Genomic DNA, 57290 nt, shown 5'->3' on the forward strand with positions numbered 1-57290 from the left:
TTGGGCGACGAAGAGCGGAACGGGCATGGCCGCGGCGCCCGGGGTGTTCTCGGCGAGGAGCGAGGCCCACGGCTCCGTCGTGGTGGGGTCGTGCGCGAGGAACCCGCCGATCAGGGGGCGGGCGATGACGTGCAGGGCAGAGTTCTGGCCGAGCAGGCACAGCGCGGCCATCTCCGGGAGCGCGGCGACACCCGCCGGTGTCAGGATCGCCTCGAGTCGGAGGCCTGGCCGGCTGGCCGCATAGGCGGCCGAGTATGCGTCGAAGGCATACGCGCCGATCGTCACCCCTGACACGTCGCCGATATCCGCGGTCAACAGGCCCCCGAGCTCGGTCGCCGGGGCAGCGACGGCCACAGCCTGCAGGCGCAGCTCCGGCGCATAGCTCGCGGCGAGTTGGGCGGCGAACAGCGCAGCGTGGCCGCCTTGCGAATGACCCCAGAGCGCGAGCCTGTCGCTTGCACCGGCCGCGACAAGCTGCCTGGCAGCCCGGGCGGAGTCCAACACGTTGTGCCCTTCCGTCGTTCCGATGAGGAAGGATGCCGGCCCGGCCGAGCCCATGCCGGAATAGTCGCTGGCCGCGACGACATAGCCGGCGTGCACGAGGTCGCGCAGGCCCTCGATCACGTCGAAGGGGTCGATTCCACTTGAGGGGGCGCAGCGCGGGGCTGTGCCCGTCGTCGGATGACCCCATGCCACGACCGTTCGCCCGGCCGGCGGTGAGGCGGTGTCGGGGGCCGCGATGATCCCGGAGACGAGGATGTCGGCGCCGGCCCGGTCGGTCGAGTGGTACAGCACGCGCCAGCCGCGCATCCCGTCCGGCGCGCTCGCCAGTTCCTCGCTGCGCACAAGGGTTCCCGGTGCCGCAGAACGCACGGTGGCGGGGTGGTCGTAGAACGCCGGTTCGCCGCGCTGCTCGGCCGCGCCGGCCTCCAGCCGCCGCACCAGCGTTGCGGCATCGCTGACGAAGGCGAGCAGCAGGCCCGCGACGACGGTGAGCAGCAGCACGCGCAGCAGCAGACGGGGCTCTCGCGCTGCGGGGGTCATGCTCGACTGCCCTCCATCCGCTGGCCGGTGGGCGATGTGATCGAAGCCGGGAATCGGATTCACCATAGCCGGTGCGCTTGTGGCGGGCCAGCCTTTTACGCCGGAGCGAGTGGCCGCTGCCGCTCAGAGGAGGTCATCGGGGGCCACCCAGCGCACGCCGCGGTCGTGACTGATCAGCTGGGCGCGCACCGCGATGCCCGCGGCCGCGCAGCTGGCGCCGAGCGCCCTGGCCCAGCTGCGGTCCAGATGGGTGAGGCGCCGGCCGCCCGGACGCTCCCAGACGAAGACGACCTGGGCCGCGCCGCTGAGCTCGACCGTGTCGCCGATGCGCTCGGCGAGGGTCTCGGCGGCACCGCCGTTCGGGGTGGTCGGGTAGTCCGCCATCGGGATGATGATCGGCAGCTGTCGCCCGGCATCATCCAGCAGAAGCATCCACCACTGTCTTCGGCAGGCGACCCCGATCAACAACTCCACCCGCTCCTGCACGGCGGCGTCGCTATCGAGGGGGATCTGTTGCAGCTCATCGGCTTCGTGCGCGCTCATTCCCCCATGCTGCGCGCCCGAGGCGATGCCTGACCGGGCGCTCTCGAGACGGTGGAGAACTGCGGCATCCGCCCGGCCTGTGCACAACAGCCCCCAAGAACCACAGCCCGCACCCCGAGGAGAGCTCGCCGGAGAGCCGGAGCCGAGCGCCTACGCTGGAACGCGTGCCGAATCCCCCCACCACACACGCATCAGGCAGCCCCGCCGCCGCTCCGCAGACCGTGCGCGAGGTGCTCCGCAACCCGCGCGCGCTCAGCGTGGAGGTGCTGGCCGGCGTCGTCACGACGCTGGCGCTGATTCCCGAGATCATCTCCTTCTCGGTGATCGCCGGCGTCGACCCGCAGGTCAGCCTGCTGGCATCCGTCGTGCTGGTGATATCGATGTCGTTCCTCGGCGGCCGCCCGGCGATGGTCACCGCCGCGGCCGGCGCCGTCGCCCTCGTGGTGGGCCCGCTCGTCAAGGAGCACGGCGTCGAGTACCTGCTGCCCACCGTGATCCTGGCCGGAATCGTGCAGATCCTGTTCGGCGTCTCGGGCCTCGCCCGGATCATGCGCTTCATCCCGCGCTCGGTGATGCTCGGCTTCGTGAACGCCCTCGGCATCCTCATCTTCGTCGCCCAGGTGCCGCACCTGCTCGACGTTCCCTGGCTGGTCTACCCGCTGTTCGCCCTGACGGTGCTGATCGTGCTCGGGCTGCCCCGCATCACGACGGCCGTCCCCGCCCCGCTGGTGGCGATCGTCACCGTGACCGCGATCACGATCATCGCCCACCTGTCGGTGCCGACCGTCGGCGACGAGGGCGCAATCGGCGGCGCACTGCCCGGCCTCACCGAGCTCGCCGTGCCGCTGAACCTGGACACGCTCGCCCTGATCTGGCCGACCGCGCTCAGCGTCGCCTTCGTCGGGCTGATGGAGACACTGCTCACCGCGAAGCTCGTCGATGACATGACCGACACCCGCTCGAACAAGGGCCGCGAGTCCTGGGCGCTCGGCATCTCGAACATCCTGGCCGGGCTCTGGGGCGGCATCGCCGGATGCGCCATGATCGGGCAGACCGTCGTGAATGTGAAGCTGGGCCGGGCCCGCACCCGCATCTCCACCCTCGTCGCCGGCGTCACCCTGCTGGTGCTCGTCACCGCGTTGAGCGGCCTGATGGCGCAGATCCCGATGGTGGCGCTGGCCGCCGTGATGATGATCGTCGCCGTCAAGACGGTCAACTGGCACAGCGTCGCCCCGGCCACGCTGCGCCGGATGCCGCTGCCGGAGACCCTCGTCATGCTGGCCACCGTGCTCATCGTCGTCGTGACACAGAACCTCGCCATCGGGGTGGCGGCCGGCGCGGTCCTGGCGATGGTGCTGTTCGCCCGGCGGGTTGCGCACGTGGTGACGGTGCGGCGCTCGCTCGACGCCGATTGCAGCCGCGCGCACTACACGGTGAGCGGCCCGCTGTTCTTCGGCAGCTCCAACGACCTGGTCGAACAGTTCAGCTACGGCGCCGATCCGGCTGAGGTCACGGTCGACTTCACCGAGGCGCAGATCTGGGATGCCTCGACGGTCGCCGTGCTCGACGCGGTGCAGCAGAAGTACGCCGAGCATTCCGCATCCGTCAGCTTCACCGGCCTGGACGAGCGCAGCACCGCCCTGCACGGCCGTTTGAGCGGGTACCTCTAAGAAGTGGCGGGGTGGCAGGTGCCGACCCCGCCACCAAGCGTTTGTCAGCGCTCGCCGGTGTAGGCGATCGCCTCGATCTCAACGGTGAAACCACCGGCGAGCGCAATGCCGAAGGTGCTGCGCGCCGGGCGGTGCTCACCGAACGCCGCGGCATACTCCTCATTGAAGACGGCGAAATTGCCGATGTCGGTGAGCAGGCACATCGTGCGCACGACGTCGTTGAAGTCGGCCCCGCCCTCGGCGAGCACACTCCTCAAGTTGGCCAGCGCCTGTCGGACTTCCTCGCGGAAGTCGGCCGGGGTCTCGCCGGTCTGGGGGTTCAGGCCGACCTGCCCGGCCGTGAAGATGTAGTCGCCGGCCAGCATGGCTTGGGAGTAGGCACCGCCGGGTGCCGGGGCCTCCGCGGTGAACAACGGTTTCATGGTCATGATTCTCTCCTCGCGTGGGGTGGTGTGGCTCTAGCCACAGAAATCGACGGCGATGCGCGCGTACATGCGGGCAGCCTGGTGCACGCTCTCGACGCTCACGTACTCGTTCGGGCCGTGGGCGCAGGTGAGCACACCCGGCCCGAAGGAGGGCAGCGTGGGGATGCCGAGCTCCGAGTACCAGGGAGCGTCTGTTCCACCGGGGAACACCGCCAGCGGCGGCGCCTCGCCCAGCACGTCGCGGGCGGCGGCCTGGGTGGCGGCGACGAGAGGGTGTTCTGCATCCATCTCGCTCCATGGGATCCAGTCGAGACCCGGCTCGAAGCTGTACTCGACGACGAGTTCGGGATCGGCGGCCCGGCACCCCTCCAGCCAGCGCTCGATGCCCTCGGCGACCTGTTGCTTGGTCATGCCGGGGACGGTGCGCAGGTCACAGGCGAACTCGGCCCGCCCCGGGACCACGCCGAAGAAGGTGCCGCCGTCGAGCATGACGCCGGTGTTCAGCGTGGGGCCGACGCCACCGAGCGGGTGCGCCGTGAACGGCAGCTGGAGTTCTGATCCGATCCTGGTCATCAGCTCGGCCAGTTTGAGCGAGGCGTTCACCGAAGGCATCCGGTCGGAGAGGCTCGAGTGCATCTGCGTTCCCGTGACGATGACCCGGAAGCAGCACACGCCGCGCGAGACGAGGTGGATGCCCTGCCAATCGTGCTCCCAGCCGCTCGGCTCGCCAATCAGGATCGCATCGACGTCCTGGACGAAGGGCGCGACGTACTTGGCCCCGAGCTGGGCGCCTGCCTCCTCATCGGCGATCATGCCGATGACCAGGTCGCCGCGCAGCGGTGTGCCCGTCTCCTTGATGGCGCGGGCGGCGAAGATCATCGCCGCCACGGCGGCCTTCATGTCGGTCGCGCCGAGGCCGTAGATGTTGCCGTCTCGGTGCGTCGCATCCAGCGGCTCGGTGGTCCAGAGCCCCCGCGCCTCGCCGACCGGCTTCGTGTCGGTGTGCCCGTTCAGCATCAGTGTGCGCCCGCCGCCGCTCCCGCGCATCCGCAGGAACAGGCTGGGGCGTTCGTCCGACGGCCCGATCACGCTGAGCTCTCCGAGGCCGAACTCGGTCAGCCGCTCGCTCAGGAACGCGACGATCGCGCGCTCGTCGGCGTGCGGCGGGATCTGGCTGTCGATGGCGATGAGCTGCTCCACGAGCTCAATGAGCTCGTCGCGCCCGGCGTCGAGATAGCCGTCGATCAGCTCGGTGTGTGTCGTCGTCGTTGCGGTCATGGTTCAGACTCCCGTCGTCTCGAATTCGTGGATCGTCGCGGCAACGCCGTCGACGAGGCGGCCGACGTCCTCCCGGCTGTTCATCACGTGGAAGGAGGCGCGCACGCGGCCGTCCCCACCCCACACCAGCACGCCGCGCTCGGCCAGCCGCGCGGCGAATCGCTCGCCGGCCGGGTGCAGGAACGCCAAGTTCCCGGCCGAGCGTGCCGGGTCTGCCGGGGTGATCACGTCTGCGCCGAGTTCGACGAGCGCCGCGCGGGCCTCCGCGACGAGGGCGAGAGCGTGCGCCTCGACCTTGTCGATGCCGAGCTCGAGGATGGTGTCGATGCCCGCACCGAGCCCGGCGATGTCCGCGAGCGCGGGAGCGCCCATCTGGAACCGTGTCGCATCGACGTTCCAGTCCAGTTCCTCGAAACGGTCCTCGGTGAAGATGTTGCCGAGGGAGCGCCAGCCGACGTTGCCGGGGCGGAAGTCGGGCAGCAGCTCCTGATTCCAGATCACGACGCCGACGCCGTAGGGGCCGAGGGTCCACTTGTAGGAAGCGCTGATGGTGATCGCGGCGTGCTGCAGGTCCATGTCGACGACGCCCAGGGAGTGCGAGACATCGACGAGGAGCGGGATGCCGGCGGCGCGGGCGAACCGGCCGATGCCGTCCAGGTCATGGCGGAGGCCGTTCACATAGCCCACGTGGCTCACGGCGATGGCGACGGTGCGCTCGTCACACGCGGCCTCCAGCGAGGCCGTCGGCATCTCCCAGTCGGCGGCGCGGGGTACGACCCGCACCTCGAGCCCGAACTGGCGCAGCCGGAGCCAGGGCGCGAAGACCGCGGGGTGTTCGTACTCATTCACGACGATGTTGTCGCCCGGCTTCCAGTCCCAGCCGTTGGCGACGGCGCTCCACGCGGTCGAGGCGTCGCCGAGCAGCGCGACCTCGCTCGCCGAGCGATGAGTCAGCTCCGCGATGCTCCGCCGGGTCTGGTCCTCGGCGGCGAAGAGCACCTCGCGGCCGCCCTCCCCCATGCTCTTGGCCCGGTAGGAGCCGACGATGGCCCGTTCGACGCGGGCGAGCGCCGGTGAGTGCGCTCCGGTGTAGAGATAGGACTCAGCCTCGAGATTGATGAAGCTGTCTCGGTCCAGCAGCGGCCGATCGCCGGAGCGTTCCATGTTGTTCCTCACGTTGATGTGTTGCGGGCAGTGAATGGGGGCCGTCAGAGACGGGCGGCGCCGAGGGCGGGCCGGATCACGGCATCCGCCAGATCTCCGGCGCGAAGAACAGCTCGCCGTTCTCGTCGAGTGGGTCGTGCATGAGGCGGCGGATATGCGCGCTCCAGCGACGGTTCGCCGGGTCTGCATCGAGTTCGGCGAAGGCCTCGTCGAGCGGGCGCGTGCTCTGCCCCCATGCGATCACGGTGTGACCGCGGCGGAAGAGGGAGTAGTCCTGGATGCCGGCGGCGCGCATCGCGTCGACGACCCCCGGCCAGACCTGATCATGTTCCTGCTCGTAGAGTGCGATCGTGCCTGGCAGCAGTTCGAAGGTGTAGCAGAAGCGGTTCATGGGGTGTCCTTGCCGCAGAGGGTTCGCAGGGTGCCGCCGAGAATCTGGGCGCTCTCGGCGGGAGTGAGTTGCTCGGCCAGCCACGCGGGGACGGCGAATAGCTCCTCAGCGCGCACCGTGTCGAGCCCGGGCGCGAAGTCGGATCCCCAGAGCATCCGCGCGGCCCCGAAGGAGTCGAGCACGGCCAGCGCCGTGTCCCGCGCGCCGTGGTGCGGCGCGACGGGGTCGATCGCGTACAAACCGGAGAACTTCACGGTGACCGACTCGGCCGTGTGCAGGGCGAGCAGGGCCGCGTTCTGGTCGGCCCGGCCCGCCGTCGCCCCCGGGAGACCCAGGTGGCTGATCAGCACCCGCACGGTGTCCAGCGCGCGGATGCGCTCGGACGCGCCGCGCAGCCCCTCGGGGGTGGCGTTGACGCTGAGCAGGGCCGTCCGGGCGCCGAGCAGGCTCCAGAGCTCGTCGCTGAAGGCGTCGATGAGCGCGCCGTCGTCACCGAGGTAGATGCTGAAACCGGCCGCGCCGGCGTCCAGGGCTGCCTCGGCGGCGGCGATCGAAAGCGGGCGCTCCGGGTCGAGGTGAAGGAGCGGCGTCACCCAACCAAGCTCCCGCCCCAGCCCGAGCACGTACTCGTTGTTGCCGTGGAAGCGCGGCTGGCCCTCGTAGCCGACGACGAGGGCATCGTCGATGCCGTGCACGGCCCGCAGCGCCTCATAGTCGGCGAGTTCAGCGCCCGACTCGCGCGTGCCGTGGTAGCCGGTTTCGAAGAGGTGGATGTGGGCGTCGAAGCGGCCGCTCATGCGGGGCACCCTTCGCCGTGTGGCTCAGGCCCGGTCGCGCCGGACTCCGCCGCCTGGATGATGCGGTGTGCAAGCGCGAGGCCATCGATGGCCTCGCCGAGTGTCGGGCCGGCGGGCGCGATACCGAAACGGATCGCGTCGACGAAGGCACGGACCTCCTCACCCAGTGCGCCGTGGCTGCCGCCCGGCGTCAGCGTGTCGTCCACGGCCGCGGCTGACGGGCCGAAGTCGGAGACGCGGGCGCCGAGCGAGAGTGAGAGCGCACCGCTGTCGCCGATCACCTCGAGCGCGTCGGGCAGGCCGCCGGCACCGGCGAGCGACCAGGACACCTGGAAGGACCAGATCGACCCCGAGTCGGTCTTCACCTCCGCCCAGACGACGGCTGGCTGCGCGCGCCCGGCGATGCGCAGTTGGCGCGCGGTGACGGATGTCGGCCTCGAGCCGTCGAGCCAGAGCGCCAGGTCGATGTCGTGCACCATCGTCATCAACACGGGGTGCACGTCGGGGAAGAGGCTGTCGTGCTCGATGGTGCGGTGACGGCGGAAGGAGAGCGCGCGGGGTGTGCCGACGGCGCCCGCTGCGAGCCGGTTGGCGAGCTCGCGGTAGGGCGCGGCGAAGCGCAGGATGTGTGCCGGCAGAACGAAGCCGGCCGCCTGGCCTGCGGCATCCGCCAGCGTGATCGCCTCGTCGGCACGCAGCACGACGGGCTTCTCGAGCAGCACGCTCGCCCCCGCGCGCAGGGCCGCGATGGTCGGGGCGAGGTGATGGGCGCCGGCGGTGGCGATCGAGACGCCGTCGACCTGCTCGTTCGCGAGCAGCTCCTCGATCGAGGCGTACGCCGCCGGTGCCCCGGTGCGCGCAGCCACCGCTCGTGCCCGTTCGAGGTTGCGGTCGACGATGGCGACGAGGCGGCAGTCGGGGTTCGCCCGGTACGCATCCGCGTGGAGCTCGCCGAACTGGCCGGCACCGACAACGGCCACTCGCACGCCGTCGCGATTCTGCGTTGTGTGCGGGTGGCCGTTGTCAGTCATGCTGCGTCGTCTCTCTCAGTGCCGCTGGTGGGTTGCGTGTTGGTGGTGTGTGTTGTGCTGGGTCAGCAGGTCGGCACGTAGATGTAGCGCTGGGCCTCATCGCTGTCGACGTTGTCGCGGTCGATGATGAACGCGGTCACGTACTCCTGGTACTCCAGCGAGGCGGGGTCGAGGCTTCCGTCGACGATCTTGGCGATGCGCTCGACGGAGTCGTAGCCGAGACCGTACGGGTCCTGCGCCACCAGTGCGTCGTAGATGCCGGCCTTGAGGTCGGCGACCTGCGAGGGATCGGCGTCATAGGCGACGAGCTTGACCACACCGGACTTGTTGGCGGCCTGGATCGCGGCCGAGGCACCGGCGGAGGCCGGGGCGAGCGTCGTGTAGATGCCGACGAGATCGGGGTTCGTGATCGCGGCTGCAGCCTTCTGCGAGGCCTTGGCCTGGTCGGCCTCGGAGTACTCGGTCGGCAGAACGGTGACATTCGGGTAGGCCTCGGCCATGCGCTCGGCAAAGCCGTCGACGCGCTCGGCGTTCGCTGCGACACCGGGGAAGGATGCGATCACGAGGACCGTGCCCTTCTCGCCGATCGCCGCGGCGAGGGCGTCAGCGGCGAGTGCGCCGGCGCTCAGGTTGTCGGTGCGGATGTTCTGCATCTCGACCGGCTCGTCGAGGCTGCCATCGACGGTGATGACCGGAATCCCGTCGCCCGCGATGTTCTCGACTGTCTCGATCAAGCCCACCGGGTCGGTCGGAACCAGCACGAGGCCGGCCGGCGATCCCTGCACCGCCGCGTTGATGAGCGGGGTCTGGGTCTGCAGATCCCAGTTGGCGTCACCCTGCCAGTCGAGGTCGACGCCGTACTTGTCTGCGGCAGCCTCGGCGCCGCACTGCATGACCTGGAAGTAGGTTGCTGTCATCTGGGCGGCCACGAAGGCGACGGTCGGCTTGGCGTCGTCGGCTCCTCCCGCGTCGGGCGTTGTACCTGCCGCGCTGCATGAGGTGAGAGCGAGTGCGATGACGGATGCGGCACCGATGACGCTTCCGCGGCTGATGAGTTTCATATTGCGAGACACTGTTCCTCCTTGTTAGATGTGCTGCTGGGTGGCTGATGGTGCGTGCAGGCAGCACCGACCGCGAGGTGCTCTCGCGAGCGGTGTGCCGTGTGGGTCGGATGCGATGCGGCTGGTCGCCGCTACTTGCTCTGGGCCCTGCGGCGCTGGTCGATGCCGACGGCGATGAGCAGGATGACGCCGGTGACGACCAGCTGGTAGAACGAGCCGACGCGCATGATGACGAGGCCGTTGATGAGGATCGCCGGGATGATCGCCGCGATCATGGAGCCGAGGATCGAGGCCCGGCCGCCGAAGAGGCTCGTACCGCCGATGACGACTGCGGCGATGGCGGCCAGCGCGTCGCCCTGGTGCCCCTGGATGTTGGTGGTGAGGAAGCGCGAGATGTCGATGAAGCCGACGAGTCCGGCGATGCCGCCCATGATGACGAAGAGTTTGACGCGCTGACGGCGGATGTTGATGCCGGCGCGTTCGGCCGCCCGCAGCGAGGAGCCCATGCCGAGGGTGTGCACGCCGAACCGGAGCTTCGTCATCGCGAACCAGGCGACAAGCCCGATCACGACGGCGATGACGGCCGGAATCGGGATGATGCCGAAGAGGTCGGCAGAGCCGAAGCCCTTCTGCATCTCGCGCGGAAGAGAGCTCACGTTGATGCCGCCGGTCACGATGTAGGCGATGCCGCTACCGGCGCTCATCATGGCGAGCGTCACGATGAAGGAGCTCACCCGCAACATGTTGACCAGCGCGGCGTTCACGATTCCGAAGAGAACCCCGGTGACGACCGCGGCGAGGAAGCCGAGAAGGATCGCCGTCGCGGCGTTGCTGTAGTCGCCGGCCAGGATCTCTTCCGGGGTGCCGCCGACGAAGGTGATCACCTTCGCGGCCACGACGGAGGAGAGAATGACGTTCGCGCCGATCGAGAGGTCGAGTTCACCGGCCCCGACGAGGAACGTCATGCCGACCGCGAGCAGGATCAGTTGCGCAGAGTCCAGCGCGAGGTTGCGGAAGTTGCCGGCGCTCAGGAAGACGCCGTTCGGCGAGAGCACGCCGAAGAGGAGGATGAGGACGGTCACGACGATGGCGATCATGAACGCCGTCGACGTCACGACCCGACGCGTCGCGCTCGGTTCGCTGCTGTCGAAGGTGACAGCGCCCGGGGGTGTCTGGGTCTGGGTCATGCGGCTTCTCCTTCTGAGGCGTCTGCCTGGGCAGAGAGCATGGTCGTGAGCACGTCGACGAGCTGAAGCCCGGCCGTCGGCATCTGGGCGACGACCTGGCCGTGCCGCATGATCGCGATGCGGTCGGCGAAGTCGAGCATCTTGGGAATGTCGTGGGAGACGAAGATGACGGCGAGGTCGCGGTCGGCGGCCGCACGCACCGCGTCGTAGACCATCTTCGTCTGCTTGGTTCCGAGCGCAGCGGTCGGCTCATCCATGACGATCGCGGCCGTCGCCCACATCACGGCGCGGGCCACCGCGATGGCCTGGCGCTGGCCGCCGGAGAGGGCGCTAACGGGGGCGGTCAGGGAGGGGACCTGAGCGCCGAGCAGGCTCATGGCCTCCTTGGTACGCTCGCGCATCGCCGCCTCGTCCACCTGGCCGATGAGACGGCCGGGACCCTTGACGAGCAGCTCGCGGCCGAAGAAGAAGTTCTGGACGACGGAGAGGTCCGGCGCCTGTGCGAGGTCTTGGTAGACGATCTCGATGCCGAGTTCGCGGGCGTGACGCACCGAGCTCACGTTGACGCTCTCACCGCGCAGGATGAGCTCGCCGGCATCCGCGGAGTGCACTCCGGCGATCACATTCGAGAGGGTCGACTTACCTGCACCGTTGTCGCCGATGAGCGCTAGGACCTCGCCGGGGTAGGCACGAAGCGACGCTCCACGGAGCGCCTGGACATGGCCAAAGCTCTTCGTGATGCCGCGGGTTTCAATGACGGGCATGATGCCCGCGCTGTGTTCCGCCGGGGGGAAGCCGGAATCCATAGCAGTCTCCAATTGACTAACATCTTCGTTCGTTCTACTTACACACCGTTCGCTCTACCGAACGAGATTAGCTAAGCAGACGTTGGATGTCTGGTCAATGGCCTTTTGCCGAATCCTTGTTACGTTCGCGTAAACGAATCGGCCGGCACGACCTCAGACGGCGCTGGGGTACTGCTGGATGACGACGAGCCTGCCGCCGTTCTCACGCGCGTGGTAGAGGTGCGCCTGATCAGCCCTGAACGTCAGCATGTCGCCGGGCGCGAGCAGCACCGCCGCGCCATCCGGGCCAACCTCCACGAGACCCTCCACGCAGATCACGCGCTCAACCACGCCGGGCGCATTGCCGCGCGAATCACGGTGGGCGTTGGCCGCGAGCGTGACGATCGACACCTCCACCTCGCCCGAGTTCCGCCAGCCCGCCATGAGCTGGGCGATGAAGGCATCGCCCTCCCTGGCAATCACAGGAGCCTCGACCAGGCGCTTGAACTCCGTCTCACCGACGCCGGCCTGCCCGATGAACAACCCACCGAGCGAGACGTGGAGCGTCTTCGCCAGGGCCCACAGGGTGTCGAGCGAGGGGTTGCCGTTGCCGCGCTCCAGCTCCGACACCGTCGACTTGGAGATGCCGGCTTCGCGGGCGAGGGCGGAGACACTCATCCCCCGCCGCTCGCGCCACGTTCGGATGTTGTTCGCGAGCGGTGAAGAAGGCTGGCTTTCATTCATAGTGTCGGCTATATTACATATCCATCAACCGTTCGCTCTACCGATCGATCTGTTTTGCCGGATTCCCGGCCATTTCGAGGAGACGATTGATGTCACAACGTAGTCACACCACCGTGAGCGGTCGAGTTACCGTGCTCGGCGCGGATCAGCACCCGCACGCCGCATCGCGCCTGGCCGAGCAGTGGCCCCAGCTGGAGTGGATCCCGGCACCGGCGGGAGCGCCTGTGCCCGACACGATGCCGACGGTCGAGCTGCGTGCAAGCCCCGCCCTGCCGGAGGGCGCATTCCGGATCGAAGTGGATGCGGCCGCGGCGCCGCGGATCCGCGTCCTGGGCGGTCCGTACTCCGGCGTGATCTACGGCGTCGAGGAGCTCGTGCAGCGCCTCGGCGTATCAGAGCCGGGCGGCGTCCGCGTTCCCGTGACCAGCCTCGAGCGCCGGCCGAAGCTGGCCTACCGCACCTTCTGGACCTGGGACCACTCAACCAACTGGGAACTCAATCAGATCGGCCACCAAGAGATCGGGGTGTTCAACCCGTACGGCAAGCCGCCGGGCGGCTTCCTCAAGGACTACAAGCGAATGGTGGACTTCTGCAGCCAGAACCAGATCGCGGCCATCGTGATCTATGGCTTCTTCCGAGATTCACACGGCGGGGTCGAGGCCGCGCAGGAGCTCACCCGCTACGCCAAGGAGCGCGGTGTGCGCATTCTGCCCGGCGTCGCAATCGGGGCATACGGCGGTGTCTACTGGGAAGGGAACAACCAGTACAACCTGGCAACCTGGCTCAACAAGAACCCCGGCTTCGCGGCAGACATGGAGCGCGGGGTCGGCTTCCAGCTGCAAGACCTCAGCTTCCCGCTCAACTTCCCGCGCAGCGACTACACCCGGACGGCCTGCCCCTCCGAGCCAGCGAACATCGAGTGGATGGCGGACGCCCTCTCCTGGCTCGTCGAGACCGTCGACCCCGGCGGCATCAACATCGAGGGCGGGGATTACGGGGTGTGCGGCTGCCCGCGCTGCGTGGCCCGGCGCGGCGAGCGAGAGGCGGCGAGCCGGCGTGACGACGATGCCGAGTTCTGGTCGCACGCCGACATGGCTGACAACTTCCCTCGCCTCTTCGACGCAGCCCGCTCCGCTGGCGACGACCTCTGGCTGTACTGCGAGCTGCAGTGGGACAACCTGCTCGACCCCGCGGCGCACGCGCCGCTGGAGTCGCTGCCGGTCGGCGGGATCTATCAGCACACCTTCAATCGCGGCTACTGGGACCGGGCGAAGAGCGAGTTGACGCCCGAACACATCGCAGCACTCCCGACGACGAACAACGTCATCCGAAGCCAGTTCGCCTGCCAGTGGAACGGCGACGAACGCACCGAGCGCTATGCGTTCAACGCGCCGGTCTTCGCCGAACTCGCCCAGAAGGCCGCCGAGGTCAACATGCAGGGGCTCACCGTGTGGGGCGAGCCATCGCCGTTCCACGTCTCGACGGAACTGAGCTACCTGGCATTCGGCCGCTTCAGCTACGACCCCTCGCTCACCTGGGAGCAGTTCGTCGCAACGGATGTCGCATCTCGCGTGGGCGGCGCCGCTGCAGCGGAGTCGTTCATCGGCCTCATGCAGGAGCTGGACGCCCAACCAGCCCTCGACCCCCGGCGCCTGCTGTCGATCCGGGCCGAGGCCGTCGACGCGGCGAGCAGCCAGTCCGGCGACGCCGTCCGGCGCTGGCTGTGGCTGGCAGACCGCGCCAACCAGCGCGCCTACATGGGGTACTGAGCGCGGCAGATGCGGCGGTGCGGGGCGTGCGGCGAGTGCACGCCCCGCACCGCCGTCTCTTCGCCGTCTGCGCGCCGCGAGCGCAATCGACTCGCCAGAAAACGTCCCAAAACTCCGATTTTGGGACGTTTTCTGGCGAGTGGATGCCGGGATGCGCGGCTCGCGGGCGAGCCGCCGCGGCATCCGCAAAAAGGAGTACAATCATAAATGAGTTCACTCAGTTTTTAGCGGATGCGGGCGAGAGACCCGCGCAGTCGAGCGAGGTGGTGCAGCGATGCCAACAGCCCCTGAACCGAACCCGGCCGGCCGCCGCGAGCGCAACAAGAGCGACAAGCAGCAGCGCATCTTCGACGCCGCCGACGCCCTCTTCGCCGAGCACGGCTACGCCGCCGTCACCACCCAGCAGATCGCGGAGCGGGCCGACGTCGCCGCCGGCACCGTGTTTCGCTACGCCTTGAGCAAGTCCGAGCTGCTCCTCATGGTGCACAACCAGCGCTACCGCCGCGCCCTCGAGTACGCCGAGCTGCACCTGCCGCCGGCCGGGCAGGTCGCCGAGCGGCTCGCCGCGCTGCTCACCCCGATCGTGCATTTCGGTCGCCTGAACGATGAGAACACCGCGGCCTATGGCCAGGCGATGCTGTTCGGCAGCTCGCACGAGCCGTATCGCACCGAGGCGCTGCAGCTGATGGATCGGCTGCAGCAGCGCGTGGCCGAGGTGCTCGCCACCGGCTGGGCGCTGCAGCACGCGGGCTCCCCCGGGCAGCCCGCCCTGCCGGCGCCGGATGCCGCGCCCGCCGCCCGCGCCATCTACGCCGTGCTGCTGTTCGCGTCCATCCAGGCGACGCACACCGACGTGTCGGTCGAGCACGAGCTCGCCGGCATCCTGAGCCAGGTAGACGTGATCTCACGTGGCTACCTTCACCCCGCGCCGGCACACAATGCCACCAGCGCATCCGAGCTGCACGACTCCGTCTAGCTCAGCAAAGTAAGGAAGATACACATGTCTGACATTCGCACCGTCACCGTGCTGGGAACCGGCGTTCTCGGCTCCCAGATCGCCTACCAGGCCGCCTACAGCGGCTTCGCGGTGACCGCCTACGACATCAATGATGCGGCCATCGAGGCCGCCGCGAAGCGCTTCGCCGGGCTCGCCGAGACCTACAAGGCCGAGGTGGCCGGCGCCGCAGACGAGAAGGCCGACGCGGCCCTGCGCAACCTGACGCTGAGCTCGAACCTGGCCGAGGCCGTCGCCGACGCCGACATCGTGATCGAGGCCGTGCCGGAGAACCTCGAGATCAAGCGCGACACCTACGCCAAGCTGGCCGAGCTGGCCCCGGCCAAGACGATCTTCGCCACCAACTCCTCGACCCTGCTGCCGAGCGACATGGTCGGCTTCACCGGCCGCCCGGAGCGCTTCCTCGCCATGCACTTCGCCAACCGCATCTGGGTGCACAACATCGCCGAGGTCATGGGCACGCCCGCCACCGACCCGGCCGTCGTGCAGACCGTGCTCGAATTCGGCGCCGAGATCGGCATGGTGCCGGTCGAGATCAAGAAGGAGAAGGCCGGCTACCTGCTCAACTCGCTGCTCGTGCCGTTCCTCAGCGCGGCCGGCGAGCTGCTGGTCGACGGCATCGCGGAGCCCGTCGACATCGACAACACCTGGCGCATCAGCACCGGCGCCCCGATGGGCCCGTTCCAGATCTACGACATGGTCGGCCTCACCACCGCCTACAACGTCAGCGCCAACGGCGGCCCGAAGCAGCGCGAGTTCGCCGCGCTGATCAAGGAGCGCTACATCGACCAGGGCAAGCTCGGCATGTCGACCGGCGAGGGCTTCTACACGTACCCCGCCAAGTAGCAGCGCTCCCGCTGGTTGAGCCTGTCGAAACCTCTCCGGAGTGATTTCGACAGGCTCAATCGACGGGGTGGGCGGCCCAACCAGCGGGGTGGGCGGCGCAGCACTCGAAATCGAGCGCCCCTCGGAGTAGCCTCGAAACTACTGTTCGAGGAGGCTCCATGCCGTACTTCATCATCGAACGCAGCTACGCCGAAGACGTTCCCGTTCCGCTCGACGCCGCTCCAGACATTGTGCTCATCAACGACGACGCCGAGGTGCGTTGGCTCTACTCCTTCCTCTCGGTTGACCGGCGCAAGAGTTACTGCCTCTACGAGGCGCCCTCCGTCGAGGCCATCCTCGATGCGGCGCGGCTGGCCGGGCTGCCGGCCGATGTCATCACCGAGGTCGACGGACGCATGATGCCGAGCGGCCAGCTGGCCGCCGTCGGTTGAGCACACCCGGCTGAGCTCTCCCGGCTGAACCCACCGGGCTGAGCCGCGGTCCCGCTAGGCCAGCCGGTTCTCCCTGGCGTACTTGGCCGCCTGGGTGCGGTTGTTGGCCCCGATCTTGACCAGGATGCTGCGCACGTGGTTCGCCGCGGTGTGCTCACTGATGACGAGCGCGCCGGCGATCTGCCGGTTGCTGCGCCCGTCGGCAAGCAGGGCGATCACCTCCAGTTCCCGGGCGGTGAGCCCGTCGGGGCGGTGACCCGCGGATGCCGCCTGCTCCCCCGGCCCACCCGGCTGCAGCATCCGCAGCACGCGGACCAGGCCCGCCGGTCTCGCGATGGCCTCGGCCCGCTCGGCGAGCGCGGCCGCCCGCGGTGAGTGCGGCTCGTATTGCCGCAGGAACCGGGCCGTCGCGGCCAGCGTGTAGGCCGCGTGCAGCGGGGCGCCGGTGCGCTCGTCGAGGGCGAGGGCCGCTTCAAAGCGGGCGCCGGGGTCGCCGACGGCGCAGAGGGCGTCCAGCTGCCCCAGGTAGCGGTCGGCGCTGCCGAAGATGGCGACGTAGTAGCCCGACATGACGTTCAGTCCCTCGTACTCGGCGAGCAGCGGGCGCAGCTCGGCCGCCGCCCGCCGATCCCCCAGCCAGAGCGCCGCCTCCACCATGAAGAGCAGCTGGGCGGGCCACTGGCCGGATGCGCGCGCGCCGGCCGCCCTGCGGGCCGGCGCCGCCTCCCGCTCGAGCAGCCAGCGCAGCAGTCGCCGGGCCGGCTCCCGCATCTCCAGCTCGCAGTACAGCGCCAACAGGCCGGGCGCCCACCGCGAGGTCGGCGATTCCTCCCCGGTGACGAGGCCCCGCACGAAGTCGAGCCGCCCGCGCTCGCGGCGCACCATGTAGCTCTGCAGGGCATTGACCCCGAGGCTCAGATCGGAGCGGAAGCCCAGTTCCACGCCGGCAAGCTGCGCGCAGAGCGCTGCGGCATCCGTGAGCCGGCCCGCGATGTACATCCGGCCGAAACGGGCGCAGACCGCCCAGTACTGCCAGTAGCCGCCCCAATGCCTGGCACAGTCGGCGACGCGCTCCTCGGCGGCGAGCATGCCCTGCCCGTCGCCGAGCACGTAGCCACTGACACTCAGGAAGTTGGCGCCGGCTCCGAGCGCATCGCTGTGTGGGCGTTGGCCGAGGGCCACCAGCTCGCGGGCCCGCTCCCGGCGGGCGGCGAGGCCCTGCGGGCGCAGCGACTGCGTGATGCTGGCGCGCAGCACCTGCGGGAGCACGGTCGGGTCGGTGCTACGCCGGGCCAGCGCGATAGCCCGCTCGACCAGCGCCTCGGCCGCGTCGATGTCGCCGGTGAAGGCGATCGCGCGCGAGAGCGCGCCGAGCGCCTCGATGCGCAGCGGGTCGCCGTCGTCGGGAGGGATGCCGCCGAGCGCGGCCGTGAGAATGTCGACGGCGCGGTGCCCGGGCAGCCCGGGCTTCCAGCTGGCCTCCTCGAACTCGATCGCCGCGAGCACGCGGGTGCGCGGCGCGGCCAGCTCGATGACCTGCTCGCAGAGCTCGCGGGCGTGTGCGAAGTCGGTGGCGGCGATCCAGCGCCTGGCGGCCTGCACGCGCAGGCTGTCGCGCTCGGCGGCATCCGAGGTGCATTCGGCCGCGCGCTCGAACAAGCGCCCGGCATCCTCATGGGCCAGCCGCTGGTCGGCCAGCTCGCTGGCCCGGATCAGGTAGCTCACGGCCCGGTCGCCGAAGCCCAGGCTGCGCGCCGCCGAGTAATGGTGGGCCAGGCGCTGCACCCGGTGCGGCGCGGCCGGGAACTGCCGTTCCAGGGTCTGGGCGATGCGCGCGTGCAGGGCAGGCACCCCCGTGGGACCGGCCGCCTCCAGCACGAGCTGCCGGGCGATCGCGTGCACGAAACGGTAGCGCCCGTCCCGGCCCCGCGGGGCCTCCAGCAGGCCGAGGCTCACCGCCAGCTCGACGGTGCGGAACACGAGCGGCCGGGGCACGGCGGGTGGGGCGGCGCTGACTGCCAGCAGCTCGCCGAGGTCCGGTTCCAGCCCGAGCACGGCGGCCAGCGCCAGCACGGTGCGCTGCTGCTCGTCGAAGCGGGCCAGCCGCGACTGGAACAGTTCGCCGATGCTCTGCGGCACCGCGATCGGCTGCCCGGCGGTTCCCGTCTCCGCCTCGACGACGGCCCGCCAGCTCTCGCGCAGCAGGAAGGGATTGCCGCCGGTGAGCGCGTACAGCGTGCCGGCCGAGTGGCCGAGCCCGGCCGAGGGCTGCGCCAACTGCGCGGCGAGGTAGTCGGCGATCTCGCCCGGGTTCAGCGGCGCGAGCTCGCGCGTGCGCACGGCGTCGCTGCTCTGCAGCTCGGCCAGCATCCCGCCGAGGGCCTCGGAGCGTTCCAACGGACCGGCCCGCAGCGTGCCGAGGATCAGCACCCGGGCACCGTCGGCGCGCTCCACGGTGCGGCGCACGAGGTGGGCGAGCAGGCGGATCGCGGTCGGCTCGGCCCAGTGCAGGTCGTCGATCGCGATCACGAGGGGGCGGGCGTCGGATGCCGCGCCGAGCAGTTCGACGACGCCGTCGTAGAGGCGCATCTGGCCGACATCCGGGGCCGCGTCCTGTTCATCGCGTTCCCTCGCCGGGGAGCGGTCGAACACCTCGCGCAGCAGTCGGACGGTGCCGGTTGCGGCATCCGGCTGCTCGTCGTCCAGCCCGGCGAGCAGCTGGCGCACCACCTGGTCGAGCGGTTCGAAGGCGGCGCTGAGCTCCTGGATGCAGGCGCCGGAGAGCACCGCCGCGCCGCGCGCGTGCAGCCGTGTGCAGGCCTCGGCGACAAGCCGAGACTTGCCGGACCCGGCGTCTCCGCTGAGGAAGAGCGCGCCGGCCGAACCCCGGAGCGCGTCCGCCCAGGCCTCGTCGATCCAGGCGAGCTCCTCGCGCCGGGCGACGAAGAGCGGCTGAGCGGAGCTCGTCCATCTCGGCGGCAGCGGTGGAGAGCGCCACGTGCGCATCCCTCCACGATACGCCCGAGCCGGCGCGCCGGCATGGGCGATTTTGACTATGCGGCGGCCCGCCGGGCGCGGACAAGAGGGGCAATCACTGTCATGTGCGGCGGTTGCACGATTCCTAGCGTTGGAACTGCTCGACCTCACCAGAAGGCCGTGGAAGAAGGTCATCATGAACATCCGTACCCCGCTGCTGGCCGCGACGACACTCGCCGCGATCGCGATCCTGACCGGCTTTGCGCCGGCCGGCGGCCCCGACGACGAGCAGGACACGACGGGCGTGGCCGCGGTGCCGCTGCGCATCACCTCGCTCTGCAGCGCCCCCGACTACGTACTCGCCCAAGCCCCTGCAGGTCTCTGCGACAGCCTGTCGAACGAACCGCTCCCGGCCGCGAGCGAGCACTACCACCCGCGCTGGGCGCACGGCAGCCACTCGCCCGGCGTGGAGTCGCTGCGCGCCACCCCGAGCGCGCAGCGCTGCGACGATTCGCCCGGGTCCCCGCTGTACGGCCACCGCGGCTACCGCATCACCTGCTGAGCACCCGGCGCTTTCCCAGCTGGGCGATGGTCGGATGCCGCAGAGTAGTAGTCCCTGCGGCATCCGGCCGTCCGTTCTTTAAAAGGAGACCGCGTGACGAGCTCGCTCATCCTCGACATCGTGGTGGGCCTGATTCTGCTCGGCGCCGCGCTCTCCGGCTGGCGCGCCGGCCTGTTCCGCAGCGCGTTCGGCGCGCTCGGGTTGATCGCCGGCGGCGTCGCCGCCTACCTGCTGCTGCCGCAGATCTCGGCGTGGGCCCCCGCACCCGAGTGGCGCGCGGCGATCGTGATCGGTAGCGGCATCCTGCTGTTGATCGTGGGCAACGCGCTCGGCTCGCTCGTCGGCGGCCTGCTTGGCCGCGGCATGAAGGTCATCAAGTTGAGCGTGCTCGACCGCATTGCCGGATTCGCGCTCAGCCTCGTCGCCACCGCCCTCGTGCTCGGCACGGTGGCGGGCGGCGTCGCCAGCATGGGCGTTCCGCCCGTCACGCAGGCCATCGCCGGCAGCGCGACCCTCGGTTCCATCGACCGGATGACGCCCGACCCGGTGCGCTCCTTCCTCGCCGGCGTGCGCACCTCCGCCATGAACGACGCGCTGCCCTGGGTGATCGACACGATCGCGCCGCCGGAGAACCTGCCGACCGCCGCAGATGTCGACGCCGGCTCGCCCGCGTTGACCGCCGCCGCGGCATCCGTCGTGCGCATCACCGGCACCGCCCCCGCCTGCGGAATCAGCCTGGTCGGCAGCGGCTTCGTCGTGTCGGATGACCGTGTCGTCACCAACGCGCACGTCGTTGCCGGTGTGGAGGAGGCCGTGATCGAGGCGCCCGGCGAGCAGCCGAAGACCGCCCGCGTCGTCTACTACGACGCCGCGACCGACCTGGCCGTGCTCGCCGCCGACGGGCTGGATGCCGCCCCGCTCGACCTCGGCAGTGCGCTGTCGCGGGGAGCCGGCACGGCTGTGCAGGGCTATCCGCTCGGCGGGCCGTTCCGCTCGCAGGCCGCGACCGTCGCCGAGGTGACGAGCATCCCGCGCACCGACGGCAGCTTCGGCCGCGAGGTGTACGCCCTGTCGGTCGAGATCCAGCAGGGCAACTCGGGCGGGCCGCTGCTCGACCAGAGCGGCGACGTGGTCGGCGTCGTCTTCGCGAAGTCCGCCGTCGTCGGCGACATCGCCTACGCGCTGACCCTCAGCGAGCTGGCCCCGGTGGCCGCAGCTGCGCCCGGCCTGGCCGAGCCGGTGTCGTCCGGCGTGTGCGTCGGCTAGGCGCCTGCGTCAGCTAGGCGCCTGAGCCCATCAGGGCAGCCGCCAGAACCGTTATCTGGCGGATCAGGCCGAGAATCCCCAGGATGAGCGCGGCGATGGAGAAGCCGAGACCCGTCTGCTTCGTGACTCCCTGCCCCTCCAGCGCCCGCGCGCGCACCAGGCCCATCGACCCGAAGATGATCCCGAGAACGCTCGGAATCGCCAGCGGATTGAAGATCAGCCCGAAGAGTGCGAGCGCCAGTCCGGCATAGCCGAAGCCGTTGTTTCGGCGGACCGCGCGATCGGCTTCCGTGCGGCTGAGCTTCGCGGGCGGGTAGACGATCGTCTGCTCACGCAGGGTGCCGGGAGCCGTCGCGTAGCTCGCCGGCATCGACGAGTACTGGGGAAACTGCTGCGGCGCCGGAACGGCTGGCGCCAGGGGCGCCGCGGGCGCTGTGGGCGCCGCGAGCGCTCCTGGCTTCGCATACTCTGTCCAGCCCAGGCCGTCCCACCAGCGCAGGGCCGTGGCATCGGCCGGGTCCGGGTACCAACCCGCAGTCGGTGTCTCCATGATGGTCCCCCTGCTCGTGCGCGACTGGCACGCGATCGACGTCGTTGTCGTGCTCCCCGGCCCCTGCCCCGCCGGAATGCCCTCAGTCTGCCGCACGCCTCGAGCTTTCCCGGCAGCCCGCGCACCCCCGTTCGCGGGGCCCTCGGAAACCGTCCGGGACGCTGCGTTCGTCGGAAGCCCGCGACCGCGTGCGCTCGGCCGGAGCCTGCGATCGAAGCCAACCCGGCGTGCTAGCGTGTGGCCACCCATCACCCCTGTGTGGAAGGACTCCCCCGTGACCGCTTCGACAGGACAGCCCGCGTTCACCCTCGACCCGGCCGACGACGTGCAGGCCCGGGCCCTCGCCCGACTGCAGAGCGAGCAGATCGCGTGGTTCACCAGCATCCGCGACACCGGGTTCCCGCACGCGGTGCCGGTGTGGTTCCTCTGGTGGGAGGGCGAGCTGCTGGTGCTCAGCGAGCCGCACGCGGTCAAGGTGCGCAACGTCCGCGGCAACGAGAAGGTGCTCGCGCACCTGGAGGCCGGCCGCGGCGGCGAACACCTCACCGTGCTGGCGGGCACCGCCGCCGTATCACCCGAGCCCACCAGCGCCTGGGTCGACCGCATCGGCGCGGAGTACGCGGCGAAGTACAGCCGCGGCCTGGCCGGCCTGAGCCTCGACATGTCGGGCATGGCCGCGCAGTACAGCGCCGTCATCCGGATGACGCCGACCAAACTCACGGCGTGGTAGCCGCAGTCGGCCGCCGCCGGGGCCGCGGGCGCCCCCGAACTCACAGCCGGGGCACAGCCTTGCGGGAACACCGCCGCCGCGGCATCCGTTCTCTACTGTGACGTCGCGGCCAGCGGCGCCGACTCACCACCAGGAGGAACACAGTGTCCACCGAGTACCGCAAGACACCAGAGTCGCTCGCCCATCTCACCCACGCGCAGCACTTGGTGACGCAGAAGGACGGCACAGAGCCCGCCTTCCACAACGCGTATTGGAACAACCACGATCCCGGCATCTACGTTGATGTCGTCTCCGGGCAGCCGCTGTTCTCGTCCACCGACAAGTACGACAGCGGCACCGGCTGGCCGAGCTTCACCCGGCCGATCGAGCCGGCCGCGGTGACCACGAAGACCGACCGCGCCCTGTTCATGAAGCGCACCGAGGTGCGCTCCAGCAGCGCCGACAGCCACCTCGGGCACGTGTTCGATGACGGCCCGGCGGATGCCGGCGGCCTCCGCTACTGCATGAACTCCGCGGCGCTGCGTTTCGTGCCCGTCGCCGAGCTCGAGCAGCAGGGGTACGGTGAATACCGCGGCCTGTTCGATCCATCCGCACCATCCACAGATTCACAGAGCAAGGAGCAGTCATGACCGCCGCAACCGAAACCGCCATCCTCGCCGGCGGCTGCTTCTGGGGAATGCAGGACCTGATCCGCAAGCGCCCCGGCGTCATCTCCACCCGGGTCGGCTACAGCGGCGGCGACGTGCCGAACGCCACCTACCGCAACCACGGCACTCACGCCGAGGCGATCGAGATCGTCTTCGACCCGAGCGTGACCAGCTACCGCGAGATGCTCGAGTTCTTCTTCCAGGTGCACGACCCGACAACGCCCAACCGGCAGGGCAACGACCGCGGCACCAGCTACCGCTCCGCGATCTTCACCCTCTCCCCCGAGCAGGAGGCCATCGCCCACGACACCACTGCCGATGTCGAGGCCTCCGGCCTCTGGCCGGGCAAGGTCGTCACCACCGTGTCGCCGGCCGGCCCGTTCTGGGAGGCGGAGGAGGAGCACCAGGACTACCTGGAGAAGTACCCCAACGGCTACACCTGCCACTTCGTGCGCCCCGGCTGGGTGCTGCCGAAGCGGGACGCCGCGGCGTCCGTCTAACGACCGGACCGACGCGGATCCCAACCGCGCGTCGCTACTGCACGAGCGACGCGCGGTAGCGCGCGTACTTGCGGGCGCCGACCGTGCGCCAGACGAGGCGCGCGGGCGCCGGCAGGTGCTTGCGCTGCCACTCGGCGCCGCCGTCCGGCTGGGCGGCGAGGATCATGCCGAGCGTCGTGAACATGGCGCCCTTCGGAGCGGATCTGCGCCCGTGCTCGGCGAGCGCCTCCACCTCGTCTTGCGCGAGCACGTGCTCCATCACGGGAACGACGGTCGTCTCCTCATCGGGCATGTGCACGGCGAGCGCCGCGTTGACCCCGGTCAGGGCGACGCTGACAGCCGCCGCATCCGCCGCCCGCCCGCTGGCCCGCCAGCGCGGCAGCGCCGCGTCGAGCGCGCTCAGGTGCACCAGCATCTCGGCGTGCTGCCGCCGCATCCGCTCGACGTACACCGTGCACGCGGGCGCGCGTTCCTCCAGCCGGCCCCACAGCAGGGTGTCCTCGCCCTCGTGGTGACCGTGCAGCCCCGTCGAGAGATTCGCCAGGTGCTGCCCGACACGCTCGGCGTGCTCCGCGTCGCCCTCCCGAACGCCGCGGATGAGGGCGTCTCCCTCCCCGAACCCGGCCCGGAACATGCGGTGGATCTCGGCCATCCCACTGGCGTCGCAGCTCTTCGCCCCCGCATCGGGCCGGGGCTGATCGCCGTTCGAGGGGAGCGCGGTGGCAGGCATGATGGCCTCCGATCGTCGGTGGGCTGGCGATCGGCACTGTACGCCGCGGGGGCGGCCGCGGCAAGCGATCGGAGCCCCGCATCAGCGCCGCACCCGCACGTGGTCGACGCAGCGCTCCACGACGAGCCCCTCGCGCAGCGGGGCCGCGATCGCCACCAGCCTGCCAGCTTGTTCCACCGGGTCGAAGTCGCAGCTGCACCCGTTCAACGCCTGCCCGTAGTGTGCGACAGCGAGCGCCAGGACGAGGTCGCCGAAGCCCACATCATCGAGATCGCGCACCATCGCCGTTGAGGTGACCCCATCGCTGAAACAGCCGCGAAAGGTGATGGCGCAGTCACACGGCCCGTACGGGAACCGGCGACCGTCTGGGCACGGCTCCACCAGGAAGACGAGCTCGCCCTCGACGCCCTCCATGAGGTCGCTGGGCCGGGACCCCTGCTTCTTGCTCGTTGCCACGAGCACCTTCATCGTTCTCTCCGCTCCGGCACGAGCGTGTTCGATTGAGTTGCCTGCAGGCTACGCCGGGCCTCCGACACGACTCGGCGCAGCCATGCGCCAGCACGCAATCACTGCCGGTATCGTGGAAAACACGTGCGCCCGGCATCCGCAGAGAAATGATCAGTCCCATGTCGCAACAGAAGAAGTCGCGCTCCACCGGCCCGAAGTCACGCCCCTCGCGCCCGGCCAGCCCGAGCGGCCAGGCCCACCGCGGCGCGCGCGAGACGCCGTCGACGGCGGAGGCGCGCCTGCTCGCCCAGTTCGCCACCTGGTACACCCGGCACCTGACCGAGATCGACGACGCGGAATCGCACGGCTCCCTCGAGTCGATGCACGGCACGCTCGGCGTGCTGATGGAGATGACGCGCACCCTCGGGCCGCGGATGACGCTGGCCACGCCGACCGCGCGCACCCTGCACGCGCTCCTCGACTACGTCATCGAGCTCGGCCGCGACGGAACCGCGCCTGCCGAGACGGCCCGCGCCGATCTGGACGCGACCGACGAAGACGAGCTCGACCTCCGCGACCGCGTCGAGGCGCTCGTCGAGGTGCTCGAGCACTACCTGGACTTCCTCAGCGAGACCCGGAGCTGGCGGGCCTCGGATGCCGATTTCGACGCCGCCTACGACGTGCTCGACGACGCGATCGCCGAGTACACCCCCGTCGGCGAGATGGTCGGACTGCTGCTGGATGCCCTCGCCGAGGTCGAGCAGGTGCCCCCGGCGCAGCAGCTGCAGGCTCTGGACGCGCTGCCCATCGTGCGGGGCGTCGACGGCCTGTTGGCGTGGATCGGCCGCGGCCGCCCCATCCTGCGCACGGGGGCGCTGCAGCTTGCCGACATCCAGACCGTGGCCGCCCTGATCGGCATCAACGCCGTCGGCCAGCCCGGCGCGGAGAACACCGACCTCGCCCACCACCTCTACGAGATGGCGACGGCCGGAACCCCGGGCGCCTTCGCCCCCGAGGCCGAACCGCGCCAGGCCGGCTCGATGTGGGACCTCAGCGACCTCAGCGCCTGGTGGGCGGCGCTCGCCCAGTCCGGCATCACCGAGGTCACCGCCACCACCGTGCGCCCGGGCCCGACGGCCGCGCAGTGGCAGGCGGCGGATGCCACGGAGCGCCTCGCCGCGCGCACCGAGCTGATCGACAACTACGTGCAGGAGTGGCTCGACAGCGAGGCAGAGAACGAGGCGCCGACGACCGCCCAGACGCTCACGCGGATCATCGCCGTGCTCGCCGGCGCCATCTGCCCCGAGGCCCTGCCGGCGGCCGGCAGCGCGCAGATCGCGGAGCTGGTCGATGCGGAGCTGGACTTCGAGGCCAACGCCACGGCGTCCTTCGCCGCGTCGCTCGTGCTGCACCAGCTGAGCCGGGCCGGGGTGTTCGAGGCCCGGAGCGCAGACGACGGCACCGAGCGCCTGCTGGTGCCCGCGGCGCTCCGTCCCGCCCTGGCGGCCGTGGTCGGCCCGCTCGCCGCGAGCCTGGTCTAGGCGCGCCCGGCCGGGGCGGCGTCCAACACGACGTCGATCGCCGCCACGACGGATGCCGGCTCCTCGTGCTCCCAGAACCGCAGCACCGTCCAGCCGGCGGCCGTCAACCGCTCCGCCGTGTCGGCGTCGCGGGCCCGGTTGCCGGCGGCCTTCGCCTCCCAATAGTCGCGATGCGCGACCGGCGCCTGGTAGTGCAGCGGGCAGCCGTGCCAGAAGCAGCCGTCGATGAAGACCGCCACCCGGGCGCGGGTGAAGACGACATCCGCGGTGCGGCGCAGCCCCGCCACCGGCCGGTAGTTCACCCGGTAGCGGCGGCCCTCTGCGTGCAGCAGGTGGCGCACCGCCAGCTCGGGGGCGGTGTCGCGGCTGCGGTTGCCGCGCATCGAGGCCCGCACTGCGTCTGAGCTGGCCCAGGAGGGGGCGGGCATCCGAGGCGAATCGACCATGAGGGAGGCCTCGGCGCAGCCCTCAGTGCAGCACCTTGTAGCGCACGTGCGTGACCAGCGGCGAGCTCGTCACGCCGAGCTGCTCCAACTGCACGTCACCGACGCCCTCGAGCAGCCGCTCGCCCGCGCCGAGCACGACCGGCGCGATGTGCAGGCGCAGCTCGTCGAGCAGGCCGGCGGACAGCGCCTGCTGCACCGTGGACGCACCCCCGGCGATCGACACCCCGCGGCCGCCGGATGCCGCGAGCGCCCGCTCGTGGGCGGCGGCGATGCCGTCCGTCACGAAGTGGAATGTCGTGCCGCCCTCCATCTCCAGGCTCTCCCGCGGGTAGTGGGTGAGCACGAAGACGGGGCCGTGGTACGGCGGCTCCTCGCCCCACCAGCCGCGCCACTCCTCCGGCCCCGCGGAATCCCACGGGCCCCGGATCGGCCCGAACATGTTGCGCCCCATGATGAACGCGCCCGCGTCGACGATGGCCGCGATCTCGGCCGCGCTCTCCTCGGGGCGCTCGAGATGCCAGCGGTGCAGTTGCAGGCCGCCGACCCCGAGCGGGTTCTCCAGGCTCTGGTTCGGCCCGGCGCTGAAGCCGTCCACCGAGACGGCCATGTCACAGAAGACGATGTTCATGGGCCGATCCTCCTCCCGCGGGCACAACCCCGCAAGCATCGGTCACTGTCCAGAGGATTCCTTGGAGTGGGCTGCCGCCTTGCGCGACGCTGCGCGTCGCGCCCGCTGGTGCGAGGGAGCGTGCGTCCGAAACCAGCTCGCCGCATCCGGGCAATCCCTGTGGTGGCGCGGCTCCGCGTCCCCCAGACTTGCGGCGGAAAGGCCCTCCCATGCTCATTGTGTTCGTGTGCATCGCGCTGGCTCTCTGCGGTCTGGCGCTCATGGTCGCCTGGCGCCGCCTGAGTCTGACCCCGCCGGATGCCGTCGGGCTCTCGGCGAGCGCAGGCAGCCGGGCGGTGCAGCCGAACCCCGCGGAGTCGGTGCCGGCTTCCGCCCCGGTCGCGGTGCCGCCCGGGTCGCCGCTGCCGTCGCCCGCCGCGTCCGTCGCCCCGCCCGCGCCACCCGAATCGGCCGCCCCGGCATCCGCCAACACACCACCCGCACCTGCCGGCCCGGTCCAGCGGGTTCGCGCCGCGCTGCGGCGCTACCTGTGGTGGGCGACCGTCGTGACGGTCGCGTGCTTCGGCACCGCCCTGCTCTGGAGCCTGCCCGCCTCCCGCCTGGTCATGCGCGTGCTGGCGCTCACCTCGCCGCACGCCGAGGGCAGCCACACCGAGGCGGAGGCGCTCGTGGGCACCATCTCCGTCGACGGCACGCTCTCCCTGCTGATCTTCGGCGTCCTCCCCAACGCGTTCCTCTCCGCCGTCCTGTTCGCGCTCATCCATCGTTGGCTCCCCCGCGGCTGGCTGGGCGGCCTGATCTTCGGATTGCTCCTTCTGGTGGTGGCGGCTCCGATCGACGACCCGCTGCGCGCGCGGAACCCCGACTTCGCCTTCCTCGGGCCGGGCTGGCTGGCCGTGCTCCTGTTCACCGTGCTCGTCCTGGGGCACGGGATGCTGCTGGCCGCGGTGTTCGGCTGGTACAGCAGGCGCCTGCCGCTGCGCCCCGCGCGTCCGTGGCTGGCCTACGCCCCGCTGCTCGCGGCCGTGGTCTACCTTCCGATCGGCGTCCTGCTGCTGATCGGCGCGGGCGCCACCGCTCTCGGGGCGCTGATCGCGCCGGCGGTCGGGCGCTGGTGGGTGTCCCGCTCGGTGGCGCTGGCCGGCCGCATCGCGCTGGCGCTGCTCACCCTGCTCGCCCTGCCCGGCTTCATCACCGCGGTCATCACGATCATCGCTCGTTGAGCGCCCGCCCTCCCCGTTGGCTCGAGGGAGCCTGCGACCGAAGCCAGCCGCCCCACCGGGCATACAAACCGGTCCACCCGCGTTGACCCCTCCCATGAGCGAATCCACAGTGCAGCCCGAGGCCGTCGACACCTCCACCGTCACCATCCGCCGCAACGATGAGGCGAGCCGCTACGAGGCACTCGTCGGAGCGGATGTCGCGGCCTACGCCGAGTACCGGCTCCGCCCGTCGGAACGCATCGTCTTCACGCACACCGTGACCGAGGAAGCCTTCACCCGGCGCGGCATCGCGACACAGCTCGTCGAATGGGCGCTCAGCGATGCCCGCGACCGTGGGGAGACGATCGTGCCCCGCTGCCCCTTCGTGGTCAGCTACCTGGAGACGCACCACCAGTTCGACGACGCCCTAGAGCGCTCCGCCGGCGACTAGACGCAGGCGCCTCTTCCACCTCGGCGGCTAGACGGACACTGCCCCTCCCCTCCCTTTTCCACGTCGGCTCGAGGGAGCGCCAGCGACCGAAGCCGAGAGCGCCCTCTACCCGACCAACGCGCCGAGAATCAGCGGCAGCAGCGTCCACAGCCCCACGAGCAGCGCGACCACCGCGGCCATGCCGGCGAACGCCCACAGTCGTCGCCGCCTCCGCGCCGCCCGCACCTCCGCGTGCAGCGCCGCGAACTGGCTGCGCGCCGCGACGTGGTCGCCGACATCCGTCGCCCGCCACGACGTAGGGTCATCAACAACTGCCAGTACGTCCGCGACGGCCTCAGCGCTGAGCACCGCCGGCTGCTCGCGGAGCCATCGGCGTACCTCGTGCGAGTTCAACACCCGCACCCGCTCCGGTCGCTCTTTCACCGTGATGCGCTTCGGATCGACGAACACAAGCAGCGGGTGCACCGCAATCGGATGCGGTAGCCGGCTGCTCAGCAGCTTCGCGACCTTGCCGGCCTCGCCCGTCGCGGCCGGGATGTACGGCTGGCGCTGCCCGTCGACCATGAGCGCGCGTCCGGCCACCCAGATGCCCTTGTCGGCGTGGTGCTTGGTGTTGATCGTGAAGACGCCGCCGGGCCCCACCACCAGGTGGTCGATGTCGGTGTCCTTGGTGCCGACTGGCAGGGCGTGCCGCGTGGCCCAGCCCTCCGGCAGGCGCTCGAGGATGCCGCCGACAGCGATCTCGCCGAGCGCGCCGAGGTACCAGGAGCGCGCCTCCTCGGCGAGCGGCGAGCGCCCGAAGAAGCGTTGCAGCGGAGTGCGGGGCGTCGCGCCGGCCTGGTGGCGCAGAGTCTCGTCGATGACGAGCTGGCCCGCGAATCGTTCGCGCATCGTTGCGGTACTAGCCATCGGCTCCCCTGAGAGTTTCTCACTCACCGTAACGCCCATCACCGCAATTGCCGAATCCCCCGAACGGGCCTGAACGCAGGAAATGCGCGTATCGCACTCGATTTGCGCTTGACGTAACCCGAATGGGGGGTCAAAGATGTGAATCGTTCGGCTTGCCACTGTTCTGCTTGACGCCAGGAGTGCTCATGTTCCGTCAGCTTGCCATCGCCACAGTCGCCGCTCTCGTCATCACAGGCGTCAGCGCAGCACCAAGCATGGCGAGCGCACCGCCGCCCGAGCCATCCGATCAGCTCTCCGTCTACACAGGCAGCGTGGATGCCGCCGGCCTCGCCGCTCTCGTCGACCTCGGCGTCGACCGGCACGACGTCGCGGCGGCGCCCACCACTGACGGCGGATTCGACGTGCAGGTGATCCTGAGCGGCGAGCAGGCGAGCGAGCTCGCCGAGGCGGGCACCGAGCTGGAGCTGAAGGCGGCGCCGGATGCCGGCCGCCGCAGCGCCCAGGCGGCGGGCGTGTTCCGCCCCTACAGCGGCGCGGACGGGCTCCAGGAGGAGCTCGTGGCGCAGGCGGCCGCCTTCCCGAAGATCGCGCAGCTGCAGGTGATCGGCAAGACGGTCAACGGCCAGGACATCACGGCGGTGCGCGTGACGAAGAACCCGAAGGCGAGCAAGGACGGCAAGAAGCCGACGACGGTCTTCATCGGCGCGCAGCACGCCCGCGAGTGGATCACGCCCGAGATGGTGCGGCGCCTGCTCGACCAGGTGCTCACCGGCTACGGCAGCGACAAGCGCATCACCAAGCTCGTGAACTCGACCGAGATGTGGTTCATCCCCGTGGCCAACCCCGACGGGTACGACTTCACGTTCCAAGAGGGTCAACGGCTGTGGCGGAAGAACCTGCATGACAACAACGGCGACGGGGTCATCGGAACGGGCGACGGCGTCGACCTGAACCGCAACTACCCGACCCGCTGGGGCTACGACAATGAGGGCTCGTCGCCGAACCCGGCCAGCGAGACGTACCGCGGCACCGCGCCGGCATCCGAGCCAGAGACGCAGGCGCTCGATAAGTTGTTCAAGCGCCTCTCCCCCGAGTTCTTCATCAACTACCACTCCGCCTCGGAGCTGCTGCTGCACGGCATCGGCTGGCAGGTGGCAACCCCGTCGCCGGATGACGTGATCTACCAGGCGATGGTCGGCGACGACGCCAAACCGGCCGTGCCCGGCTACGACCCCGACATCTCGGCCGAGCTGTACACGACCAACGGCGACACCGACTCGCACATGCAGGAGGCCTACGGCACGCTCGGCTTCACTCCGGAGATGACGACCTGTGAGACCGTCTCCGACTCGATTCCGGATGACGCGTGGGAGTCGGGTGACTGCCTGAGCGGCTTCAACTTCCCGGACGACGAGGGCCTCATCCAGGCCGAGTACGCCAAGAACGTGCCGTTCGCGCTGGCCGTCGCCGAGTCGGCGCTCGACCCCGACGACCCCGTCTCGGTAGTCGGCCTCGACACCCCCGACTTCCAGGTCGACAGCTTCAGCGTCTCCTACGGCGACCCGCAGCCGGTGGCCGTCGTCGCCAAGCGCAGCTTGCTGCTGAAGACCCTCAACTACAAGATCAACGGCGGCCGCACCAAGTACGCGCTGACCAAAGAGTGGCAGGGCGGCGAGCGCTACGGCGCGGAGAACACCGACTACTACGCCGAGTACCGCGGCGTCGTGAAGGGCGCCAAGCCCGGCGACACCGTCGAGGTGTGGTTCACCGCGCGGCCCGGGCTGAAGGATGCCGTGCACGGCAAGTCGTTCCGCCAGAAGGAGAGCGAGCACTTCACCTACACGCTCGCCCAGGACACCGGCAATCCGGCGCTCGTCATCGCCAACGAGGACTACACCGGCGTGAACCCGACCTACCCGGCCGGCACCACCGCGCCGAAGTACCTCGACGCGCACGTGGCGGCGCTCGAGGCCAACGGCGTGACCCCGGACGTGTGGGATGTCGATGCGCAGGGCGTGCCGCATCCGCTTGCCGTGCTCAGCCACTACGACGCGGCGCTCTGGTACCTCGGCGACAACCGGCTCACCCAGGACCCGGAGGACGAACTGACCGAGTTCGGCAGCCAGGCGCTGCCCGACCTGTCGGTGGCCGAGCGCACCCAGTACCTCACCATCGCGCTGCGCGACTACCTCAACGAGGGCGGCAAGCTCGCCTACACCGGTGAGACGACGGGCTACTACGGCATCCTCGCCGGTACCCTCGGAGGCATCTACTACGGCCTGGACGGCGCCCCCGACCAGCCCTGCGCCGTGACCCGGGACGCCTTCAGCGATTGCCTGCTCTACGCCGACGACTTCACCCAGTACTGGATGGGCGAGTACGGCCGCACCCCGCTCGCGGCCAGCGGCGTCGTCGGAACCGCGGCCCCGCTCGACGGCATCTCGGCCCTCTTCGGTGGCCTGGCCACGGTCGACAACCCCGTCGACGAGGCCGGTGCCCTCTCCCCCACCAGCGCGACGCTTCCGGTCGACGAGTTCCCGCAGTTCGCCAGCAGCGCGGTCGCCGACTACGCCGACCCGCAGGGCCCGTTCATCGCGATCGAGGGCTCGTGGGCGATGGCCGCCCCGCACATCGACGACGGCTACCAGCGCCTCGTCCGCAATTACGACCTCGGCGCGCTGACCGCCACCGCCGCCCCGGCATTCGCGGCCCAGTTCTCCTTCGACACTGAGGAGGGCTACGACCACGTTATCGTCGAGGCCCGCACCGCGGGCGGCACGAACTGGACAACGCTGGCGGATGCCGCCGACGGTACCCCCGGCGATGTGGCGACCTCGAGCGAGGTGCCGGCCGAGTGCGAGGCGGGCTTCCTCCTCGAGGAGCACCCGCAGCTCGCGAACTACCTCGCGCTCGCCAACCCGTGCCTGCCGATCGGTTCCACCGGCACGTGGAACTCGTTCACCGGTTCCTCCGGCGGATGGGTGCCGGTCTCCTACGACCTCAGCGCTTTCGCCGGCCAGCAGGTGGAGCTCTCGGTCAGCTACGTCACCGACCCGGCCACGGGCGGCACCGGCCTGATTGTCGACGACACCAAGCTGGTGACGGCCGCCGGTGAATCGGAGGCCGAGGGCTTCGAGACGGGGCTCGGCGCCTGGAGCGTTCCCGGGGCACCGGCCACCAGCCCGGGCAACGCCTCAGACTTCGTGCGCACGAACGGCCTCGGCGGCATCGTCGCGGCGGTGACCACCGCCGATACCGTGATGCTCGGCTTCGGCCTCGAACAGCTCGCGACCGACGCAGACCGCGCTGCCGTCGCGGGGCGGGTGCTCAGTCACCTGCTTGGGTAGTCCGCCCGCGACCGGTGCTTGCCGCGGACAGCACCGGTCTCGACCGAGACCTGAGCGTCCCCGGCGATCGAAATCTCCGCCTCGGTCAGATGCGTGCACAGCCTTCGAAGTATGCCTGGTGCGCTATCGGCACGAGTCATACCTGAAGCGATTGATAGTCGGCTTCCATAACAGTCCGTATTACCGACTTCAAGCTGGCGGACACAGTCGACATATTCTTCACGATCTGAGGTCGATCCAGAATGTTGCGCCGAATAGACGAGACATACTTGAGGGCGAGATCCTCCGCGTGATGTGGTACAGCCAAGAAGGCGGTCGGCGGAGTCACTTCCCCGAGGAAAAGTTTCCAATCGTCCGGCGCCGGCTCCTGAGCCTTTTTTCGCCATTCATCGCTCTTCGCGCAGGTTGCTTGGCAAATGAAGAACCAACGCCCTTTTCGATTCACACGCCAGTCAAAATGGCCGATCAGATCGACGTCTTCGTCATTGGCGTTCTTTCGACGAACCGTAGCATTCGCGTCAATCGCAATACCCAGTTCCAGCCCAACCGCGGCCATCGTGTCCACGAAATTGAGACCTTGCTCCCTGGAGATAGGGCCGACTCGACCAACTGTGAGGCCGGCATTCTCCATCGCATCGGCCACCAGCTCCTCGAACAAGTACTCCACTTTGTTGGTATGTGTGGAGTCAAATGCATGGGCCAAGGTGATCGCAAGTACGCCTACATACGGAGACTCTTCAATGTCGATCCCGGGACGGAGAGTCAATGATCGTACACCAACGTCAAAGGGGTAGTCGGATCCGAGCACATCCTTCCTTTGAAGAAGGCACGTCCAGGCCTCATCGGCGAGATCCGTAACCTCCCAATCCGGAAGTTCGTCATCCCTTGCCGGATTGAAAAGAATCTCACGTTTGCGCGAGAAGAGTTCACCAATGAGGTCTCTGAGTTGTTCGAGTCGGGCCTTCGAGCCGTGAAGCGCGAGAAGTTCCAGGTAATCGGCAAAAAAACTTGCCCTGACGAGCGACCCGTATCGGTCCGCGTCAGGCTCAATCCGCTTCATCGAGCCGGCTTCCTGCTACAGCGTTTAGATTTCGCGCTGCGGTGAGCAGGCTTCCTGCGATTGCAACCTCTTCCGGGCCAATGTCAAACGAGTCGATGTTCTGCGTCAGAATTTCGACAGAGCGCGTGAGATCCCAAGCCCTCTTCTTGAACGTTTGACTGTCTACGAGCTGATACGCGAGATCGAGATCGCCGTGAGCAGCAAGCGTCGTGCGCGCAACTTCGCTGGCAATCACTCGACCATATCGAGTGGCATCCCGAGAATCTTGCAAAACCGCCAGTCGAGCGCCTTCAGCAGGCAACAGATCGGTGAGGACTCTTCTCAAGTTCTCTGAATTCAATTCAGTCAGACTCTGCTGCACACTGACGTAGTCCAGAGCATCGCCCAACCCAATGAAGTCGCGAACCTCTGAACTATTCAATAGGCGATTCCATACGCCGAACCTGTCCCGAAGAACAGCTGCGGCGAGGTCACCTAGGCCTAGCTCTTCACGAGCAACGCGGAGGACCTTAAGCGCCACGTATGGGCCGCGGACTCCCAGCGCGTTCGTTCCTACCCGCTTGCCAACCTCTTTGAATGGGCTCGGTCGACCTTCAGCGGCCACGGCGTCAACCTCCGTCTCGAGGTACCTCGCCTTCGCTTCGGGTTTCCATGTCTTTAGACCCCCAATATGCCGGAATCCAAGAAATTTCCGGACGTCGTCCGCGTGGTTCACCACGAGACACGGCACACTTCTCAGGCGTTCCAACTGCGAATCAGTGGGCTCGACTTCAAAATCAAAGTGGAGGTCTCCATCTTGTGCAGCAGGCAGCTGGAGAAGAATGCTTAGTGTGGCGAACCGCCGATTTCCTTCGACTACTACATAGGGCGCACCACCGTCTGTAGCCCTTACAACCAACGGCTCGTGTGCAAAGAAACCGTTCGCGAGCATCGAGGAGGCGAGTTCCTCGAGAGTTTCAGATTCTTCAAGCCAAGCCAAGAGTGTGGGCTCGTCCTGCCCTAACAATTCCTCTGGGAGACGCGGATTCTGCGGGTCCAACTTCAGCTCGGAAACCTGCATCGTCTGGATCACGGGATTGCCGTCGGTTGGGAAGCTATCGTCCATCAATACTCATTTCATTCGATGCGAGTTAGGTCGAGCTGTCCGGTTTCGTCCGCGGCTAGTTGCATCGCAGCAGGACCACGGCCCTCCCCCGCATGGGCATCCTTCGGCCCTCGCATACTAGTAAATCGGCTTGGAAGCGGCCAAACGGGCGCGGAAGGCGGTGCCTGCCTGCGGCCGCGCTCGACAAGCAGGCGAGGCGCCGGAAGATGCAACTTCTCCCCCAACGTGAGTGCGATCTGCCGGCCGATCACCTCTGCAAGCAGCGCGGGCGTTGCGTTGCCAGCTTGTTTTGTCTGGGTCCGGTGGTCACCAGTGAGCTGCCAATCATCCGGGAAGGACTGCAATCTTAGTTGTTCACGCACGCTAAGCGGGCGATTCTCCCAGTGGAACGGCCCAGTCGATGGCCCTGGTGACGCGGCCAAGGTCCACGATGGTTGGTCCTTCGCGAGCTTCAGCAAGAAATTCCAGTATTTGGTCCGATAACCAAAGATCTCGTCGCCGCCACCGCGACTTGTAAGCCATTGGTAATTGTGGCCTTCAGGGATGCTCGGAAGCAGCTCCGCCCACTTGCCAGTGGGTTCTGGACGATCGTGCGGCGGGATGTTTGAAAGCACGTCCCACGCACGCACGGGGCGCCCCACGTGCGTGGGAGTGGGCCATTCCCATGGGGCCCCATCGCGAAGCGCAACGATGATCACACGACGTCGGTTCTGAGGCACTCCGTAGTCAGCAGCATTAAGAAGCTTCCAGTGCACCGTGTACGTGACGCCGTGTTCATTCCCGATCAGCGCGAGTTCCGTCTCGAGATACTCAATGGCAGCACCTTTCCCCCTTACAAATCCGAGCACGTTCTCCATCAAAATCGCTTTCGGCAGGAACGTTCGGACCAGCTCCATGGTCGCATCAACTGTTCTTGCTCGTGGGTCGCGCATGCCGCGCCTTCCGCTGCCCGCCCATTGAGCCGCGGCGGAAAAAGGCTGGCACGGTGGGCCCCCAGCTAAGAGATCGAGTTCGCCAACCTCCAAACCTAGCTCGGAAGGAGTCAGAGTCTTGGAAACGCTGATGATGTCCCCATCTCCCAGCATTCTCCAGTCAGGCCGATTCTTCAGCAGTGTGTCCCGCGCCGCGCGATCAATTTCAATACAGCCGACGTTGGCGAAGCCAGCCTCTTCAAGACCGATATCCATCCCGCCGGCGCCAGAAAACAACGAGAGCACCGTCAGTTTGCTCGCGCGTGGCTTGTTCAATCGGTCCTCCAGAGCGTTAGTGCTAGGCGGCTGTCATGCGGCCGTCGCTTGACGCTCCGGAGACACTTGCCCGTGCTCCATTATCGCGGGTGCTTTAGCCCCGACCGACATCCTCGTCGCATCGGTCCTCTACGAGGACTGGAGTTCGTCGGCGGGGGACGAACGGCCAGTCTGAGAGCACTGCAGCCGACAGCGCTAGTTGCAGCGCGCTCGCATCGCTCTTGCCTTTTGGCGTCGAGGAGGCAGCGAATTCTGAACAACGGTTGAAATGCAACATCAGATTGGCTTGCGGCAGTGAGGATCGCGAGTAATTCGTCAAAGCGTGGACCTCGATCCAGCAAAACTTGCGTGTCGATATGGGACGTAGGGGCGACAGGCGTGTGGCTGTGCTCGCGCAACTGCTCCGGAGGACTGGACGTCTTGCCCAGGCTGATATCCAGGCCCGAATATGACAGCTAGCGCCCAGGATGGATTCCTGACCCCAGAAAGGGGCGCTGCTGCGAAATGGTGTGGCGGCACCCGTTCGGCTCGCAGGCGAAGGCTAGCATCGGCAAAGCGGATGTCCTTGCGGCTCTAGCTGAAGTCGACGGACGTGCCGGCCCATGATCGGGCGGCGACGCGGGCGCAGCGGAGCGATGAGGAACGCAAATCTAAGCGAGGGGGTCAAAATTGATCGACGAGATTGACAGGCTTGAGGACAACGAAGTTGACGACCCTGCGACGCAGATCCGCGATGACGTGGCTGAGTTCTTGGCTGCTCTGTCGAACGAGACTGACACCCCGAAGGAGTTCGAGCAGGTCTCGCTCCCTTTTCGTTCCTCGGATGTCAACTTCGACTCCGATGCCTGGATTGCGTGTGTTGCGGCGGTCCAAGGCTGGCTCCGGTTCGACAGCGAACTTCCTGCCAACGATATCGAGAAGTTTGCCGAGGCCCTCTCTATTGCTCTTGGCTTCCCCGACCAGATAGACGCGATCGACCGTTCCACCATGTTTCCGAGACTCACTGCGGTGGCGGTGGATCGACTTCGGGAGCGGGCGGAGCGAGCCGTCAGAATGCAGACCCTTTTTGCGGATGAGTTCCTCAGTGACGGCGGCACTCGCGAATCCGCTACTCGCGCATGGGCCAGCGGCTGGGACGAGGCGGACGAGTCCGAGGACATTGCGTCTCCAGAGCCGGTCTCAGCGAAGGCCGATACTTGGAGAATCAACGAATTCGTTGCCCAAGCCCAAGATGGAAATCTGAATCTCACGCCGTCCTACCAGCGAGGGGATGTCTGGGGAACAGGCGCTCGACAGCTCCTGATCGAGTCGGTTTTGCGGGGCATCCCCCTTCCATCCGTGATCCTCCTTCAGCCGTCAGACGGGAGGACACAACTCTTTGAGGTCGTCGATGGAAAGCAACGCTTGACTTCGATACTCCGCTTTGTCGGCAAGCATCCACTTGCCATCGACCGGGTCAAAGATGCCGATCAGCTTCGACCCGGCAATGGGTTGGTTGAGCTTTTCAATTCTGACTACCCGAAGTTCAAACGCGCCTGGAAGAGCCTATTCAACGAGCCGCTGACTTCCGCGCTCGAGGAACAGTACTACTTCCCATTCAAGCTCCGGACAGATGACCGCGGATTGGCAGGCGAGGATCTCGAACCGCTTCGTGGCAAGTACTACACGCAGATCAAGGATCGCACTATTCGAGTTGCCGATCAGAGGCCCTCGGTCAAGGGAGTGTTTGAAGGCTACAGCGAGTACAAGGTTCCAGTAATCGTGTACAGTCGCGCCAGCCAACAACAAATTCATGAGGTCTTCAATCTCTACAACCGACAAGGCACGCACCTCAACGCTGAGGAAATCCGCAACGCGATCTTTCACGAATTAGAGCTCACCCGGGCGACACTCGTCGCCGCAGGGGATTCAGATCCGAGAACTCCAGTGCACGAAATCGCCCCATCGATCGAGGAGGGCTGGCCAGAGATCGCGCAGTTGCAAGCGACACTCCTTGGATACGGATTTGGCGAGTCTCGCTATCGGCGCACAAAGGTGCTCTCGTGGATTCTCGCGACGCTCCTTGTCGAGAGCCAAGTTGACAGACTGCCTTCTACCGCGAAACACATTGATGCGCTCCTGCTGAGAGTACGCAATGACAAGTACGACCCACTGCGGGACGCAGCCAAGATCCGTTCGGTCTTCGAGTGGATTGCGCAATCCGCCGAAGCCCATTCCGCCTATTCCGAGGCCTGGGCGCCCGAGTTCAAGGACGGCGGGACCGGAACGAAGTGGCAGGAGCTTCAGCTGATCGGGTCGCTTGTCGGAATCGCCGTCGCCGCGGCGCAACTAGGCGGCGCACTCGACGAACGCTTGTCAGAACGTGCCCCCGAAATTTACGAAGCTAGTCAGTCCTGGCAGCGACCCGAGAAGACTCAGACGAGAACCCAGTGGGAGTTCATCTCCCGAGTAGCACAAGGGGTCGTGATCGGCCTCGGAATCGACGCGACCCACGCTTCAGAGACCGTGCGCGAGCGTTTCGGAAGCTCGGGTCTGGAGTCACTTTGGGCGGTCACGAACTATGACCTCGCCGAGTGAATCTCCGGGTTCGACGTCGTCTGAGACACTCTTCGCAAGTCCCCCTGCAGAGAATGCAGCCGACACCAGTTCCTGGTGGTCACGCTATTGCTCCCAGCTTGTAGGGCTTTCTGATACGACGAAAATCGTTCTAAAGGCGGACTGCGAGTACATCGTTGACAAAGGAATATTTGGTACCGATACGCACGGAACTATTGGCGGAACCCCAAGTCGTGTGAGGCGCGGCCTTGTCATCGGATCGGTTCAATCTGGAAAGACCGCGTCGATGCTAGGCGTAACTGCGCTAGCGCTCGACAAGCAGGTCGATCTTGTCGTTGTCCTGGCGGGCACGCGGATCTCTCTCTGGCGACAGACATTTGGCCGTCTCCAATCACAGTTGGACACAGGTGATGACGGACCGGTGAAGGAACGCCGCCGTCTGCTTGTCCCCAATCTGGGAGAGGTCTCGGCACCTGCAGGAAGAGTTCCTCTTTCGACGCTATACAAATTTGAGCCCGCTCAGGTGCGCCGTGCGATTCGAGAAAGGCGGCCGGTGGTGGTTGTGGCTATGAAGCACGCCGATCACCTTAGAGCGCTCGGGAAGAGCATTCGTGATGGCGTATTTCGCTCTGTAGAAGCAGCTGGGCGAGATTTCCGCATGTTAGTGCTGGACGACGAAGCAGACGATGGATCCATTCTCGATGCTCTTGTCGAAGAGGGCGAAGACCCTGTGTACGGCAAACTGAAGCAAATTCCCCGCGCCATCGCCGACCTTTGGGACCCTCGCAGTGGGGTTGGCGCTCCGAGTAATCTTCGGGCCACGTACGTCGCGTACACAGCGACGCCGCACTCGAATCTCCTTCAGGAGGACCACAACCCGCTCGCACCGAAAGACTTTGTTGTGGCTCTTCGAACCGCGTTCGACCGCGGCACCATTGCGCCGCGAGAAACGACGTTTCACGAGCCCAAGGGGTATAAGTCCTACTACACCGGTGGGGAGACGTTTTATCGACGGGCGATGGCTGCCGGATTGTGCCGCCCGACTGGCGACGACCCAGCGGTTGACACAGCTGACGCAGTGAGGGGATTTCTCGTGGCGAGTGCAATCATGCAGATCCGGGCAGCGGGAAAACTCGGACCACATGCTGCGCTCACAACAACTTTCAGCTCTCGTGAGGAGGCAGCTCGACGTAGCCCGCAGCCTCGCTCGATGCTCATACATCCCTCAGCCTCCATCAGCGACCAGTTTGAAATCGCACTCGACCTACTCGACTGGGCCGGGCATTCTGATCGCGTCGACTCTGCGGACAGATTGTCGAAGTCCACTGCGTATCTGTCTGAACTGCTGAGCACAAACCTAGATTCCGAGCGCGACATCTGGCAACGATGGCACAAGCGATATGCGGACTCTGCGGAGCAGGTCCGCAACACTTTTGACGTGCCGATCGCTCGTTCGCTTCCTGAGTGGGGTGAGATCGAAGCAGCCCTTCGTGAAGAGATCATTCCGGGCACCAGAGTTTCGGTTGTGAATAGCGATCACGATGCTGATGATCGACCCGAGTACGATGTCTGGCTCGACCAAGATGGTTGGCATGCGCCGCGAGATCTATCGACTATCTTCATTTCTGGAAACGTCATGTCAAGGGGCATCACGTTGGAAGGGTTGACGACCACCCTCTTCCTCCGGCAGACGAGCAACCCGTTTGCCGACAGCCAAATGCAAATGCAACGCTGGTTTGGATATCGGAATTCATATGTGGAGTTGTGTCGGGTTATCGCACCTCAAGAACAACTCGCATTGTTCGCCGCCTATCACGACAACGACGAGGCCCTTCGGCAAGCAGTAGTCCATGCGATGAACGAAGATTCAACCGGTATTCCATCGCCGCTCGTCCTGCAGGGCCGAGAATTCATGGCTACTGGGAAAATTGCGAATCTGAGAACCAAGCCGCTTTGCCCGGGGTCGAAACCCTTCATTCGTCTTGTCAACGACGGTACCAAGCCGGATCCCAACGCTGAGTTAGTCACATCGCTCTTTCGGCATCACGACTCGCAAGATGTATCTGCCGCTGGCCTGCTTCGCGGCAGGATCCTTTCACAGCCGTTTACTCTCGGGGAGGCCGGAAGGCTGCTGGACGGCCTACAGTTTGACCGCTATTCACCAGGATTGCAGAACTGGCAGGCGGAAATGTGGCGCGACGTTCAGGCACGCGTAGAGAGCCAAGGCCAATTGCCGCTCGGGAATCAGCTTTACATGCCTCCCGAGCTATCGGAGGGGATATCGGCTTCCACTGTGAGGCGAGATTGTCCCTATTCCATTGGCGCCTACTTCCGGCTTTGGGAAGCCTGTCTGTCGCGCCACGTACGTGGGCTTGTCCCCACAGAAAGCCCCCGGCTTCGCTGGTCAATGTCGGATTTGTCCGAACGGAAACGTCTGCAGCCTCGATTCTGGATAGGAATCCGCTACGGCGGCGGCGATGTTGTCACGGTCGACGGCTTCGCAAACTTGCCCTTTGAGGTTCGCGCGATGCAGCGAGCTATTGAAAACGGTGAGCTTGTCGCAACGTGGGGAAGCCGGAGCCCAACCGCGGGGCCCACGGAGTACCGCGGCGACGAGTATTTCGACTACTACTTTCGAGGTGAGACGCTTCCGAATTCTCTCGCCGACGAACCCCCCTGGCGCCCGGTGGGATCCGACGGCCTCATCCTCTTCCACATAAACCAAGTTGAAGGCCAGCTGCACCCTTCAGTAGCCGTCGGAGTTTGCATCCCTTTGGGCGGCCCCGACCAGTTCGCGGCAACCGTGCCCTCGTCTCACCTGGGCCCCGTGAGGTCGAAATGACGACCTATGAAGCGATACTAGGCAAGCTCCTGCAGCTTCAGCGGTCGCCATCTGCGGAGGAACGCTCCGTCGAGTGGGTGACTTCCAGTGCAGTTGTTGGGCTCTCACGAACCGCAGGGGGTCGGGTTGAAATATTCCTGGTAGGGCCTAAGCTCAAGGCCCATTCCAGCACACTCAGGACAGCCCTTGAGTATCAGACCTGGCATCGCGCGAATGGTGAGCCAAGTATCACTGCGAATCGGATTGCGCTCCCGAAGGCTGGTCATTTCGATCAGGTAGCGGCCTTCCTCTGTGCCGAGCTCGTTAGGAGCGGATCAGATCTGAACCTCGCGAGAGCATTCAGGGTCACGGAGCAAATAATTGAGTTGGCCATTGCAAAACTACATCTAACCGACCAGGCACTCCTTGGCCTAAACGGGGAGCTCCTCCTCTTGGACGCGATGCTCCGGCAGGCGGAGCGAGATGAACTGCAAGATCTCATAGTCGCTTGGTATGGTTGGCGGGAGTCGACCAGAGATTTTTCGCGAAATTCAGTTGGAATCGAAGTGAAGACAACGACTCGTGCAGTCTCCACACATCAGGTCCAGGGCGTCCACCAGCTCGAACTCTTGGATCACTCGGATTCGGGCGATTCGGAACACAAGCTTTTCCTCGTGAGTATTGGCCTCGAATGGATCGACGCGGATGGGGATTTGGAAGTTGACCGCGAGCATTTTTACACACTGCCGGCGCTCGTCGATTCAATCGTGCAACAGGTAAGGGACGCAGTTGACGAACTGGCCGCTGATGAGGTCGTCGAAGCGTTTGTCTCACACGTGCTTCAGTACGGGGAAGATCACGACATCGGCTACCACCACCACACGATGTCGGGAAGTGCCGCGTATTCGCGCCAGTTCGTTCAAAGGTTTGTCCGTTGTTACGACATGCTTGACCCGGGCATTGAGGTGCTTCGGTCGGAGGATTTGCTCCCTCTCCGTCATGTAAGTCGTGGTTCTGTCAGGTTTCAGATCGAACTTCCCCCGAGCATTCACGGTGATTTCAATCCGGTAGTGGGCCTAAACTCGACCGCGAAACTAGTTGTCGAGGCGAGCCGCGGCAGATGAGCCGACAGGTTTGGCCGCCCGATATAGGCGCTGTGGCGGCTGGGCTCGTGAATCGTTCGCCACACACACACACAGTACTTTGACCAACGCCGGGCCGCCCTGACCGGCCTCCGGACCGCGCATCGAAGTCACCCGCCTTCAGTTTGCGAACGGGTTCTCAAACCACGTGAAGCAGTCGAAGGCTTGTCTTCATGGGGCCCGACCTCAGCGCCCAGACACTCGCGCTGATGCTCCGGCCTAGCCGGAAGCTGCGCCGAGCAAGAGCGGGACGCCTGCCGGCGGTGACACCAGAAGTCCCGCCGGCAATGCGAGCGGACCAACCACGCCGGCGAACGTCCAGAGCCGACGCCGACCACGGGCCACGCGGACCTCAGCGTGGAGCTTTGAAAACTGGCGCCGCGCCCTGGCACGGTCACCGGAATCAGTCGCTCGCCAGAGGCTGGGTTCGTCGACGACGGCCAGAAGATCCGAAACAGCATCGGCGTTGAGGCTCTGCGGCTGGTGCTTCAGCCAGCGGCGCACCTCGTGCGAGTTGAGCACGCGCACGCGCTCCGGCTGCGCCTTCATCATGATGCGCTTGGGATCGAGGTGCACGATCAGCGGGTGTACCGGCACCGGGTGCAGCCTCCGCTCACCCAGCAGCCGAGCGACCTTGCCGGCCCCCTCGGCCTTGGGGATGTACTGCTCTCGCTGTCCATCGACCAGCATGGTACGCCCGGCGACCCAGATGTTCTTGCCAGCGTGGTGCTTCGTGTTGATAGTGAAGACGCCGCCGCACCCGATGACCAAGCGGTCGATTTCAGTTTCCCTGGTGCCGCCGGGCAGGGCGTGACGAGCGAACCAGCCCTCCGGAAGGCAGTCGAGGATGTCGCCGACGGGGGTCTCACCGACCGCGCCGACGTACCAGGGGCGGGTGTCATCCGACAGCGGGCAGTGTCAGAAGAAGCACTGCACGGCGTGGGGCCGACACGTCGAGCTGCCTTCGCAGTGTCCCGTTGATGACGAGCTGTCCCGTGAAGGCATCGCGCATCGTTGAGGTAGTCGACATCGGCTCCCCTGACGGTTTCTCAGTCACCCTATCCCGCACACCCGCGGTGGCACCCCCGCGAACGGGGCGTTCGGCCGATGTTCGCGCCTAGTTCACCAGCGCGGCCCGTTAGTGCGCGTGCTTGCGCCCATACTTGTGCGCGCCAACCGTGCGCCAGATCAGCAGCGCCGGCCCCGGCAGGTGCTTGTGTAGCCACTCGGTGCCGCCGCCATCCGGCTGCGCGGCGAGAATCGCCCCAAGCTGGATCATGCTCTTGGGTATGGCGTTGCGGCCGTGTTCACCGAACCACTCGACCTCCTTCTGAGTCAGCGTCGTCTCCATCACCGGCACGATGTTCGTCTCCTCGTCGGGTAGGTGCACGGCGAGGGCAGCGTTGCTTCCGGCGAGGGATGCCGCGGTGCACGTTCATCACCAGCGACCTCGAGATGCAGCACCAATTCGACGACGCGGTGCAGGGGCGCTCCCCCACCAGTTGAGGGAGCGCCGCCCCGGCTCAACGCACGGCGGCGGTCGAGATTGCGGCGGCGAGGTCGTCCGGGCGGCTCCACATCGGCCAGTGCCCGGTCGGCAGGTCGACCAGCTCGAGGTCGCGCAGTGATGCCGTCTCTGCCAACATCTCGTTCCCCGCCCGGGCCATCTGCATCAGCACCTCCGACGGGAACGAGCACGCAATGATCGTGGACGGCACATCGCGCCGAGCGTCGTTCGTGAGCTGCACCACCTGACGCATGACGGGGCCGGGCTGCGGCACGGCCAGTTCCCTGAACCGACGAACGTCGCGCTCGCTCACGCCGTCCAGGCTCGCCGCGAGCTGGTCGAACGGCGGGAGCTCCGAATCCTGCTGCTCCGCTGGGAAGTCCGCGTCGAACGCCGAGCCGTCGCTCACCGGCCCGCTGTCGACGTAGACGACGCGGCTGATCGCGGTCGGGTGCTGGTCGAGGAAGACCGAGACAGGCGAACCTGCTCCGCTGTGTGCGACCAGCACGACGGCGCTGCCGTCAGCGGAGGCGGTGGAAACCGCCTCTTGCAGTGCCTCGGCCTGGTCGTCCAGCGTCCGAGACGAGCGATCCGGGTCGCTGGGGTCGAGGCCGGGCAGGGTGAGCGCGGTGACGGCGTGGCCTCGGGAGCGGAGCTCGGGCGCGACGGCGTCCCACGCCCAGGCGCCGAGCCAGTGGCCGGGAACGAGAATGATCGAGGGCAGAGTGTTGGGGGTGACATCCATGTGTCCATCGTCCCGCGGCCGCTGGACAGAGGCATGTCACTATTTCTGTCACTTTCTTTGGATTCTTTGAGATGATGGCCGGGTGAAACGTACCGAGCGACTGCACGCCCTCACCGAGTCGCTGCGCCGCGCCTCGGTCCGCGGGCGGACGGCACAACAGCTCGCCGACGAGTTCGAGGTGACCACCCGCACGATCAAGCGCGACCTCGATGCTTTGGAGGCCAGCGGCTTGCCGCTCTGGGCGCGCACCGGCCCGGGTGGTGGCTATGGCCTGGCGGAGATCACGAGCCTGCCGCCGGTGAACCTGACCGCCGCGCAGGCGCTGGCGCTGAACACCGCGGTGGCGGTCGCAACACAGGCGCCGTACTCGGACTCTGCCCGTGCGGCGGCCAACAAGATTCGGGACGTGCTCGACCCGGGCACCCGCCGGAGGGCCGCGGAGCTCTCCCAGCGGGTGTGGGTTGACGTAGCGCCGAGCGCCCCGCGCCGTGTGATGAACGTGCTCGAGAAGGCCCTCGTCGACCAGGTGACGGTGAACATCGACTACGTCGACGCCCGCGGGCATGCCACACGGCGCGAGGTGGAACCGATAATCTTCGCATTCACCGGCGGGCGCTGGCTGCTTGTGGCGTGGTGCCGACTGCGAGACGATGTGCGATGGTTTGCCCTGCACCGAGTGCAGCGGGCGACGGCCACCCGGAACCCCTGCACCGGGCACGCGGTCGCCGACATCGGTGAGCCGCCGGCGTCGGCGCGGCCCGTGGGAGGCTGACCGCGGCACGGCGCTCCCCTGGACGCTGCCGGCGCCCTGCGTGGCGAGAATTGCGCGCTTCCTCGCGTCAGTTCGCGAGGCCTCCGCTGACCCACGTGCGCATCGCGGCCCGCTCCTGATCGTCGAACTCCATGCGGGCACCTCGGCACAGCGCCTCGACGTTCTTTGCCCATCCCGTCGCCAGATCAGTTGCCGTGGGGTTTCCCTGGAGGGAGACCCCTGAGTAAAGCAGACCCTGAATCACATAATTGATGGCAGCTCGGCTGATGGGAACCCCCGCAGCAGCGCAGTCGTCCCGAACCACCTTGGAGGTTTCGGTTCGATTGAACGTCTCATCGCGAATGCGCGATTCGAGGGAGGTAAAGAGTTGCCGATACTGCGCCGTCGACAGCGACGGAACGTCCGTCACCCGTGCAACTTGCTGCTCGATGGCGGGTCGCTCGTCGATGGAGATCGGCAGGTCATCCCCCGAAAAGCGCGTGGTGTCCCACGCCCAGCCCGGTGCAGGCCGGGAGGAGTAGGCGATGCCTTCCCCCAACTGGGCCACCCACGCTCCGAAGGAGTTGAAGCCGGCCCAGTCGGCCAGGATTGATGGCTCAGCGGTCGTTGCTTGTTTCGCGAGCTGGCCCCCGGCAACGGGTCCAGGAGCCTTCCGCACGAAGCCAAGCACAGCCTCGGCGGCGCGAGCACGCCCTTCTGAGGTGCTGACCACCGGACGATCCGTGCTCCCGGAAGGGACTGCGAGGGGCTCACTCGCCGGTAGTTCTTCCTCGTCCGAACTCCCCGCGGGCACGGCGGAGTCTGCGCTCGGCCCGTTGAGGATCGAGACGAAGGCATCGGACTCCACGACGCGATCCGCCATGCTGCGGTACGCACCGGCAACGGACCCCGCGACGACGACGGTGGTGAATCGATCCGCCGCTCTGATGCGTTGAATCAAGGACGTAAAGTCCGCGTCCGCAGACGCGATGAAAAACTCCTCGATTCGACCGGGTCCGGCGAGTACATCCATGGTGTCTAGAACCAGGTTGATGTCAGTGCTGCTCTTGCCCTGTTGTGTGAGTGACGGGCAGTCAATCACGCGATACCCGGCTCGGGTCCAATACGCCCGATACTTCGAGAAGGCCGACGGGTTCAGGTAGCATTTTCGGACGAGGAAACGTCTCGTGCTGCCGTCGAGACCGCTCTCCCCGGCGCCGTCCGCCATTGCCTCCGTCCACCTGCCTGGATCGGTCGCGAACCGTTCGGCCGCCGCGGCATCCAATCTCAGCAAACCGATGTAGACGTTGTCGAAGTCGACAAAGAGCGCTGCCCGGGTTGCGGGCTTTTGGCCAAGATCGTTGGGGGCGGGAGTCATGCTCGAAGTGTGCCAGATGGCGCAACGCACGCATCACGCTTGCGATGGCGAGTCGCGGCGCAGCGACGAACGTGTGGTGGGGGCCAGTTTCGGGGTGGGGTTGGCTTCGGTCGCTCGTTCCTCGCTCCCTCGAGCCAACGGGGAAGGGTTGGCCAATGGGGAGGGGTCGGGCAGCGAGATGGGGTCGAGAGGCTTAGCCGGCGGGGCTGGAGTTTCGGGGTACGGGGTCTCGATACGCGCCGCGGGCGGCGCTACTCGACCAACGGATCTGGCGCTACTCGACCAACGGGTTAGGCGGGTGCAACTTCGACGGTTCGACCAACGGGTTGGGCGGGTGCAGGTTCGACGGGCTCGACCGACGGGTTAGGCGAGGGCTGGGGCGGGGTTGGCTTCGGTCGCTCGTTCCTCGCTCCCTCGAGCCAATGCGGGAGCGGCCGAGGGCGCTGCGGCATCGGCGATCGGGGTGATGTAGGAGAAGCCGGCGGCGTGGTTCTTCGTGATCGAGAGCACGAGGTCCATGTAGGGCTCCAGTGCGGTCACCTTGTCGAGCGGGGCGCCGACGATCAGCTGGAAGCCGAGGCCCTTCCACGCCGCGACGGCGCGGCCGGCGAATTCGGCATCCGACTTCACGAAACCCTCGTCCAGGAACACCGGGGCGAAGCGCGGCCTCGTGCGGCTCTCGTCGCCCAGCTGGAACCGCAGCGCGGCCCCGACGACGAACGCCACCAATTCCTGTGATTCGCCACCGCTCTTGCCGCCGAGCGACGAGTAGGTGCTGAGCACCTCGCCGCCCTCGCCGAGGCGCGTCGCGGTCACCTCCACGTGCCGGCGCACGTCGAGCAGCAGGTCACGGGTCGGCGACGGCTTCGACTCGTCCTCCGGCTTGCGGATGCCGGCCATGAACGCCTGCAGCCGCAGGAAGCGCTCCTCGGTCTGCTCGTCGGTGAATTGCTCGGTCGCGCCGGAGGAGAGCTGCTTGAGCTCCCGGCGGAAAGCGACGGAGTCGTCTCGGTGCAGCCGGCGCAGCGTGATCTGCAGCCGGTCACGGCCGGCGCCGAACGGCAGCGTCGAGAGGATGTCGTTGATCGGGTCGAGCCGGTCCTCGATCTGCGAAATCGCCGAGTCGAAAGCGCCGGCCAGCGGCACCAGGTCCTGCCCGCTCCACGCGGCGAGGCGCCGCTTCCACTCCTGCCGGCGCTCGTGCAGGCCGAGGGTGAGCACCGAGTCGAGGATGTCGCGGTAGCCCTGGTAGGAGTCCAGCCCGGTGCCGATGGTCGGGTCGGGCCAGGCCCGCTGGTACGACTCGAAGATGCTGAGCATGGCGCCGGCGGCGGATGCCGCGCGCTCCCGCTCGCTCGCGGACTGCGCGGTGAGCCGCTCGCGCAGGCGCTTGAGCCCGGCGGCGAAGGTCTCCAGGTCGTCGGGGTCGCCGACGGCGGCGAACTCGGCGTCCAGATGCGCGCCCTGCTCCTCGGTGAGGCTCACCTGGTTCTCGTCGGTGATGCGCTCCAGCTGGGCGTTGACGGCGTCCTCGCGGTCGACGATCTCGCCCTGCGCCTCGGCGAGCACGCGGGCGGCGCGCTCGGCCTCGAAGCGGGCCGCCTGGGCGGCCTCGAGCTCGGCCTCCAGCCGCAGTTCCTCCTCCTGGAGGGCGCGCAGCACGTCGCTGTTGGCCAACACTCGGGCCAGCTCCGCGTCCTTGGCTGCGAGGGCAGCCTCGGCGGCGTCGACGTCGATGAGCTCCCAGACGGCATCCGCCAGCGACTGGCTGGCGTCGCGGCGGGCGCGGAGGGCGGCCAGCTCGCCGGCGAGGGTGTGCGCCTGGCTGGCCAGCTGCTCGACGGAAGCGGTGATCTGGCCGAGCTCCCGCTCGATCTCGTCCTGCCGGGCCTGGCTGGAGAATCCGATGATCGGCTTCTGGTCGCGGTTCATGCCGTGCGCGCCGCGGCTGCCGCTGCGGGTCTGGCCGCTGAGCGCCACGAAGGGGCCGTCGCCGTCGAACTCGGCCGGCGTCTCGACGCAGCGGGCGTCGAGCGTGCTCTGACGCAGGCGCTGCCGCACCCAGTCGGTGAACGGCGACTCCTTGTGCACGAGCTTGCCGGAGACAAAAGCGGCGTCGAGGGCGGGGTCGGCCGGATGCCGCGAGCCGGCGTCATCCGCAGATGAAGACCTCGAAGCAGAGAGGGGCACGCCCTCGAAGTGGATGCGCACCGGCAGCTGCAGCGGGTCGATCGCCCGGCTGAGCGCGGCCAGCTTGGTCTCGTCGACGAGCAGGATGCGTGCGACGGAGCCGAGGGTGACCTCGGCCGCCTGCCGCCAGCGCTCCTCGCCGGGGGCGAGGTCGATGAGCTCGGCCAGGAACGGCAGCTCGTCGGGGGCCATACCGGCCGCCTCGGCGATCGCCAGCCGGGCGCCGTGCAGGTGCTGCGGCACCAGGCTGTGCCGGCCGGCGAGGAAGTCGCGCTCCTTCTTGAGCGTGCGCACCTGCTCCTCGAGCGGGTACTGCTCGCGGCGGAGCGTCTCGTGGTGCGCCTCGGCGCTGGCCTGCGCGTCGGGGAAGGCGGCGAGGGCCTCGGCGGCGGCGGCCTGCGCGGCGGCGAACTCGGCGGCGGTGCGGGTCGGCGTGGCCAGCACGGCGACGCGGGCCTCGAAGCGGGCGCGGGAGCCGAGCCGGTCGTCGCGGGCCTCGGTGAGCCGGGCCTGCTCGGCAGTCAGCTCGGCAAGCACGTCGCCGCCGTTCTCGCGCTGGCGGCGCTGGCTCTCGGCCAGGCCGGCCTTCAGCTCCTTCTCGGCGGCGGTCGCGGCGCTGAGCGCGGCCTGCACGCGCTTGCGCTCGGAACGGTTGCCGTCGCCGGCATCCGCCAGCAGACGCTGCTCGGTGCCGAGCTCCCAGTAGCGCAGCGGGGTGTCGCCGCTGCGGGCCACACCGAAGGTGTCGACGAGGTCGGCGCGGTCGCTGGCCTCGACGAACTGCTTCTGCAGCTCGGGCAGGCGCTCCAGCACCTGCGCCTTCTGCGCCTCGGTGACCATGGCGCCGTAGGAGCGCTCCAGGTCTTCGAAGTGGTTGACGGCCTTGTCGGCGGCCGCGTAGGTGGCGGGGCGCTCGAGCACCATCGACTTGTACAGGCCGTCGACGGTCTTGACCTGCTGGCCGGCCTGGATGCGGGCGAGCAGGCGCAGCGCCTTGCCGCCCTCACCGTTGGCGCCGATGCCGAGCCGGGTGTAGAGGGTCTGCGCGAAGGCGGCGTAGGTGTCGAACACCTCGATGCCGGCGAAGCGGGCCTTGAGGGCGCGCTTCTCGAACTTGGCGGGGACGACGTCCTCCAGCTCGCCGAGGTGCAGGGCGCCGTCGAAGGTCGCCATCCGCATCGACACCTCGGAGTAGCTGTTCGTCGCCCGCGGCACGTAGTAGCTGCGCAGCACGGTGAAGCGGCGCTGGTTGTCGTCAACGAACGTCATCGCGATGGCGCCCCAGGTGGGCTCGCTGCCCCCGCGCAGCACCTGGTCGTGCAGGGCGCCGGTCTCGGCCTCGCGGTTGTCGTCGGTCTTGCCGCGCAGGTAGGTGAGCACGTTGCGCTGCTCCGCGCTGCGGGCCCGGCCGGATCCGGCGTCGTTGGATGCGCCGTTGAACGGGGTGTCCGAGGGCATCATCAGAGCCAGGTAGGCGTCGAGCAGGGTGCTCTTGCCGGTTCCGGATGCGCCGGAGACGAGCGTCGCGGTGGTGGCGAGGTCGACGGAGTGGTGGCCGTGGAAGCCGCCCCAGTTGACCATCTGGAACGTCTCCGCCCGCCACTGCGTGGTACCCTCGGTGGCTCCGTCGATGTAGAACAGCGGGGAATCGCTCATACTGCGGGCTCCAGTTCGGGTTCTTCACTCACTGCTGTGGCGTCGGATGTCGCGGCGCGCGTTTCGGCGGAGTCGGAGTCTTCGTGCGGCGAGGTCTCGATACGCTCGTTCCTCGCTACTCGACCAACGGGATGGGCGGAATCCGGCGTCTCTCGCGGCGAGGTCTCGATACGCTCGTTCCTCGCTACTCGACCAGCGGGACCGCCATCCGCGTCGGCGTCGATGAGGGGCACGACGGCATCCGTCATCTCGACGCTCGCGGAGCCGTTCTCGGCGCGCAGCCAGTCCAGCAGCTCGGCGAGTCGCTGCACCGGCAGCAGCACCTCGATGACGGGGGCGATGCGGAACCGGTCGGGGTCACTGGTGCGCAGCAGCACGTGCGCCTTGGCCAGGGCCTCGATCGCGGCGGACGCCTTCTTGGCGTCGCCGGAGCGGTTGGTGGCGTGCGCGGGCCGGAAGTGGGCGACCTTCTCGAGCAGGTTGTCGCGGTCGACGATGACGAACTCGTGCCCGCTGGCGCGGTCGCTGCGGAAGCGCTGACGCAGCACAACGAGCAGGATCGTCTCCTCCCGGGTGTAGGAGGTGTCGTGCAGCACGGTCGGGAAGACGGCGCCGCCCTCGCCGTGCGCCTGGCGCTTAAACGCGACCTCGTAGTGCTTGTCGACGTGCAGGTCAAGGAAGAGGTCGTTCAGCCGGGACTTGATGCGGCTGGTGGAGGCGAGCAGGGTGCGCCAGGCGGCCGGGTGGTCGGCGGCGGAGATGTAGCGGTGCTTGAGCAGCAGCACGAGGGTGCGGCGCTGCGCGGCGGAGAGTCCGCCCTCGTCGCCCTCGAACAGGGAGACGCTCTCGCCCTCGGCAGGCGTGCTGTCTTCGTCGCGCGCGCTGTACTCTCCGCGCGGCACGTGCTCAATGTCGGACTTGTGCCCGAACGCCTGCGCGCCGAGAGCCGCGGCATCGCCTGTGGTGGTGTCTGTCATGTCGTCGCGCCCGTCGTCAGTCACTGGTGGCTCCGGAGTTCAGGGCGGCGAGGGCCGCGGTTTCGTCGTCGGTGAGGGTGATGCGGGCGACCTCGAAGGTGCGCTGGGTGCCGTCGGGGCGCACCGTCAGGTATTGGTCGAACTCGGCATGCTCGCCCGCGCCGCCGTGCCCGACGGCGTCGAGCTGGGTGGCGATCTGCATGAGTCCGAGGATCTCTACCGGGCGGCGCAGCGCTGGCTCGAGGGCGTTGAAGACGTCGCCGATGGAGGCGTCCGCGGCATCCGTGCTCGCATCGGTACTTGCATTCAAGGCGGCGAGCGCGCCCAGCAGCGCCTCGCGCATCTCGGGCAGCTGCGGTCCGCCCTGGCGACGCATCGCGTCCAGGCTCGGCGCGACGGGGGCCTGCGCCGAGACGTCGGCCAAGGGAGCCGGCGGAACGTGTGACTGCGGGTCGTAGAAGCGCTCACGCAGGTGCGGGGCGTCGAGGTTGCCGGGCATGATCTCGGCCTTCACCCGTGCCTTGGGGCCGGCGGTCTGCATCCAGGTGGCGAGCTCGGTGTTGATCTCGCGGAGCAGCCCCTCGAGCTCGCGGTCCTTGACGATGTCGTGGTTGACGATGTGCTCGCGCAGCGTCGTGGTGAGGCCGATGCGCTGGGTGAGCACGTCGTCGATGCCGCTGCGGATCAGGCTGACCGTGGCTGCGAAGCTGCGCCGCTCTGACGGCTTGAGCTGCGCGGCGAAGGGGTGCGCGAGGATCGCCTCGATGTCGCCCTTCAGCCCGAGCAGCAGGGCGTCGTCGCGCAGCAGCTCGAAGGCGCCCTCGAAGGCGCGCCCCTCGGCGGTGAGCGACATCAGCGCGTCGGTCTTGGCCAGGTATTCGTCGAGCACCTCGCCGACGGGGCGGTCCTCCGCCCGGAAGTCGTTGACGATCTGCCGGTGCATGCTCGCCACCGACTCCTCGACCCGCTTGAAGTCGCCGGGCAGCTGGCCGATCAGGTCGACGAGGTTGGCGTAGCCCTCCCGCATCTGGGCGACGGATGCCGCGGCGATCTCTCCCCCGTCGGCGACCCGGTCGCGCTCGCGGGTGAGCTCGGCGATCTGCAGGTCGAGCCGGTGGAGGCGCTCGTCGCGGTCGGGGTTGGCCTGCGTGGCGCGGTGGTGCACGGCATCCACGATCATGGTCAGGCGGGATTCGCTGATCAGGGCCCGGTCGCGGGACAGGCTTTCGACGAGGGAGAGCGCCTCGAGGGCGTGCGAGGTGAGCGAGTAGTGTTCCTCGGCGTCGCCCTCGTCGTCGCCGGCGATGTCGCGGTAGAGCCACTGGTCGTTCATCCACTGCACGCAGAGGCTGCGGCCGTTTCCGTTGGGCGTCTCGGTGCCGACGCTGCGGAGGTCGGCGAGGTAGGCGTCGACCTGGGCGTGCAGCCGGTCGCTCTGCACGCTGGTGCGGTCGCGGCTGAAGGAGCTCTTGAAGACGGCCAGCACGAACGGCGCCCATTTGCGGTCGAGCAGGCGCAGCGTCGGCTTGTCGAATGCCTCGCGCACCCGCGCCAATTCGCCCGCGATGTCGCTCATGCGCCGCGCCCCCTTTTCTGACCTCCACAACCGTAGTCGTCAGCCCGGGCAGCCCGAAAACGGAGGGGTTCCTGCGGCGCGGCGCCGGCCCGCGTGCTCGTGCTCGGGCTCCTGCTCGTGCTCGCGGCGGCGCAGGCCTACTCGAGCGTCGCGCCGCTGCCGATGTGGCGGGTCAGGTAGTCGGAGAGCCCGACCATGTCGGAGTAGAGCGTCGAGGCCCGGTAGCCGAAGTTCGCCTCGAGCTTCTGCCGGATCTCCGCCTTGGCGTCCCGCGCGATGCGGAACGTGAACACGGGCGCGGAGTACTGGCTGATCGGGTCGCGCTCGATGTGGCTGAGCCGCAGCGGCAGCGAACTGGTGTGGCGGAGGTCTTCCGTGCTCCACGGCATCGAGCGGCCGCGCGCCGAGCGCAGCTGGCGGTCGCCCTCGAAGGCGAACGGCGCCCCGTCGACGATGAAGCCGGCGTTCTGCGAGGAGATGCGCGAGTCGTAGGCCGGCGGACGCCAGTACTTGAGGCTGCCCGTGCCCCAGCGCCGCACCAGCCGCCTGGCGTCGTTCGTCAGCTCGTGCCAGCGCAGATCGCGCCCGCCCCATGCGCTGTTCAGGGTGATGCGCGTGGCCGGCTTCGCGAAGGCGAAGACGCGGGCGTCGGCATCCGCCGTGTTCAGGGTGCGCTCGACGGCGAACCACAGGGCGACGAGCGGGTTCTCGCTGACGTCGACGAGGCGCGTCGGGGCGCCGAAGTGCTGCAGCCGGGCGAGCAGTTCCAGCGCCGGCATGTCGTCGAAGCGCCAGTCCTCGCGGGCCAGGCGCAGCGTCTCCACCTCGGCGGCGACCATCTGGTCCTCGGTAGGCGGGGTGCGGGTCGGGCTCGCGTCGAGCAGGGTGCGGTAGAGCGAGCTGAACAGTGCCCAGTCGGCGTTGCCGGAGCCGCGCCAGAGCATGTCGCGGTAGCCGTGCGTCTCGGTGAGGGCCCGCGTCTGCTCGAGGAACTGCTCCCACGAGTGCACGGGGATGTCCCAGGGCTCCCAGACGGATGCCGGCGACACCCAGCCGGTCGACGTGTTCCGGTAGCTCTCCAACACCGCGCTCCCTCTGCGGGCCGTGCGATGGCTCGCCCGTCCAGCCTATGACTGGGCGGCTGCGAGCGGGCTGGCTGCCCGCTGCCCGCGGTCGCCGTGCGCCCGGTGCGCGCCCCGTCATCTGGGGCCAGCGCCGCCGCCGCAGGCCGCGATAACGTGGCGGATGCCCGGACGTCATGCCCTCGTCGTCGAGGACGAGAACCTCGCGCCGGCACCTCCCCCGCCTCCCTCAGGGTGGTACACCGACCCCGCGGATGCCGCCCAGTGGCGCTGGTGGTCCGGCGAGGAGTGGGCGGAGCACCGGAGCCCGCGCGACGCCGAGTCTGGGGCGGGTTATGCGCCGGCGGGCACAGTCGCGGCCGCGGGCCCTGTCGAGGCCGCTGTCGAAGGCGCTGTCGAGGCTCACGTCGACGTCGCTGTCGAAGCTGACCTGCCCGAGGCTTCCGCCGCGGCGCCCGCGCAGGCCATGCCTCCCACCACGGGCAGCGATCTGCGCAACCGCGTCCCTGCCCAGTCGCTGATGGAACACGTCATCCGTCTCAGCCGTGAGACATCCGGGCGGAGCGAGGATCTTGCGGACGAAATTCGGTCCTGGCACGCCGGCATCGTCGGCGAGCGCCGCGTCGCCAGGATCCTCAGCAATCTAGGCCCGGAGTGGACCGTCCTGCACTCGGTTCCTGTCGGCACCGAGGGAGCCGACATCGACCACCTTCTGGTCGGGCCCGCCGGGGTCTACACGATCAACACAAAGCATCACGCGGGCAAGGACGTCTGGGTTGCCGAGCGTGCACTGCGGGTGAACAACCATCCGCAGCATCACATCTCGAACGCGGCCTTCGAAGCCCGCCGGGCCGAGAAGCTCCTCACCCAGGCGAGCGGGCTCACCGTCGAGGCCGCGGGCCTCATCGTCCTCGTCGGAGTCAAGCGACTCACGATCAAGGCCGCACCGGACGGCGGCGATGTCGTCGTCGGGGTCGTGCGCGACTCTGACCTGCTCCGCACGATGCAGTCCCGACGCATCTACAGCGACGACCAGGTGCGCCGCATCGCCGCCGCCGCGGTGCGGCCCCGCACCTGGAGCTCTCTCCCGGTGCCCCACGTCGACCCGCACGAGGTGTACACCGAGTTCGAGGCACTCGCACTCGAGACGTCTGCCGCCCGGGCCGTTGTCTCGAGTTCTCGCCCCAGCCGCCCCGTGCGCGCGCCTCGCCCTGCCCCGGGCCGCGCCGCCTCGAGCCGCCCGCCCACGCGGCGCCCGTCGCGCAGGCGCCGCTCGATCCTGCCCGAGCTCGTCAAACTGGTACTGATCGGCGTCGTCGTGGTGGGCGCGATCAACTACCTCGGCAGCCTCGGCAAGGCTCAGCCGCCGGCGAGCGCCGAGCTCGCGTCGGCAGGGGCGGAGGCGGCGGCAGAGGCGGAGGCGGAGCTGTCGGCCCTCACCGAGGCGGCCGGCACGGCCGCGCTGCGGCTCGACGAGCTGAGTCCCGATGGCATCCGGCCCGCATCGCTGGTGGTCGGAAAGGGGTCGACCCTGGAGGCTCCCGACGGCACCGTGCTCGTCGCCCTGCCGAGCGGCACCACTGCCGCCTACGCGCCGAGCGCCGACGGCCTCTCCTACACGCTCACGCTCGGAGGCGCAGTCCACGGCACTGCGGTGACAGTGACGCCCGAAGCGGGCGTCTTGCCCGGGCTGCCCGTCACCCCGTAGCGCCGGCCACGTCGATCCGCTCGTACGCTCGCTGAAGTTCGAAGGTCCGATCAACTGCGCCGGGCAACGCGCGGAGCACGGCCAACGACACGGTGAGTCGGGAGCCGCCCACCCAGCCAGTCGCCAGCGCTTTCGCCTCAACGGATGCCGCAGGAACCTCGATGCCGGCGAGCACGTCATAACTCTCGGCGGCGAACACGACGAAAACGGCCGCGTCGAAGGTCCACGAGCGAAACACTGAGAACTGGATCGGCTTGCGAATCGCACTGGCCTTGACGACCCGCGACTTCACCTGGAGCAGACGTCCATCTCCTGTCGACACGTCCCAACTCTTCTCGCTATTGGGTGCGAGTGCACCTGTGTACGCCGTTGCGACCAGCGTCTCGGCGAGGTCACCCGCCGGCGCATTGAGCGTGCGGATGACCGAGCGCTCCGCCAACTCTCCGAGCACTCCCGAGTAGAGACGCAGCAACTCCCGGGTGCTCTGTGAGCCGAGGTCGATCGCGCCCAGCGCCACCCGCCGGTCGGCATCGACTTCACTCTCGCGAGTCGTCGGGGTTGCGCTGTAGAGCTGCTCGATCAACACGCCATCCTGCATGCGTTCGACTCGCGTCACGAACCGGGCGACATCCGGCACCGCACCTCGCACCGTCAGCTCGGCCACGTCGTTCCCATT

Annotated in this window: 50 protein-coding genes (1 of these 50 running past the window's edge); 19 read left to right on the forward strand and 31 right to left on the reverse strand. The window is 68.0% G+C overall.

Annotated features, from left to right (window positions below; genetic code table 11):
• Positions 1-1044: lipase family protein (locus GY24_RS05060; RefSeq protein ID WP_104474657.1), on the reverse strand; the 1044-nt coding region annotated here is incomplete at its 3' end.
• Positions 1045-1167: 123 nt separating this feature from the next.
• Positions 1168-1587 carry a hypothetical protein gene (locus GY24_RS05065; protein WP_104474658.1) on the reverse strand — a complete coding sequence of 140 codons (420 nt, stop codon included), beginning with the start codon at positions 1585-1587 and terminating at the stop codon, positions 1168-1170.
• Between the two features lie 164 nt (positions 1588-1751).
• Here GY24_RS05065 and GY24_RS05070 point away from each other — a divergent pair, with 164 nt between their 5' ends.
• The gene (locus tag GY24_RS05070) at positions 1752-3257 is read left to right on the forward strand and encodes a SulP family inorganic anion transporter (protein WP_104474659.1); all 1506 of its coding nucleotides are present in this window, start codon (positions 1752-1754) and stop codon (positions 3255-3257) included.
• A 44-nt stretch (positions 3258-3301) separates the two neighbouring features.
• On the opposite strand, the gene GY24_RS05075 is transcribed toward GY24_RS05070, so the two are convergent.
• The 10 genes from GY24_RS05075 to GY24_RS05120 form a co-directional block, all read right to left on the reverse strand.
• The gene (locus tag GY24_RS05075; protein ID WP_104474660.1) at positions 3302-3685 is read right to left on the reverse strand and encodes a RidA family protein; all 384 of its coding nucleotides are present in this window, start codon (positions 3683-3685) and stop codon (positions 3302-3304) included.
• 30 nt (positions 3686-3715) lie between these two features.
• On the reverse strand, positions 3716-4960 hold the full coding sequence (locus tag GY24_RS05080) for a M20 family metallopeptidase (RefSeq protein WP_104474661.1): 1245 nt from the start codon (positions 4958-4960) through the stop codon (positions 3716-3718).
• Between the two features lie 3 nt (positions 4961-4963).
• Positions 4964-6124, reverse strand: a complete 1161-nt coding sequence (locus GY24_RS05085) for an aminotransferase class V-fold PLP-dependent enzyme (protein ID WP_161498686.1) — start codon at positions 6122-6124, stop codon at positions 4964-4966.
• A gap of 76 nt (positions 6125-6200) precedes the next feature.
• Complete coding sequence (locus GY24_RS05090) at positions 6201-6515, reverse strand: L-rhamnose mutarotase (protein WP_104474663.1); 315 nt, start codon at positions 6513-6515, stop codon at positions 6201-6203.
• Positions 6512-7312 carry an amidohydrolase family protein gene (locus GY24_RS05095; RefSeq protein ID WP_104474664.1) on the reverse strand — a complete coding sequence of 267 codons (801 nt, stop codon included), beginning with the start codon at positions 7310-7312 and terminating at the stop codon, positions 6512-6514. The genes GY24_RS05090 and GY24_RS05095 overlap by 4 nt, the downstream gene beginning before the upstream one ends.
• Positions 7309-8343, reverse strand: coding sequence for a Gfo/Idh/MocA family protein (locus GY24_RS05100; protein ID WP_104474665.1), 1035 nt, complete (start codon positions 8341-8343; stop codon positions 7309-7311). Before GY24_RS05100 ends, GY24_RS05095 begins: the two co-directional genes overlap by 4 nt.
• A gap of 62 nt (positions 8344-8405) precedes the next feature.
• Positions 8406-9404 (reverse strand): substrate-binding domain-containing protein, encoded by a 999-nt coding sequence (locus tag GY24_RS05105; RefSeq protein WP_104474666.1) that lies wholly within the window; start codon positions 9402-9404, stop codon positions 8406-8408.
• A gap of 131 nt (positions 9405-9535) precedes the next feature.
• A complete protein-coding gene (locus tag GY24_RS05110; RefSeq protein ID WP_067228514.1) occupies positions 9536-10591 on the reverse strand; it encodes an ABC transporter permease in 1056 nt (351 codons plus the stop codon).
• Entirely contained in the window at positions 10588-11397 is an 810-nt protein-coding gene (locus tag GY24_RS05115) for an ATP-binding cassette domain-containing protein (RefSeq protein WP_202972907.1), read from the reverse strand. Before GY24_RS05115 ends, GY24_RS05110 begins: the two co-directional genes overlap by 4 nt.
• Positions 11398-11550: 153 nt before the next feature.
• Complete coding sequence (locus tag GY24_RS05120) at positions 11551-12120, reverse strand: helix-turn-helix domain-containing protein (RefSeq protein ID WP_104474667.1); 570 nt, start codon at positions 12118-12120, stop codon at positions 11551-11553.
• Between the two features lie 89 nt (positions 12121-12209).
• On the opposite strand from GY24_RS05120, the gene GY24_RS05125 reads away from it, so the two are divergent.
• From GY24_RS05125 to GY24_RS05140, 4 genes are all read left to right on the forward strand, one after another.
• Positions 12210-13889 carry a hypothetical protein gene (locus GY24_RS05125; protein WP_133161119.1) on the forward strand — a complete coding sequence of 560 codons (1680 nt, stop codon included), beginning with the start codon at positions 12210-12212 and terminating at the stop codon, positions 13887-13889.
• A 274-nt stretch (positions 13890-14163) separates the two neighbouring features.
• On the forward strand, positions 14164-14865 hold the full coding sequence (locus GY24_RS05130; protein WP_104474669.1) for a TetR/AcrR family transcriptional regulator: 702 nt from the start codon (positions 14164-14166) through the stop codon (positions 14863-14865).
• Between the two features lie 24 nt (positions 14866-14889).
• Positions 14890-15750, forward strand: a complete 861-nt coding sequence (locus GY24_RS05135) for a 3-hydroxyacyl-CoA dehydrogenase (RefSeq protein ID WP_104474670.1) — start codon at positions 14890-14892, stop codon at positions 15748-15750.
• A gap of 158 nt (positions 15751-15908) precedes the next feature.
• Entirely contained in the window at positions 15909-16181 is a 273-nt protein-coding gene (locus GY24_RS05140) for a DUF4242 domain-containing protein (protein WP_083364716.1), read from the forward strand.
• Between the two features lie 54 nt (positions 16182-16235).
• On the opposite strand, the gene GY24_RS18190 is transcribed toward GY24_RS05140, so the two are convergent.
• Positions 16236-19187: an ATP-binding protein gene (locus GY24_RS18190; protein WP_161498687.1), complete on the reverse strand. Its 2952-nt coding sequence runs from the start codon at positions 19185-19187 to the stop codon at positions 16236-16238.
• Between the two features lie 166 nt (positions 19188-19353).
• On the opposite strand from GY24_RS18190, the gene GY24_RS17455 reads away from it, so the two are divergent.
• Both GY24_RS17455 and GY24_RS05150 read left to right on the forward strand, forming a co-directional pair.
• Entirely contained in the window at positions 19354-19719 is a 366-nt protein-coding gene (locus GY24_RS17455) for a hypothetical protein (protein WP_161498688.1), read from the forward strand.
• Positions 19720-19812: 93 nt separating this feature from the next.
• Complete coding sequence (locus tag GY24_RS05150) at positions 19813-20985, forward strand: MarP family serine protease (RefSeq protein WP_104474672.1); 1173 nt, start codon at positions 19813-19815, stop codon at positions 20983-20985.
• Positions 20986-20998: 13 nt separating this feature from the next.
• On the opposite strand, the gene GY24_RS05155 is transcribed toward GY24_RS05150, so the two are convergent.
• Positions 20999-21535, reverse strand: a complete 537-nt coding sequence (locus GY24_RS05155) for a DUF2510 domain-containing protein (RefSeq protein WP_104474673.1) — start codon at positions 21533-21535, stop codon at positions 20999-21001.
• A 274-nt stretch (positions 21536-21809) separates the two neighbouring features.
• Between GY24_RS05155 and GY24_RS17615 the strand changes: the two genes are divergently transcribed.
• The 3 genes from GY24_RS17615 to msrA all read left to right on the forward strand — a co-directional run bounded on the left by GY24_RS17615 (position 21810) and on the right by msrA (position 23412).
• Positions 21810-22265 carry a pyridoxamine 5'-phosphate oxidase family protein gene (locus GY24_RS17615; protein WP_161498689.1) on the forward strand — a complete coding sequence of 152 codons (456 nt, stop codon included), beginning with the start codon at positions 21810-21812 and terminating at the stop codon, positions 22263-22265.
• A gap of 143 nt (positions 22266-22408) precedes the next feature.
• Positions 22409-22894, forward strand: coding sequence for a peptide-methionine (R)-S-oxide reductase MsrB (msrB, locus tag GY24_RS05165; protein WP_104474675.1), 486 nt, complete (start codon positions 22409-22411; stop codon positions 22892-22894).
• Positions 22891-23412 carry a peptide-methionine (S)-S-oxide reductase MsrA gene (gene msrA / locus GY24_RS05170; protein ID WP_104474676.1) on the forward strand — a complete coding sequence of 174 codons (522 nt, stop codon included), beginning with the start codon at positions 22891-22893 and terminating at the stop codon, positions 23410-23412. Before msrB ends, msrA begins: the two co-directional genes overlap by 4 nt.
• Before the next feature lie 34 nt (positions 23413-23446).
• On the opposite strand, the gene GY24_RS05175 is transcribed toward msrA, so the two are convergent.
• Positions 23447-24142 (reverse strand): hemerythrin domain-containing protein, encoded by a 696-nt coding sequence (locus GY24_RS05175; protein WP_104474677.1) that lies wholly within the window; start codon positions 24140-24142, stop codon positions 23447-23449.
• Positions 24143-24223: 81 nt separating this feature from the next.
• Entirely contained in the window at positions 24224-24610 is a 387-nt protein-coding gene (locus GY24_RS05180; protein WP_104474678.1) for a DUF7715 family protein, read from the reverse strand.
• Between the two features lie 158 nt (positions 24611-24768).
• Between GY24_RS05180 and GY24_RS05185 the strand changes: the two genes are divergently transcribed.
• Positions 24769-26130: a hypothetical protein gene (locus GY24_RS05185; protein ID WP_104474679.1), complete on the forward strand. Its 1362-nt coding sequence runs from the start codon at positions 24769-24771 to the stop codon at positions 26128-26130.
• Here the strand turns inward: GY24_RS05185 and GY24_RS05190 are convergent.
• Together GY24_RS05190 and GY24_RS05195 are read right to left on the reverse strand one after the other, a co-directional pair.
• Positions 26127-26576, reverse strand: coding sequence for a very short patch repair endonuclease (locus GY24_RS05190; protein WP_233279205.1), 450 nt, complete (start codon positions 26574-26576; stop codon positions 26127-26129). The two genes, GY24_RS05185 and GY24_RS05190, sit on opposite strands and share 4 nt — an antisense overlap.
• Before the next feature lie 22 nt (positions 26577-26598).
• The gene (locus GY24_RS05195) at positions 26599-27204 is read right to left on the reverse strand and encodes a dihydrofolate reductase family protein (protein ID WP_104474681.1); all 606 of its coding nucleotides are present in this window, start codon (positions 27202-27204) and stop codon (positions 26599-26601) included.
• Between the two features lie 209 nt (positions 27205-27413).
• On the opposite strand from GY24_RS05195, the gene GY24_RS05200 reads away from it, so the two are divergent.
• On the forward strand, positions 27414-28427 hold the full coding sequence (locus tag GY24_RS05200) for a hypothetical protein (protein WP_104474682.1): 1014 nt from the start codon (positions 27414-27416) through the stop codon (positions 28425-28427).
• A gap of 94 nt (positions 28428-28521) precedes the next feature.
• Positions 28522-28857 (forward strand): GNAT family N-acetyltransferase, encoded by a 336-nt coding sequence (locus tag GY24_RS05205; protein WP_104474683.1) that lies wholly within the window; start codon positions 28522-28524, stop codon positions 28855-28857.
• Between the two features lie 105 nt (positions 28858-28962).
• On the opposite strand, the gene GY24_RS05210 is transcribed toward GY24_RS05205, so the two are convergent.
• Positions 28963-29766 carry a nuclease-related domain-containing protein gene (locus tag GY24_RS05210; protein ID WP_161498690.1) on the reverse strand — a complete coding sequence of 268 codons (804 nt, stop codon included), beginning with the start codon at positions 29764-29766 and terminating at the stop codon, positions 28963-28965.
• A 185-nt stretch (positions 29767-29951) separates the two neighbouring features.
• Between GY24_RS05210 and GY24_RS05215 the strand changes: the two genes are divergently transcribed.
• Entirely contained in the window at positions 29952-33113 is a 3162-nt protein-coding gene (locus tag GY24_RS05215) for a M14 family metallopeptidase (RefSeq protein WP_104474685.1), read from the forward strand.
• A 136-nt stretch (positions 33114-33249) separates the two neighbouring features.
• On the opposite strand, the gene GY24_RS17460 is transcribed toward GY24_RS05215, so the two are convergent.
• The 3 genes from GY24_RS17460 to GY24_RS05220 are packed head-to-tail and all read right to left on the reverse strand — an operon-like array spanning position 33250 to position 36525.
• On the reverse strand, positions 33250-34173 hold the full coding sequence (locus GY24_RS17460) for a hypothetical protein (RefSeq protein WP_133161124.1): 924 nt from the start codon (positions 34171-34173) through the stop codon (positions 33250-33252).
• Positions 34160-35278: a ParB N-terminal domain-containing protein gene (locus GY24_RS17370; protein ID WP_112287888.1), complete on the reverse strand. Its 1119-nt coding sequence runs from the start codon at positions 35276-35278 to the stop codon at positions 34160-34162. Before GY24_RS17370 ends, GY24_RS17460 begins: the two co-directional genes overlap by 14 nt.
• Positions 35279-35289: 11 nt before the next feature.
• Entirely contained in the window at positions 35290-36525 is a 1236-nt protein-coding gene (locus GY24_RS05220; protein WP_133161125.1) for a DNA cytosine methyltransferase, read from the reverse strand.
• A gap of 669 nt (positions 36526-37194) precedes the next feature.
• Here GY24_RS05220 and GY24_RS05225 point away from each other — a divergent pair.
• The 3 genes from GY24_RS05225 (at position 37195) to GY24_RS05235 (ending at position 43026) form a co-directional block, all read left to right on the forward strand.
• Positions 37195-39102 carry a DUF262 domain-containing protein gene (locus GY24_RS05225; protein WP_202972908.1) on the forward strand — a complete coding sequence of 636 codons (1908 nt, stop codon included), beginning with the start codon at positions 37195-37197 and terminating at the stop codon, positions 39100-39102.
• A gap of 265 nt (positions 39103-39367) precedes the next feature.
• Positions 39368-41923 carry a Z1 domain-containing protein gene (locus GY24_RS05230; RefSeq protein ID WP_233279206.1) on the forward strand — a complete coding sequence of 852 codons (2556 nt, stop codon included), beginning with the start codon at positions 39368-39370 and terminating at the stop codon, positions 41921-41923.
• Positions 41920-43026, forward strand: coding sequence for a PD-(D/E)XK motif protein (locus tag GY24_RS05235; protein ID WP_104474688.1), 1107 nt, complete (start codon positions 41920-41922; stop codon positions 43024-43026). Before GY24_RS05230 ends, GY24_RS05235 begins: the two co-directional genes overlap by 4 nt.
• A gap of 237 nt (positions 43027-43263) precedes the next feature.
• On the opposite strand, the gene GY24_RS05240 is transcribed toward GY24_RS05235, so the two are convergent.
• The 3 genes from GY24_RS05240 to GY24_RS05250 form a co-directional block, all read right to left on the reverse strand.
• On the reverse strand, positions 43264-43953 hold the full coding sequence (locus GY24_RS05240; RefSeq protein WP_104474689.1) for a nuclease-related domain-containing protein: 690 nt from the start codon (positions 43951-43953) through the stop codon (positions 43264-43266).
• 229 nt (positions 43954-44182) lie between these two features.
• Positions 44183-44434 (reverse strand): hypothetical protein, encoded by a 252-nt coding sequence (locus tag GY24_RS05245; protein WP_104474690.1) that lies wholly within the window; start codon positions 44432-44434, stop codon positions 44183-44185.
• A gap of 133 nt (positions 44435-44567) precedes the next feature.
• Entirely contained in the window at positions 44568-45296 is a 729-nt protein-coding gene (locus GY24_RS05250) for an alpha/beta fold hydrolase (protein ID WP_104474691.1), read from the reverse strand.
• Between the two features lie 82 nt (positions 45297-45378).
• On the opposite strand from GY24_RS05250, the gene GY24_RS05255 reads away from it, so the two are divergent.
• A complete protein-coding gene (locus GY24_RS05255) occupies positions 45379-46068 on the forward strand; it encodes a helix-turn-helix transcriptional regulator (protein WP_104474692.1) in 690 nt (229 codons plus the stop codon).
• A 67-nt stretch (positions 46069-46135) separates the two neighbouring features.
• Here the strand turns inward: GY24_RS05255 and GY24_RS05260 are convergent, their stop codons facing one another.
• The 5 genes from GY24_RS05260 to GY24_RS05280 form a co-directional block, all read right to left on the reverse strand.
• On the reverse strand, positions 46136-47425 hold the full coding sequence (locus tag GY24_RS05260) for an NYN domain-containing protein (RefSeq protein WP_104474693.1): 1290 nt from the start codon (positions 47423-47425) through the stop codon (positions 46136-46138).
• A 363-nt stretch (positions 47426-47788) separates the two neighbouring features.
• Positions 47789-51271: an ATP-binding protein gene (locus GY24_RS05265; RefSeq protein ID WP_104474694.1), complete on the reverse strand. Its 3483-nt coding sequence runs from the start codon at positions 51269-51271 to the stop codon at positions 47789-47791.
• Positions 51268-52248, reverse strand: a complete 981-nt coding sequence (locus GY24_RS05270) for a DUF4194 domain-containing protein (RefSeq protein WP_133161126.1) — start codon at positions 52246-52248, stop codon at positions 51268-51270. The genes GY24_RS05265 and GY24_RS05270 overlap by 4 nt, the downstream gene beginning before the upstream one ends.
• A 16-nt stretch (positions 52249-52264) precedes the next feature.
• Entirely contained in the window at positions 52265-53824 is a 1560-nt protein-coding gene (locus tag GY24_RS05275) for a DUF3375 domain-containing protein (RefSeq protein ID WP_104474696.1), read from the reverse strand.
• Positions 53825-53961: 137 nt separating this feature from the next.
• A complete protein-coding gene (locus tag GY24_RS05280; protein WP_133161127.1) occupies positions 53962-54909 on the reverse strand; it encodes an FRG domain-containing protein in 948 nt (315 codons plus the stop codon).
• A 160-nt stretch (positions 54910-55069) separates the two neighbouring features.
• On the opposite strand from GY24_RS05280, the gene GY24_RS05285 reads away from it, so the two are divergent.
• A complete protein-coding gene (locus GY24_RS05285) occupies positions 55070-56614 on the forward strand; it encodes an NERD domain-containing protein (RefSeq protein ID WP_104474698.1) in 1545 nt (514 codons plus the stop codon).
• On the opposite strand, the gene GY24_RS17970 is transcribed toward GY24_RS05285, so the two are convergent.
• On the reverse strand, positions 56604-57290 hold the 3' portion of the coding sequence (locus tag GY24_RS17970) for a DUF7002 family protein (RefSeq protein ID WP_202972909.1). It continues 549 nt past the right edge of the window; the window shows 687 of its 1236 coding nt (coding positions 550-1236); the start codon falls outside the window, past its right edge; its stop codon occupies positions 56604-56606. The two genes, GY24_RS05285 and GY24_RS17970, sit on opposite strands and share 11 nt — an antisense overlap.

It is taken from the genome of Microterricola pindariensis, assembly GCF_002936985.1.
Classification (GTDB): Bacteria; Actinomycetota; Actinomycetes; order Actinomycetales; family Microbacteriaceae; genus Microterricola; species Microterricola pindariensis.

What these genes read in the sequence shown, in the direction of transcription:
- GY24_RS05065 (WP_104474658.1), bottom strand. Translation starts at nt 1,587, where the DNA reads ATGAGCGCGCACGAAGCCGATGAGCTGCAACAGATCCCCCTCGATAGC.
- GY24_RS05075 (WP_104474660.1), bottom strand. Translation starts at nt 3,685, where the DNA reads ATGACCATGAAACCGTTGTTCACCGCGGAGGCCCCGGCACCCGGCGGT.
- GY24_RS05080 (WP_104474661.1), bottom strand. Translation starts at nt 4,960, where the DNA reads ATGACCGCAACGACGACGACACACACCGAGCTGATCGACGGCTATCTC.
- GY24_RS05085 (WP_161498686.1), bottom strand. Translation starts at nt 6,124, where the DNA reads ATGGAACGCTCCGGCGATCGGCCGCTGCTGGACCGAGACAGCTTCATC.
- GY24_RS05090 (WP_104474663.1), bottom strand. Translation starts at nt 6,515, where the DNA reads ATGAACCGCTTCTGCTACACCTTCGAACTGCTGCCAGGCACGATCGCA.
- GY24_RS05095 (WP_104474664.1), bottom strand. Translation starts at nt 7,312, where the DNA reads ATGAGCGGCCGCTTCGACGCCCACATCCACCTCTTCGAAACCGGCTAC.
- GY24_RS05100 (WP_104474665.1), bottom strand. Translation starts at nt 8,343, where the DNA reads ATGACTGACAACGGCCACCCGCACACAACGCAGAATCGCGACGGCGTG.
- GY24_RS05105 (WP_104474666.1), bottom strand. Translation starts at nt 9,404, where the DNA reads ATGAAACTCATCAGCCGCGGAAGCGTCATCGGTGCCGCATCCGTCATC.
- GY24_RS05110 (WP_067228514.1), bottom strand. Translation starts at nt 10,591, where the DNA reads ATGACCCAGACCCAGACACCCCCGGGCGCTGTCACCTTCGACAGCAGC.
- GY24_RS05115 (WP_202972907.1), bottom strand. Translation starts at nt 11,397, where the DNA reads ATGGATTCCGGCTTCCCCCCGGCGGAACACAGCGCGGGCATCATGCCC.
- GY24_RS05120 (WP_104474667.1), bottom strand. Translation starts at nt 12,120, where the DNA reads ATGAATGAAAGCCAGCCTTCTTCACCGCTCGCGAACAACATCCGAACG.
- GY24_RS05125 (WP_133161119.1), top strand. Translation starts at nt 12,210, where the DNA reads ATGTCACAACGTAGTCACACCACCGTGAGCGGTCGAGTTACCGTGCTC.
- GY24_RS05130 (WP_104474669.1), top strand. Translation starts at nt 14,164, where the DNA reads ATGCCAACAGCCCCTGAACCGAACCCGGCCGGCCGCCGCGAGCGCAAC.
- GY24_RS05135 (WP_104474670.1), top strand. Translation starts at nt 14,890, where the DNA reads ATGTCTGACATTCGCACCGTCACCGTGCTGGGAACCGGCGTTCTCGGC.
- GY24_RS05140 (WP_083364716.1), top strand. Translation starts at nt 15,909, where the DNA reads ATGCCGTACTTCATCATCGAACGCAGCTACGCCGAAGACGTTCCCGTT.
- GY24_RS18190 (WP_161498687.1), bottom strand. Translation starts at nt 19,187, where the DNA reads ATGCGCACGTGGCGCTCTCCACCGCTGCCGCCGAGATGGACGAGCTCC.
- GY24_RS17455 (WP_161498688.1), top strand. Translation starts at nt 19,354, where the DNA reads ATGAACATCCGTACCCCGCTGCTGGCCGCGACGACACTCGCCGCGATC.
- GY24_RS05155 (WP_104474673.1), bottom strand. Translation starts at nt 21,535, where the DNA reads ATGGAGACACCGACTGCGGGTTGGTACCCGGACCCGGCCGATGCCACG.
- msrA (WP_104474676.1), top strand. Translation starts at nt 22,891, where the DNA reads ATGACCGCCGCAACCGAAACCGCCATCCTCGCCGGCGGCTGCTTCTGG.
- GY24_RS05175 (WP_104474677.1), bottom strand. Translation starts at nt 24,142, where the DNA reads ATGCCTGCCACCGCGCTCCCCTCGAACGGCGATCAGCCCCGGCCCGAT.
- GY24_RS05180 (WP_104474678.1), bottom strand. Translation starts at nt 24,610, where the DNA reads ATGAAGGTGCTCGTGGCAACGAGCAAGAAGCAGGGGTCCCGGCCCAGC.
- GY24_RS05185 (WP_104474679.1), top strand. Translation starts at nt 24,769, where the DNA reads ATGTCGCAACAGAAGAAGTCGCGCTCCACCGGCCCGAAGTCACGCCCC.
- GY24_RS05190 (WP_233279205.1), bottom strand. Translation starts at nt 26,576, where the DNA reads ATGGTCGATTCGCCTCGGATGCCCGCCCCCTCCTGGGCCAGCTCAGAC.
- GY24_RS05195 (WP_104474681.1), bottom strand. Translation starts at nt 27,204, where the DNA reads ATGAACATCGTCTTCTGTGACATGGCCGTCTCGGTGGACGGCTTCAGC.
- GY24_RS05200 (WP_104474682.1), top strand. Translation starts at nt 27,414, where the DNA reads ATGCTCATTGTGTTCGTGTGCATCGCGCTGGCTCTCTGCGGTCTGGCG.
- GY24_RS05205 (WP_104474683.1), top strand. Translation starts at nt 28,522, where the DNA reads ATGAGCGAATCCACAGTGCAGCCCGAGGCCGTCGACACCTCCACCGTC.
- GY24_RS05210 (WP_161498690.1), bottom strand. Translation starts at nt 29,766, where the DNA reads ATGGCTAGTACCGCAACGATGCGCGAACGATTCGCGGGCCAGCTCGTC.
- GY24_RS05215 (WP_104474685.1), top strand. Translation starts at nt 29,952, where the DNA reads ATGTTCCGTCAGCTTGCCATCGCCACAGTCGCCGCTCTCGTCATCACA.
- GY24_RS17460 (WP_133161124.1), bottom strand. Translation starts at nt 34,173, where the DNA reads ATGAAGCGGATTGAGCCTGACGCGGACCGATACGGGTCGCTCGTCAGG.
- GY24_RS17370 (WP_112287888.1), bottom strand. Translation starts at nt 35,278, where the DNA reads ATGGACGATAGCTTCCCAACCGACGGCAATCCCGTGATCCAGACGATG.
- GY24_RS05230 (WP_233279206.1), top strand. Translation starts at nt 39,368, where the DNA reads ATGCTAGGCGTAACTGCGCTAGCGCTCGACAAGCAGGTCGATCTTGTC.
- GY24_RS05235 (WP_104474688.1), top strand. Translation starts at nt 41,920, where the DNA reads ATGACGACCTATGAAGCGATACTAGGCAAGCTCCTGCAGCTTCAGCGG.
- GY24_RS05250 (WP_104474691.1), bottom strand. Translation starts at nt 45,296, where the DNA reads ATGGATGTCACCCCCAACACTCTGCCCTCGATCATTCTCGTTCCCGGC.
- GY24_RS05260 (WP_104474693.1), bottom strand. Translation starts at nt 47,425, where the DNA reads ATGACTCCCGCCCCCAACGATCTTGGCCAAAAGCCCGCAACCCGGGCA.
- GY24_RS05265 (WP_104474694.1), bottom strand. Translation starts at nt 51,271, where the DNA reads ATGAGCGATTCCCCGCTGTTCTACATCGACGGAGCCACCGAGGGTACC.
- GY24_RS05270 (WP_133161126.1), bottom strand. Translation starts at nt 52,248, where the DNA reads ATGACAGACACCACCACAGGCGATGCCGCGGCTCTCGGCGCGCAGGCG.
- GY24_RS05275 (WP_104474696.1), bottom strand. Translation starts at nt 53,824, where the DNA reads ATGAGCGACATCGCGGGCGAATTGGCGCGGGTGCGCGAGGCATTCGAC.
- GY24_RS05285 (WP_104474698.1), top strand. Translation starts at nt 55,070, where the DNA reads ATGCCCGGACGTCATGCCCTCGTCGTCGAGGACGAGAACCTCGCGCCG.